The sequence below is a fragment of the Arthrobacter sp. L77 genome, assembly GCF_000816565.1.
Classification (GTDB): Bacteria; Actinomycetota; Actinomycetes; order Actinomycetales; family Micrococcaceae; genus Arthrobacter_D; species Arthrobacter_D antioxidans.
The window spans coordinates 1-55,787 of sequence record NZ_JWSU01000004.1; the positions used below are offsets into that span (position 1 = coordinate 1).

The 55,787-nt window shown below is 70.5% G+C and carries 55 protein-coding genes, 1 tRNA gene and 2 pseudogenes; 37 read left to right on the forward strand and 21 right to left on the reverse strand.

Annotated elements, in window-relative coordinates; genetic code table 11:
* The 7 genes from RY94_RS02570 to RY94_RS02600 form a co-directional block, all read left to right on the forward strand.
* Positions 1–236: rhodanese-like domain-containing protein (locus RY94_RS02570; protein WP_043441532.1), on the forward strand; the 236-nt coding region annotated here is incomplete at its 5' end.
* Positions 237–436: 200 nt separating this feature from the next.
* Entirely contained in the window at positions 437–1,756 is a 1,320-nt protein-coding gene (locus tag RY94_RS02575; RefSeq protein ID WP_043441534.1) for a M20 family metallopeptidase, read from the forward strand.
* Positions 1,757–1,817: 61 nt separating this feature from the next.
* Entirely contained in the window at positions 1,818–3,386 is a 1,569-nt protein-coding gene (locus RY94_RS02580; protein WP_043441537.1) for an AbgT family transporter, read from the forward strand.
* Positions 3,387–3,479: 93 nt separating this feature from the next.
* On the forward strand, positions 3,480–4,427 hold the full coding sequence (locus RY94_RS02585) for an ATP-grasp domain-containing protein (protein WP_043441539.1): 948 nt from the start codon (positions 3,480–3,482) through the stop codon (positions 4,425–4,427).
* 118 nt (positions 4,428–4,545) lie between these two features.
* Complete coding sequence (locus RY94_RS02590) at positions 4,546–4,968, forward strand: ChaB family protein (protein WP_043441541.1); 423 nt, start codon at positions 4,546–4,548, stop codon at positions 4,966–4,968.
* A 101-nt stretch (positions 4,969–5,069) separates the two neighbouring features.
* Positions 5,070–6,125: an iron-siderophore ABC transporter substrate-binding protein gene (locus RY94_RS02595; protein ID WP_043441544.1), complete on the forward strand. Its 1,056-nt coding sequence runs from the start codon at positions 5,070–5,072 to the stop codon at positions 6,123–6,125.
* Between the two features lie 92 nt (positions 6,126–6,217).
* Positions 6,218–6,541: a PRC-barrel domain-containing protein gene (locus tag RY94_RS02600; protein WP_043441546.1), complete on the forward strand. Its 324-nt coding sequence runs from the start codon at positions 6,218–6,220 to the stop codon at positions 6,539–6,541.
* Here RY94_RS02600 and RY94_RS18650 read toward each other — a convergent pair.
* Positions 6,511–6,903 carry a DUF6480 family protein gene (locus RY94_RS18650; protein WP_156134994.1) on the reverse strand — a complete coding sequence of 131 codons (393 nt, stop codon included), beginning with the start codon at positions 6,901–6,903 and terminating at the stop codon, positions 6,511–6,513. The two genes, RY94_RS02600 and RY94_RS18650, sit on opposite strands and share 31 nt — an antisense overlap.
* A 141-nt stretch (positions 6,904–7,044) precedes the next feature.
* Complete coding sequence (locus RY94_RS02610) at positions 7,045–7,353, reverse strand: hypothetical protein (RefSeq protein WP_043441549.1); 309 nt, start codon at positions 7,351–7,353, stop codon at positions 7,045–7,047.
* Positions 7,354–7,566: 213 nt separating this feature from the next.
* Here RY94_RS02610 and RY94_RS02615 point away from each other — a divergent pair, with 213 nt between their 5' ends.
* Complete coding sequence (locus RY94_RS02615) at positions 7,567–8,187, forward strand: GNAT family N-acetyltransferase (RefSeq protein ID WP_043441551.1); 621 nt, start codon at positions 7,567–7,569, stop codon at positions 8,185–8,187.
* 74 nt (positions 8,188–8,261) lie between these two features.
* On the opposite strand, the gene RY94_RS02620 is transcribed toward RY94_RS02615, so the two are convergent.
* Positions 8,262–9,632, reverse strand: coding sequence for a dihydrolipoyl dehydrogenase family protein (locus RY94_RS02620; RefSeq protein ID WP_043443350.1), 1,371 nt, complete (start codon positions 9,630–9,632; stop codon positions 8,262–8,264).
* 152 nt (positions 9,633–9,784) lie between these two features.
* On the opposite strand from RY94_RS02620, the gene RY94_RS02625 reads away from it, so the two are divergent.
* The 3 genes from RY94_RS02625 (at position 9,785) to RY94_RS02635 (ending at position 13,673) form a co-directional block, all read left to right on the forward strand.
* Positions 9,785–10,153 (forward strand): hypothetical protein, encoded by a 369-nt coding sequence (locus RY94_RS02625; RefSeq protein WP_156134995.1) that lies wholly within the window; start codon positions 9,785–9,787, stop codon positions 10,151–10,153.
* 211 nt (positions 10,154–10,364) lie between these two features.
* Entirely contained in the window at positions 10,365–11,408 is a 1,044-nt protein-coding gene (locus RY94_RS02630) for an NAD(P)-dependent alcohol dehydrogenase (RefSeq protein WP_043441554.1), read from the forward strand.
* Positions 11,409–11,648: 240 nt separating this feature from the next.
* On the forward strand, positions 11,649–13,673 hold the full coding sequence (locus tag RY94_RS02635; protein WP_156134996.1) for a sensor histidine kinase: 2,025 nt from the start codon (positions 11,649–11,651) through the stop codon (positions 13,671–13,673).
* Positions 13,674–13,683: 10 nt separating this feature from the next.
* Here RY94_RS02635 and RY94_RS02640 read toward each other — a convergent pair whose 3' ends face one another.
* Positions 13,684–14,766, reverse strand: a complete 1,083-nt coding sequence (locus tag RY94_RS02640; RefSeq protein WP_043441557.1) for an NAD-dependent epimerase/dehydratase family protein — start codon at positions 14,764–14,766, stop codon at positions 13,684–13,686.
* Positions 14,767–14,910: 144 nt separating this feature from the next.
* Between RY94_RS02640 and RY94_RS02645 the strand changes: the two genes are divergently transcribed.
* The 6 genes from RY94_RS02645 (at position 14,911) to RY94_RS02670 (ending at position 21,279) form a co-directional block, all read left to right on the forward strand.
* Entirely contained in the window at positions 14,911–16,002 is a 1,092-nt protein-coding gene (locus RY94_RS02645) for a YihY/virulence factor BrkB family protein (protein ID WP_043441559.1), read from the forward strand.
* 79 nt (positions 16,003–16,081) lie between these two features.
* Positions 16,082–17,092, forward strand: coding sequence for a glutathione S-transferase family protein (locus RY94_RS02650; protein WP_043441561.1), 1,011 nt, complete (start codon positions 16,082–16,084; stop codon positions 17,090–17,092).
* 116 nt (positions 17,093–17,208) lie between these two features.
* Positions 17,209–18,267 carry a FecCD family ABC transporter permease gene (locus RY94_RS02655; protein WP_043441563.1) on the forward strand — a complete coding sequence of 353 codons (1,059 nt, stop codon included), beginning with the start codon at positions 17,209–17,211 and terminating at the stop codon, positions 18,265–18,267.
* Between the two features lie 104 nt (positions 18,268–18,371).
* The gene (locus tag RY94_RS02660) at positions 18,372–19,337 is read left to right on the forward strand and encodes a FecCD family ABC transporter permease (protein WP_043443352.1); all 966 of its coding nucleotides are present in this window, start codon (positions 18,372–18,374) and stop codon (positions 19,335–19,337) included.
* Positions 19,337–20,230: an ABC transporter ATP-binding protein gene (locus RY94_RS02665; protein ID WP_269429722.1), complete on the forward strand. Its 894-nt coding sequence runs from the start codon at positions 19,337–19,339 to the stop codon at positions 20,228–20,230. The genes RY94_RS02660 and RY94_RS02665 overlap by 1 nt, the downstream gene beginning before the upstream one ends.
* Positions 20,227–21,279, forward strand: a complete 1,053-nt coding sequence (locus RY94_RS02670; RefSeq protein ID WP_043441565.1) for a siderophore-interacting protein — start codon at positions 20,227–20,229, stop codon at positions 21,277–21,279. The genes RY94_RS02665 and RY94_RS02670 overlap by 4 nt, the downstream gene beginning before the upstream one ends.
* On the opposite strand, the gene RY94_RS02675 is transcribed toward RY94_RS02670, so the two are convergent.
* Positions 21,246–21,509: a hypothetical protein gene (locus RY94_RS02675; protein WP_043441567.1), complete on the reverse strand. Its 264-nt coding sequence runs from the start codon at positions 21,507–21,509 to the stop codon at positions 21,246–21,248. The genes RY94_RS02670 and RY94_RS02675 overlap by 34 nt on opposite strands.
* Positions 21,510–21,594: 85 nt before the next feature.
* The gene (locus RY94_RS02680) at positions 21,595–22,593 is read right to left on the reverse strand and encodes a diacylglycerol/lipid kinase family protein (protein ID WP_052273866.1); all 999 of its coding nucleotides are present in this window, start codon (positions 22,591–22,593) and stop codon (positions 21,595–21,597) included.
* 80 nt (positions 22,594–22,673) lie between these two features.
* On the opposite strand from RY94_RS02680, the gene RY94_RS02685 reads away from it, so the two are divergent.
* The 10 genes from RY94_RS02685 to RY94_RS02730 all read left to right on the forward strand — a co-directional run bounded on the left by RY94_RS02685 (position 22,674) and on the right by RY94_RS02730 (position 32,464).
* Positions 22,674–23,456 carry an SGNH/GDSL hydrolase family protein gene (locus tag RY94_RS02685; protein ID WP_043441569.1) on the forward strand — a complete coding sequence of 261 codons (783 nt, stop codon included), beginning with the start codon at positions 22,674–22,676 and terminating at the stop codon, positions 23,454–23,456.
* 97 nt (positions 23,457–23,553) lie between these two features.
* The gene (locus RY94_RS02690) at positions 23,554–24,096 is read left to right on the forward strand and encodes a MarR family winged helix-turn-helix transcriptional regulator (protein ID WP_082046007.1); all 543 of its coding nucleotides are present in this window, start codon (positions 23,554–23,556) and stop codon (positions 24,094–24,096) included.
* A 103-nt stretch (positions 24,097–24,199) separates the two neighbouring features.
* A complete protein-coding gene (locus RY94_RS02695; RefSeq protein ID WP_043441571.1) occupies positions 24,200–25,342 on the forward strand; it encodes a glucose-1-phosphate adenylyltransferase family protein in 1,143 nt (380 codons plus the stop codon).
* A 304-nt stretch (positions 25,343–25,646) separates the two neighbouring features.
* Positions 25,647–25,883: a 50S ribosomal protein L28 gene (gene rpmB / locus RY94_RS02700; protein ID WP_043441573.1), complete on the forward strand. Its 237-nt coding sequence runs from the start codon at positions 25,647–25,649 to the stop codon at positions 25,881–25,883.
* Entirely contained in the window at positions 25,883–26,050 is a 168-nt protein-coding gene (rpmG, locus tag RY94_RS02705) for a 50S ribosomal protein L33 (RefSeq protein ID WP_019481734.1), read from the forward strand. The genes rpmB and rpmG overlap by 1 nt, the downstream gene beginning before the upstream one ends.
* Before the next feature lie 3 nt (positions 26,051–26,053).
* The gene (gene rpsN / locus RY94_RS02710; protein WP_026545363.1) at positions 26,054–26,359 is read left to right on the forward strand and encodes a 30S ribosomal protein S14; all 306 of its coding nucleotides are present in this window, start codon (positions 26,054–26,056) and stop codon (positions 26,357–26,359) included.
* A gap of 269 nt (positions 26,360–26,628) precedes the next feature.
* Positions 26,629–26,907 (forward strand): HU family DNA-binding protein, encoded by a 279-nt coding sequence (locus tag RY94_RS02715; RefSeq protein WP_043441577.1) that lies wholly within the window; start codon positions 26,629–26,631, stop codon positions 26,905–26,907.
* 134 nt (positions 26,908–27,041) lie between these two features.
* Positions 27,042–29,177: a cytochrome c oxidase assembly protein gene (locus RY94_RS02720; protein WP_442853431.1), complete on the forward strand. Its 2,136-nt coding sequence runs from the start codon at positions 27,042–27,044 to the stop codon at positions 29,175–29,177.
* Positions 29,174–31,162 (forward strand): NHL domain-containing thioredoxin family protein, encoded by a 1,989-nt coding sequence (locus RY94_RS02725; protein WP_043441579.1) that lies wholly within the window; start codon positions 29,174–29,176, stop codon positions 31,160–31,162. Before RY94_RS02720 ends, RY94_RS02725 begins: the two co-directional genes overlap by 4 nt.
* 210 nt (positions 31,163–31,372) lie before the next feature.
* Positions 31,373–32,464, forward strand: coding sequence for an SDR family oxidoreductase (locus RY94_RS02730; protein WP_043443361.1), 1,092 nt, complete (start codon positions 31,373–31,375; stop codon positions 32,462–32,464).
* Between the two features lie 16 nt (positions 32,465–32,480).
* Here the strand turns inward: RY94_RS02730 and RY94_RS02735 are convergent, their stop codons facing one another.
* From RY94_RS02735 to RY94_RS02785, 11 genes and pseudogenes are all read right to left on the reverse strand, one after another.
* Positions 32,481–33,464 carry a hypothetical protein gene (locus RY94_RS02735; RefSeq protein ID WP_043441581.1) on the reverse strand — a complete coding sequence of 328 codons (984 nt, stop codon included), beginning with the start codon at positions 33,462–33,464 and terminating at the stop codon, positions 32,481–32,483.
* A gap of 26 nt (positions 33,465–33,490) precedes the next feature.
* Positions 33,491–33,874 (reverse strand): hypothetical protein, encoded by a 384-nt coding sequence (locus RY94_RS02740; protein ID WP_043441584.1) that lies wholly within the window; start codon positions 33,872–33,874, stop codon positions 33,491–33,493.
* Between the two features lie 33 nt (positions 33,875–33,907).
* Entirely contained in the window at positions 33,908–35,584 is a 1,677-nt protein-coding gene (locus tag RY94_RS02745) for a helicase HerA-like domain-containing protein (RefSeq protein ID WP_043441587.1), read from the reverse strand.
* A 255-nt stretch (positions 35,585–35,839) separates the two neighbouring features.
* Positions 35,840–37,084 (reverse strand): annotated as a pseudogene (locus RY94_RS02750) (ABC transporter ATP-binding protein); the annotation flags it as partial.
* Between the two features lie 38 nt (positions 37,085–37,122).
* Positions 37,123–37,971 (reverse strand): carbohydrate ABC transporter permease, encoded by an 849-nt coding sequence (locus RY94_RS02755; protein WP_043441590.1) that lies wholly within the window; start codon positions 37,969–37,971, stop codon positions 37,123–37,125.
* Positions 37,971–38,918: a carbohydrate ABC transporter permease gene (locus RY94_RS02760; RefSeq protein ID WP_043443365.1), complete on the reverse strand. Its 948-nt coding sequence runs from the start codon at positions 38,916–38,918 to the stop codon at positions 37,971–37,973. Before RY94_RS02760 ends, RY94_RS02755 begins: the two co-directional genes overlap by 1 nt.
* Positions 38,919–38,974: 56 nt before the next feature.
* Entirely contained in the window at positions 38,975–40,294 is a 1,320-nt protein-coding gene (locus tag RY94_RS02765) for an extracellular solute-binding protein (protein ID WP_043441592.1), read from the reverse strand.
* Between the two features lie 200 nt (positions 40,295–40,494).
* Positions 40,495–40,926, reverse strand: a complete 432-nt coding sequence (gene panD / locus RY94_RS02770; protein ID WP_197060578.1) for an aspartate 1-decarboxylase — start codon at positions 40,924–40,926, stop codon at positions 40,495–40,497.
* Positions 40,927–41,027: 101 nt separating this feature from the next.
* Positions 41,028–41,098 (reverse strand) — tRNA-Gly (locus RY94_RS02775).
* A gap of 26 nt (positions 41,099–41,124) precedes the next feature.
* Positions 41,125–41,529 carry a protealysin inhibitor emfourin gene (locus RY94_RS02780; protein WP_156134997.1) on the reverse strand — a complete coding sequence of 135 codons (405 nt, stop codon included), beginning with the start codon at positions 41,527–41,529 and terminating at the stop codon, positions 41,125–41,127.
* The gene (locus tag RY94_RS02785; protein WP_052273867.1) at positions 41,526–42,593 is read right to left on the reverse strand and encodes a M4 family metallopeptidase; all 1,068 of its coding nucleotides are present in this window, start codon (positions 42,591–42,593) and stop codon (positions 41,526–41,528) included. Before RY94_RS02785 ends, RY94_RS02780 begins: the two co-directional genes overlap by 4 nt.
* An 80-nt stretch (positions 42,594–42,673) precedes the next feature.
* On the opposite strand from RY94_RS02785, the gene RY94_RS02790 reads away from it, so the two are divergent.
* On the forward strand, positions 42,674–43,528 hold the full coding sequence (locus tag RY94_RS02790) for a tryptophan 2,3-dioxygenase (protein ID WP_043441598.1): 855 nt from the start codon (positions 42,674–42,676) through the stop codon (positions 43,526–43,528).
* Between the two features lie 44 nt (positions 43,529–43,572).
* Complete coding sequence (dcd, locus tag RY94_RS02795; protein ID WP_043441600.1) at positions 43,573–44,148, forward strand: dCTP deaminase; 576 nt, start codon at positions 43,573–43,575, stop codon at positions 44,146–44,148.
* A gap of 9 nt (positions 44,149–44,157) precedes the next feature.
* Here the strand turns inward: dcd and RY94_RS02800 are convergent, their stop codons facing one another.
* Positions 44,158–45,546, reverse strand: coding sequence for an MFS transporter (locus tag RY94_RS02800; protein WP_043441602.1), 1,389 nt, complete (start codon positions 45,544–45,546; stop codon positions 44,158–44,160).
* A gap of 152 nt (positions 45,547–45,698) precedes the next feature.
* On the opposite strand from RY94_RS02800, the gene RY94_RS02805 reads away from it, so the two are divergent.
* The 8 genes and pseudogenes from RY94_RS02805 to RY94_RS18280 all read left to right on the forward strand — a co-directional run bounded on the left by RY94_RS02805 (position 45,699) and on the right by RY94_RS18280 (position 52,623).
* Positions 45,699–48,695, forward strand: a complete 2,997-nt coding sequence (locus RY94_RS02805) for a Na+/H+ antiporter subunit A (protein ID WP_052273868.1) — start codon at positions 45,699–45,701, stop codon at positions 48,693–48,695.
* Positions 48,692–49,231, forward strand: coding sequence for a Na(+)/H(+) antiporter subunit C (locus RY94_RS02810; RefSeq protein ID WP_082046010.1), 540 nt, complete (start codon positions 48,692–48,694; stop codon positions 49,229–49,231). The genes RY94_RS02805 and RY94_RS02810 overlap by 4 nt, the downstream gene beginning before the upstream one ends.
* A complete protein-coding gene (locus RY94_RS02815; protein ID WP_043441605.1) occupies positions 49,228–50,838 on the forward strand; it encodes a Na+/H+ antiporter subunit D in 1,611 nt (536 codons plus the stop codon). Before RY94_RS02810 ends, RY94_RS02815 begins: the two co-directional genes overlap by 4 nt.
* Complete coding sequence (locus tag RY94_RS02820) at positions 50,835–51,383, forward strand: Na+/H+ antiporter subunit E (protein ID WP_043441608.1); 549 nt, start codon at positions 50,835–50,837, stop codon at positions 51,381–51,383. Before RY94_RS02815 ends, RY94_RS02820 begins: the two co-directional genes overlap by 4 nt.
* Complete coding sequence (locus RY94_RS02825) at positions 51,380–51,637, forward strand: monovalent cation/H+ antiporter complex subunit F (RefSeq protein ID WP_043441611.1); 258 nt, start codon at positions 51,380–51,382, stop codon at positions 51,635–51,637. Before RY94_RS02820 ends, RY94_RS02825 begins: the two co-directional genes overlap by 4 nt.
* Positions 51,638–51,641: 4 nt before the next feature.
* Complete coding sequence (gene mnhG, locus RY94_RS02830; protein WP_082046011.1) at positions 51,642–52,070, forward strand: monovalent cation/H(+) antiporter subunit G; 429 nt, start codon at positions 51,642–51,644, stop codon at positions 52,068–52,070.
* Positions 52,000–52,206 (forward strand): annotated as a pseudogene (locus RY94_RS18275) (NCS2 family permease); the annotation flags it as partial. The gene mnhG and the pseudogene RY94_RS18275, both read left to right, overlap by 71 nt.
* Before the next feature lie 42 nt (positions 52,207–52,248).
* The gene (locus RY94_RS18280) at positions 52,249–52,623 is read left to right on the forward strand and encodes a response regulator transcription factor (protein WP_231554450.1); all 375 of its coding nucleotides are present in this window, start codon (positions 52,249–52,251) and stop codon (positions 52,621–52,623) included.
* A 31-nt stretch (positions 52,624–52,654) separates the two neighbouring features.
* Here RY94_RS18280 and RY94_RS02840 read toward each other — a convergent pair whose 3' ends face one another.
* The 3 genes from RY94_RS02840 to RY94_RS02850 all read right to left on the reverse strand — a co-directional run bounded on the left by RY94_RS02840 (position 52,655) and on the right by RY94_RS02850 (position 55,758).
* A complete protein-coding gene (locus RY94_RS02840) occupies positions 52,655–53,932 on the reverse strand; it encodes a Y-family DNA polymerase (RefSeq protein WP_043441615.1) in 1,278 nt (425 codons plus the stop codon).
* Entirely contained in the window at positions 53,925–54,281 is a 357-nt protein-coding gene (locus RY94_RS02845; protein WP_043443376.1) for a LexA family protein, read from the reverse strand. The genes RY94_RS02840 and RY94_RS02845 overlap by 8 nt, the downstream gene beginning before the upstream one ends.
* 220 nt (positions 54,282–54,501) lie before the next feature.
* Complete coding sequence (locus tag RY94_RS02850) at positions 54,502–55,758, reverse strand: glycosyltransferase 87 family protein (protein ID WP_043441618.1); 1,257 nt, start codon at positions 55,756–55,758, stop codon at positions 54,502–54,504.
* Between the last annotated feature and the right edge of the window lie 29 nt (positions 55,759–55,787).

Below are 55,787 nucleotides of genomic sequence, written 5' to 3' on the forward strand. Positions count from 1 at the left end.
AACACACCACCGGACACATCCCCGGAGCCCACCAGCTCAACGGCGGACGCCTCATGTGGCACCTCGAGGAACTCCCCACCACCGGCACCATCATCACCTACTGCCAGAGCGGACTCAGGAACTCCGTCGCCGCCAGCGCCCTCCGCCGCGCCGGCTACGACATCGCCGAACTCGACGGCAGCTACAACGCCTGGACCACCTGGCAGCAGGCACGGGAGACCGTGACCACCCGCTGATCCGTACCTGGACGGGCCCGTCAGTTCCTGACGGGCCCGTCCTGGTATCCGGCGTCGCGTGGAGGCAGGACGGGGCGCCCCCGCCCACCGGCCATCCGGACGGGTCCATCGATTCCTCCCGGAGGTCCACCCCCGTGAGTGTTACCCGGCATGTCCGCGGAGAACTGCGCAGGCCACGAATAGTTGCCTAAGCTACTCGAATGGACGAAGCCACCCGACCTGACCCTGCCTACCTGGCGTCGATCGACGAGCGGACGCGACGGCTCCTCGCCGACGCGGTCCCGGACGTGTCCCCCTTCGAGGGCGCGCCCGCCGACCTCGCCGACGCGGTCGAGCAGGGCGTGGACGCCGTCGGCGAGCGCCTGCGGCACGTCGTCCAGCACCTGCACAAGCACCCGGAGACCGCGTTCAAGGAGCACCGGAGCGCGATGCTCCTGCATCAGGAGATCACCCGCCACGGCATCGAGGCGCGACTGGGGGAGTACGGCGTCGAGACGTCCGTGCGCGCGGAGGCGGGCGGCGCGGACCGGGGACCCACGATCGCGATCCTCGCCGAGTACGACGCCCTCCCCGGGATCGGCCACGCCTGCGGCCACAACGTGATCGCCGCGGCGGGCCTCGGTGCCTTCCTGGCCCTGGCCGCGCACGCGGACCGGTTGCCGGGCCGCGTCGTGTTCCTCGGTACACCCGCCGAGGAAGGACACTCCGGCAAGGAGGTCATGGCGCGCCACGGGGCGTTCGACGACGTCGACGCCGCCATCATGGTGCACCCCTACGGCTACGATCTGGCGGACCAGGTCTGGCTCGGCCGCCGCCTGCTGACCCTCACGTTCACCGGCATCGAGGCGCATGCATCCGCACAGCCCTTCATGGGCCGGAACGCGCTCGACGCGGCGAGCCTCGCCTACCAGGGCATCGGGCTGCTGCGGCAGCAGCTGCCGCCGTCGGACCGCGTGCACGCGAACATCACGGCCGGCGGCGACAGCCCGAACATCATCCCCGGCCGTGCCGTGATGAAGCTCTACGCGCGCTCGCAGCAGCCCGCGACCCTGCGGGACCTCAGCGCCCGGCTCGAGGACGTGGCCCGTGGCGCCGCCCTGATGACGGGCACGGCCGTGGAGCTGCAGTGGGACGAGCACCCGCCGTCGCTCCCGATCCGCACCAACAGTGCGCTCACCGGCCGGTGGGTGGCGGCGCAGCAGCGGCGGGGACGCTCCCCGCTCCCGCTCGGCGTGGTCTCGGAGACCCTCGCGGCATCGACCGATTTCGGGAACGTGAGTTTCCGCGTGCCCGGGATCCACCCGCTGATCCGGATCGCGGAGCCCTCCACCGCCCTGCACACGCGGGCCTTCGCCGCCGCCGCCGCGAGCCGGGCCGCGGAGCAGGGGGCGCTCGACGGCGCCGTCGGCCTGGCGCTCACGGCGCTGGACTATCTCACCGACGCGTCCCTGCAGGCGGCCGTGCACGAGGAGTTCGAGGCCCAGGGCGGCGCGATCGACGTGCCCGGCTACTTCGCCTGACCCGGCACCACCGGGTCCGGCCCCACGCACCACCCGACGCACGAACCGCCAAGGAGAACGCATGTCATCGAGTGTCGCGACCCGCCCCGGTCCGACGGACCGGTTCCTCACGGGCGTGGAGAGGGTCGGCAACAAGTTGCCCGATCCGTTCATGCTCTTCCTGATCCTCTTCGGGATCACGGCCGTGGTCACCACGGGCATGGCGCTCGGCAACGTGACCGTGCAGGTGCCCGGCGCCGCGGAGGTGACGGTCATCAAGGGCCTCTTCACGGCGGAGGGCCTCACCTGGCTGACCGAGAACATCGGCGCGAACTACCTCGGCTTCCCGCCGCTGGCCACGGTGCTGCCCATCCTCCTGGCGGTCGGTGTGGCGGAGAAGTCCGGTCTGCTCGGCGCGCTCATCCGCCGTGTCTTCGGCTCCGCCCCGCGCTGGGCCCTGCCCTACGCGGTGGGCCTCGTGGGCGTCGTGGGTTCGGTCATGTCGGATTCCGCGTTCGTCATCATCCCTCCGCTCGCGGCCCTCGTCTTCAAGGCCGCCGGACGCCACCCCGTGGCCGGACTCCTCGGCGGCTTCGCGGCCGCGGGAGCCGGCTACTCCACCAACCTGCTCGTCACGAGCCTCGACGCCCTGTTCGCCGGGATCACGACGGCGGTCACCGAGAACCTGCCCGACCCCGGCTCGCCCGTCACGCCGCTGTCCAACTACTACTTCAACATCGTGTCCTCGGTGGTCCTGATCCTGCTCGCCGGGTTCATCATCGACAAGGTGCTGGAGCCACGGCTCGCCCGCCAGAACGTGCCCGTCGACGAGCTCGTCGAGGACGGCGGGCACGCCGCACCCGTGAGCCTGAAGACCGAACTGGAGCCGCGGGAGGCCCGCGGCCTGCGCTGGGCGCTGATCGCCGGCGGTGTCGTCGCCCTGGTGATCCTCGCCGCGGTGGTCGTCCCGGATTCGCCCTGGCGCAACGAGGCCGGTGGCTTCCTGCCGCGCTCGCCCCTGCTGAGCTCGATCGTCTTCATCGTGTTCCTGCTCTTCACGATCCCGGGGCTCGTCTACGGGCGGGTCGTCGGCACGATCACCACCGGACGCGACGTCCCCCGGGTCATGGGCGAGGCCATCAAGGACATGGCGGGCTTCCTGGTGCTCGCGTTCATCCTCGGTCAGTTCATCGCCCTGTTCAACTGGTCCGGCATCGGCTCCTGGATCGCCGTCGCCGGCGCATCGGGCCTGGAAGCGATCGGCCTCACCGGGTACCCCGCGGTCCTCGCGTTCATCCTGCTGGCGTCCGTCCTGAACCTGTTCATCATCTCCGGATCCTCGATGTGGACGCTCATGGCCTCCGTCTTCGTGCCGCTGTTCGCACTGCTGGGCTACGAACCGGCATTCATCCAGGGGGCGTTCCGTGTGGGCGACTCGGCCACCCAGGTCATCACCCCCTTGAACCCCTACATGATCGTGCTCCTGACCATGCTGCGGAGGTACGAGCCGGACGCCGGACTCGGCACCCTGATGGCGCGGATGCTCCCCTTCGTGGTGCCCTTCTGGCTCGCCTGGGTGGCCATCCTCACGGTGTTCTACGCCCTCGACCTGCCGATGGGGCCCGGCAACGGCATCTTCATCGGGCAGTAGCCGCCGCGGGTCCCGGCGACGGACGTCCCGGAATAGTTGCCCGGGCATACCGGTTATCCCACCAGACCCACCCGCCTCGACGGAAGGACCCCCATGACCACGGTCTACGCCCTGCACGAGAACCCCGAGTGGTTCCCTCCCTTCGCCCGCGCGTTCGAGGCCGAGGGTGTCGAGGTGGTGGAATGGCTGCTCACGGACGGCGTGCTGGACCTCGATGCCGCCCCGCCGGAGGGCATCTTCTGGTCGCGCATCAGCGCCTCCGCCCACACACGCGATCACGGCCTGTCGAAGGACTACGCGCGATCCGTCCTCGCCTGGCTCGAGGCGCACGGGCGCCGCACGGTCAACGGCCGCCGCGTCCTCGAACTCGAGATGAGCAAGGTTGACCAGCTGACCGCCCTGAAGGCCGCCGGCATCGACACCCCGCGCACGGTCGCCGCCGTCGGCCGCGACCGCATCCTCGAGGCCGCACAGGGCTTCACGGCACCGTTCATCGTCAAGCACAACCAGGGCGGCAAGGGCCTCGGGGTGCGGAAGTTCGACTCCCACGAGGAGCTCGCCGAGTACGTCGGGTCGAGCGGGTTCGAGGAACCGCAGGACGGCATCACCCTCGTCCAGGAGTACATCCAGGCCGCCGAACCCTTCATCACCCGGGCGGAGATCGTGGGCGGGAGGTTCCTCTACGCGATCCGGGCGGACACCGCGCGCGGCGGTTTCCAGCTGTGCCCCGCGGACGCCTGCGCGATCGACCCGGTGACCGGCAGGCCCATCATGCCCCCGGGAGCCACCATCGCACCCGAACCCGGCCAGCAGCTCTTCAGCCTCCGTGAAGGGTTCGACCACCCCGTGATCGCCCAGTTCGAGGACTTCGCACGGCGCACCGGCCTGGAGGTCTGCGGCATCGAGTTCATCGAGACCGCGGACGGGCGCGTCCTCACCTACGACGTCAACACCAACACGAACTACAACGCCGCCGTGGAGGCGGTGGCCCCGAAGTCCGCGCCCCGCGAGCTGGTCCGGTATCTCGCCACGCTCGGCTGACGCCGTCGGGCCGTCGTTTCCGCCCCTCCCGGAGGACCGGGGCGGCCCGCTGCGATAGCGTGCTGGCAGGCCCCCGACGATCCGCGGGGGCCGCGGCCCCACCCGGAAGGATGCAGGGATGTCCCGATTCACGAAGGACGGCAAGGTCAACCCCGAGACGCTCCCGAGCACGCTCCAGCGCTCCGACGAGAAGGCGCAGGACACGTTCGCCGCGACCCTCGACGCCGCGGAGGAGCAGTACGGCGACGGCGAGCGGGCCCACCGCACGGCCTTCGCCTCCCTGAAGCACGGCTTCGAGAAGGTGGGCGACCACTGGGAGCCGAAGGAGGAGAAGGGCCCCTCGGACGAGCAGGCCGCCGGCAGCCGTGCGGACGGAGGGCGGACCGCCGGCGGGGTGGACGCGAACTCGTCCAAGGAGCACCTCTATGCCCTGGCCAGGAAGCTCGACGTGCCGGGCCGATCCACCATGTCGAAGGCCGAACTCGTGGACGCCCTCCAGAGGGCGAACGATCGCGAGACACGTAAGGCCCGCGAGGGCTGACCATTACGCAACGAAAGTATTTCGTAATTGCAGGAAGCTTAGGTTAGCCTTACTTCTGTCCCGTCCCCGGCCACCCCAGGCCACAGAAGTCAAGGAACCCCATGGCCCCCACACGCCTGCGCGGACTCGTCGCTGCTGCCGCGATCGCCGTCCTGTCCCTCTCCGCCTGCTCCACCGGTCCGGCCGACGGCGGATCCGGTGCGGCCGACAGCGCCACCGCATCCGCCGATGGCGCGGGATTCCCGGTGACCCTCGAGCACGCCTTCGGCGAGACCACGCTGGCCGAGAAGCCCGAGCGCGTGGCGACGGTGTCCTGGGTGAACGCGGACGTGTCCCTGGCGCTCGGCGTCGTCCCCGTGGGGATGCCCGCCGACACCTACGGCGGCAACGAGAACCAGTCCACCCCGTGGAAGGACGCCCGGCTCGAGGAGCTCGACGCCGCCATCGGCACCGGGGACGCACCCGTGCAGTACTCCGAGACCGACGGCATCGCCTTCGACGACATCGCCGCCACGAACCCCGACGTCATCCTCGCCGCGTACTCCGGGCTCTCCCGGGAGGACTACGACACCCTGAGCAAGATCGCCCCGGTCGTCGCCTACCCGGAGGTTCCCTACGGCACCGCGTGGCAGGACTCCACGCGCATCATCGGCGAGGCGCTGGGCCTGTCCGACGACGCCGAGCAGCTCGTGGCCGACACGGAGCGGACCATCGCGGACGCCGCCGCCGAGTACCCGCAGCTGGAGGGCCGGACCTTCATCTACGGCAACCTCGAGCCGGCCAGTGCCGACGGCGTCAGCATCTACACGGCCAACGACAACCGCCCGCGTTTCCTGACCGAGCTCGGCATGGTCCAGGCCGACGTCGTCACCGAGAACACGAAGGACTCCACGGAATTCTTCATCCCGTGGTCGGCCGAGCGCGCCGACGAGCTGGACTCCGACGTCTTCGTGACCTGGGTCGCGGACGAGGCCACCAGGGAGGCCATCTCCGCCGATCCGCTGCTGCAGCAGATCCCCGCGGTCGAGAGCGGGGCGCTGGTGGCGGACAGCGACAACACGCTGACGCTGTCCGTCTCGGCGGCCAACCCGCTCAGCCTGCCCTGGGCGCTCGACCGCTTCCTGCCCATGCTCGGAGAGGCTGCCGACAGGGCCTGAGCGGCGCCGCACCCGACGCGTCGATTGCCCTCGGGCTGTATCTGGGCTGGAATGGGGAGCGAACCGCATCTCGTCCACTGAAGGGAACCCCGATGGCTCAGGCCGAAATCACGAAACTCCAGGCCGCGACGGCCTGGGACAGCAAGGGCAAGAAGCTCGGCGATGTCAATGACGTGCACCTCGAGAAGGAATCGGGCATCCCCGCCTGGGTCACGGTGTCACTCGGCCTGCTCAACTCGCGCAAGCACTACGTGCCCCTGGCGAACTCGCGCTTCGAGGGCGACGACCTCCACCTCGCCTGGACGAAGAAGGAGATCTCCGCCGCGCCCAGCGCCAACAGCAGCACCGAGCTCTCCCCGGAGGAGGAGACGGCCCTGATCGACCACTACGGGCTGCGCGACGGCGCCGAGGCCTGACCACCGCTCCTGCACGACGANGGACGAAGAAGGAGATCTCCGCCGCGCCCAGCGCCAACAGCAGCACCGAGCTCTCCCCGGAGGAGGAGACGGCCCTGATCGACCACTACGGGCTGCGCGACGGCGCCGAGGCCTGACCACCGCTCCTGCACGACGACGGCGATGACGCCGATCCAGAGCCCGGTGATGCCCTTGGACTGGGTCTTGTTCTCGATGGTCGGCTGCTGCCAGGTGGTGCTGGCTTCTCCGGGAGGTGTCTCCCCCGGGGGGACGCCGCCACCGGGCTCGAGTCCCGTCAGGTTCATCTCCTCCGGGTCGGGGTTGCCCGCATTCGAGGGATCGGGGTTCTTTCGTTCGCTCATGCTGTCCTCCGCGTAGTCGGCCGGGTGCTTCCCTCCCACCCTACGCACCGGTTCATCAGTCTGCTTACTGATGCGTCCGGCAGCTCACGCTTGCGCTCACCGGCCGTCCCGGTCGGTGCTGCCGCCTGCGGGGTCGATGCGCTAGCCGGCCGTGCCGTGGCCGGGCCCGCCGTCCCCTCCGGGAATGCCCTCCGCCGGACGGGCCGGTGTCTCCGCGGGGGGCGAGGCCTGCTCCCCGGGAGTCCAGGACATGCTGATGTTCACGCCGTCCTCGGTGTCCTCCACGAAGAGCTGGAGCTCCTCGCCGATCAGGGCCTCGTCGTGCACGGTGTCTCCGGCCTCACGCGCCAGGTCCGTCAGGCGGCTGATGGCCACCGCCATGGCACGCCCCCAGTCATGGGGGTGCTTGCTCGTGGATTCCTCGGTCACAGTGAATTTCTTGTCGGTCATCGCCCCGCCGTCCTGCCGCTCGTGAAGAACCAAGCGCCCTTGCAATATGGATGGCTGCAACAGTAGCAGGGCCGCACGAGACGTCCGGGCGGGTGGGTGGCCGGACCGGGCGTCGGCAGGTCGTCGAGGAAATTCCGGGGGTGGTACCGGCTAGCGTTCCTCCTGCCACGGTCTAGCAGCAGGCCTCGGTTCCCTGACCATCATCGGACCTCCATGACAGAACCATCCACCGTTTCCGATATCACCAGTGCAGCCGATGGCCCGGCACTGCATATCCTGCCGACCCTGCCGACCGTCGCCGACGGCCCGGACCCGGACGTCGTCGTGCCTCCCACGAAGCGGGAGCGCGAAGCGCACTGGATGGAGGACGCCGCGGCGTTGGACGTCGGCACCGCGTCGCCGGCCGATCTCCGCGGCCTCGCGAACAGGATGTTCCGCCTGCTCGACGCCGCCTTCCCTCCCGATCAGGCCGGCGAACGGTACGCGGCGGCGGTCGGCGAAATCGAGCGCCGGGCCCGCCGGGTCGCCGCCCACCCGGACACCACGATCTCCCGGGGGGTCGTCAAGGACTCGGCCTTCGGCTCGCGGTTCGAACTGTTCGTGGACGGCGGCCTCGCCGCCTATCTCGAGTACTCGATGCTCGGAGGGCAACTGACCCTGCGGGCGCTGGTCGGGATGCCGGGTTGCGAGCAGCGCGGCCTGGGCCGCGTGCTGATGCGGCATGCGGTCCTTAGCGCCCACAAGCGCCGGCTGGACCTCGTCGCCGGATGCGAGGCGGCCCGGCTCTTCCTGCAGCAGAATCCGCAGTACCGCACGCTGGCCCGCACCTCCTGACCCGGCGCGACCGGACCCCGTGGCGGCGCCGGGAACGGCCGTGTGGCCCGTCCGGCGGCCGGAGGGCCGCGATGTCAGCTGTGGAGGCCGGCCCGGGCCGCCTGTCCGATGATCGCGCTGTACGTGGGGTAGGCGAACTTCACCCGGGCCAGCGTGGCGAGGTCGGTGCCCGCCGCCATGGCGGCGGCCACGGCCGTGATGACCTCGACGGCGTTCTCACCCACCGCGTGTGCGCCGAGGATCAATTCGCGGCGCCGGTCGATCACGAGTTTGAGGAAGCCCTGCTCGCGGTCGTCGATGATGGGCCGTTCGACGGCGGCGTAGGGCACGGTGACGGCGTGGCATTCCGCGTCGCGTTCCCTCGCCTGGGCCTCCGTCAGCCCCACGCCCGCGTAATCGGGGTCGGTGAAGCCGCCCTCCGGCAGGAGGTGGTGCGGTGTGGTCCGCATGGCGCCCATCACGGCGTTCTCGGCCGCGGTCTCGCCCTCGAAGACGGCCGCCTGCACCAGCATGCTGCTGCCGTTCGCGTCGCCCGCCACGAAGATGTGCGGCACGTTGGACCGCAGGTAGTTGTCCACCGGGATGAAGGAGCGCGTGGTCCGGACGCCCGCCGCGTCGAGGCCCAGTCCGGCGAGGTTCGCGGGCCAGCCGGCCGCCATGACGACGGCATCCACGGTGAGGGACTCCGGTTCCTCGTCGCGCTGCCAGGTGAGCGTGAGGCCCCCGTCGTCCCGGCGGATGCTGTCCACACCGCTGATGCCTGCCTCCACCCGGATACCCCTGCCGCGGAAGCTGGCGGTGACGACCTCCGCGACGTCCTCGTCCTCCGTCATCAGGATGCGCGGTGCGACGTCGAGGAGGAGGACCTCCGAGCCCATGGCGTCGAAGATGGTGGTCATCTGGGCTCCCGTGTGTCCGCCACCGATGATGGCGACGGTGCCGGGCAGGCTCGGGAGGTCCAGGACCTCGTGCGGCAGGACGGCGAGCTCGGCGCCCTCGATGGGCAGACGGCGGCCGCTGCCGCCGATGCACAGGATGATCGCGCCGGCCGTGATCTCCCGGCCGTCCACGACGACGCTGTGCTCGCCCGTGAGTTCGGCGTCGCCCTCGATGAGGCCGATGGCGAGGCGTTCCATCGTGGCTCCGTAACCCTTGGCATCGAGCACCCGGGCCACCGTGGCGCGCACCCGCTGCACCGTCTTGTCCCAGTCCACGGAGGGTTCGGCGACGACGATCCCGTAGTCGTAGGCCGTGCGGACCTCGCGGTACAGCCGTGCGGTCTTGGCGAGCACCCGGGTGGGGACGCACCCCGAGTTCACGCACGTCCCGCCGAGCGCGGAGCGTTCCACGACGGCGGTGCGCGCCCCGAGTTCGGCCGCGCGCGTGGCGGCCGCCATGCCGGCGGGCCCACCGCCGATGACGAGGACATCGAACATGTGGTCCATGGAGTGCTCCTTGAGGTCGTCCGGGGTGGCTCGTCCCATCCTCCACCGGATGCCGCCCGGGCGACAATGCATCATCCGCAGCCTCCGCGGTGGGGGCCGCGCCGGCCCGTGGCGCCTAGGATCGGAGGCGGGACCGACAGGAACGGATGCAGATGATCGGGGACGCTGGGGAGCAGGCCCGCTACACGCTCACGGACGACGGCGACTTCCTGCGCATCGAATGGGCGGCGGGGATCACGATCGGCGCCGACGACGTGCGTTCGACGACGGCCGCCGTGACCGCGGCGTCGCCGCAGGGCAGGCGCCCGCTCCTGGTGAACATCGGGCTGGTCGACGGGCTCACCCCGGAGGCCCGGCGCCTGCTCATCGAGGACACCTGCTCCCTGCGGACGGGGGTGGTGGGGGTCGACGAGGTGGGCAGGGTCCTCACGGCCTTCAACTACCGGTCGGCCACGCCGAGCCGGTACTTCACCCAGGAGTCGGCGGCCGTCGCCTGGCTGATCGGCGAACGGACAGCATAGGGTACGTCCGCGTCCGGCGGGGCAGGTACCCGGGTGGCACCCGCGGGCCCGCGATCGGCCGTACCGTTGGAACAGTGAGAAACCATCGGCGCGCCCATGACGCCCTCACCTCCCGTCGACCCCGCCTCGCTGATCCGCGCCGGACGACACCCACCGGACTCCCGACCCGCAACCCTGCGAGCCGTGCCCCCCATTCCTCAGAAGGAACCTCATGAAGACCGTCAAGTCCTATGCTGCACCGTCCGCCACGGACCCGCTCGTCCCCACGACCATCGAGCGCCGCGACGTCGGCGCGAAGGACGTCCTCATCAAGATCGCCTACGCCGGGATCTGCCATTCGGACATCCACACGGTACGCGGCGAGTGGGGACCCCAGCAGTACCCGCTGACCGTCGGCCACGAGATCGTGGGCGTCGTCGAGGAAGCCGGCAGCGGGGCGACCCGCCACAAGGTCGGCGACCGCGTGGGTGTCGGCTGCATGGTGAATTCCTGCCGTGAGTGCGCGAACTGCCTGGAGGGTGAGGAGCAGTACTGCCTCAACGGCAACATCGGGACCTACGGGGCCGTGGACCGTGACGGTTCGATCACGCAGGGCGGCTACTCGACGCACATCGTCGTCGACGAGGACTTCGTCCTCACCGTGCCCGAGAGCATCCCCTACGAGGCGGCGGCCCCCCTGCTCTGCGCGGGCATCACCACCTACTCGCCGCTGTCCCACTGGAACGCGGGCCCGGGCAAGAAGGTCGCGGTCGTCGGCATGGGTGGACTCGGGCACATGGCCGTCAAGATCGCCTCGGCGATGGGCGCCGAGGTCACCGTGCTCTCGCAGAGCCTCAGCAAGCAGGAGGACGGCAAGCGCTTCGGCGCCGAGCACTACTACGCCACGAGCGACCCGGACACGTTCAAGCAGCTCGCGAACACCTTCGACCTCATCATCAACACCGTGAGCGCCAAGATCGACCTGGACGCGCACCTCGGGCTGCTTGGCCTGAACGGGACCATGGTCAACGTCGGCGCCCCCGCCGATGCCCTTCCCCTGCATGTGTTCACGCTGTTCAACCAGCGCCGCTCCTTCGCGGGATCGGGCATCGGTGGCATCCGCGAGACGCAGGAGATGCTCGACTTCTGCGCCGAGCACGGCATCGCACCCGAGATCGAACTGATCTCCGCCGACGCCATCAACGAGGCCTACGAGCGGGTCCTGTCCTCCGACGTCCGCTACCGCTTCGTGATCGACACGGCCACCCTCGGATAGTCGGCACCTTCGGCGGTCGGTCCCGGCCCTCGGCCGGAGCCGACCGCCGTGCTCCCGCCCTCGGGCTCGCCCGCGGGCGTGGGAACGGGCACGACGGAAAAGTAGCAAGTAAACTGTGCAACGGCGGCGCCTTTCCGGCCGCCCCTGCGAGGTCCGGTCTCGACCGCGGGACGCAGGATTCCGGCACGCGATGGGATGGACGAGGGGCGGATGCAGACGGTCGCTGGGGGGCTGACACGGATGTCTCCCGTCGCCGTGCACGCGGTCTTCGCCGCGATGCTCGTGGTCGCCGCCCTCTTCGGACGCTTCACGACCTTCGAGTCCTCCAGCCTCGCGCTGGTCTGGCCCGCGGCGGGGGTCAATTTCCTGTGGGGGCTGTGGGCCTCACGTACCCGGCGCGACCTCGCCGTCGCACTCGTCGTCACCGTGCCGCTCCTGGCCGGCGTGAACCTGATCACCGGCCTCAGTGCCCCGTTGGCCTGCGCGGTCGCGTTCGGGAGCGTGGCTCAGACCGCGGTGGCCGTCTACTTCTTCCGGCGCCTGGTGCCGTCCGTGGGCGTGCGGACCGTGGGGGACTATCTCCGCCTCGGACTGGTGGCGCTCGGCGCATGTTCCATCGGCGCCCTCTTCATCGTCCTCGGCGTCGCGCTCGAGGGCGGCTCCGATCCGTTCGCGTCCTTCATCCCGTGGCTGGTCCGCCATGCGGTGTCGCTCACCGCGATCGGATCCCTCGGCATCGTCGCCGCAGCGAGCATCGCGGCCCGCGCCCGCGATGAGTTCCCGCCACCGCTCACCGTCGCCCGGCGCGCCGAGTACGCGCTCCTCGTCGTGGTGTCCGTGCTGCTCTACGTCATCACCTTCGGTGCGGGGTCCGCCCTGCCCATCGCCTACACCACCATCCCCGCGCACATGTGGGCCGGCCTCCGGCTGCGCCCCGGGTGGGCCATGCTGCACGCACTGGTGAGCGGAGGGTTCCTCGTCTTCTTCACCCTGGCCGGACTCGGTCCGTTCCAGGACCTGGCGCCGGTCGTGGGCGCCTACGTGGCGCAGTCCTTCATGTTCATCGCCTTCTCGCTCTCCGCCGTCCTGGCGCTCAGCATGGACGAGCGCCGCCGCCTGATCGACCGCCTGTACCGCGCCACCGACGAGGCCAAGGCCGCGGCGGACCTGCGCGACCTCGTGATCGGCCGGATGAACGACGGCGTGCTCGTCGCGGGACCGGACCGCCGCCTGATCTTCCAGAACGCCGTGAGCGAGCGGTGGCTCGGGTCCGGGACGGCGCGACCCGGTGAGGTGTGGCGGCGCGACTACCAGGTCACCCGGCCCGATGGGGCGCAGCTGGAGGAGGCCGACAATCCGCTGACCCTGGCCCTCCAGGGCTCGGTGACGGAGCGGATGGACCTCGATCTCGCCCATGGGTCCGGCGAGCTCGTGCACCTCTCCGTCGACGCGATGCCGCTGCCCGGCCGGCGCGGGGCGCTCGTGGTGATGCGGAACGTCACCGACGAGCGGGCGCACCAGCGGGACCTCGGCCGCTTCGCGTCCGTCGTCGCCCACGACCTCCTGACACCCCTGACGGTCTTCGACGGCTGGCTCGAGATGCTCGAGGACCCCGACCTGCCGCCCTCCGAGCGGCAGGCGAGCATCGAACGCCTGCAGCAGGCGAGCCTCCGCATGCGGAACCTCATCCGCAACCTCCTCGCCTACAGCCTGGCGAAGGAGGAGCGGATGACCGCCTCGAGGATCGACGTCGGCCGTGTCGTCGAGGGCATCATCGACCTGCGGACCGCGCTGCCCGGGACGCACCTGCCCGAGGTGCGCTTCGACGTCCACGCGCCGCACCCGGTGTATGCCGACGAGCGGCTCTTCCTGCAGCTCATGGAGAACCTGGTGGGCAATGCCATGAAGTACGGGCGGACCGACGGCTCGGCCGAGGTGGCGGTCCGCACCTCGATGGACGCCTCGAGCGGCAGGACCGAGATCCGGGTGCGCGACAACGGCATCGGCATCCCGGGCGGGGACCTGGAGCGCGTGTTCGAGGAATTCCACCGATCCGAGAACGGCCTCAATCAGGCGACAGGCACCGGCCTGGGACTGGCCATCTGCCGGCGGATCGCCGAAGGCCACGGCGGGTCGATCAGGGTCCGCAACGTCGAGGGGGGCGGCGCCGAATTCACGGTCAGCCTTCCCGGGGTGCCGGACCAGCTGCCGGAGGGCGTCCCGCTGGTCGCCGGCGCCGAGGGGTCGCGGGTCCGCACGCCCTGAACCCTCCCGCTCAGGAGCCCGAGCGGGAGTACAGCTTCGGGGAGCCGCTGTGGCCGGCGCCGCGGCGGAGCCCGGCCAGGACCTCGGCCAGGGCGTCCCTCGAGGAGTGGCGCGGCTCCCAGCCCAGTTCGGTGCGCGCACGCGTGGTGTCCATGACGGGACTCCCGGCGGCCATGTCGATCCAGCCCGGATCCGTGCGCTGGACGCCGAGCGCCCAGCTCGCGCCGACGAGCGCGCGGAGCACCCGGACGGGCAGGCCGATGACACGCCGTGCGCCCAGCAGGTCGGCGACGCGTTCGGGGGTGAGTTCCGGCTCGGCCGCGATGTTGAAGGCGCCGGAGGCACGCTTCGCCACCACGCGCCAGTAGGCGTCGGCCACGTCGTCGGCATGCACGGCCTGGAAGATGAAGGAGCCGGGGACGGGCAGCAGCGGCAGCGGCAGGCCGCCGAGCACGATCTTCGGCACGAGCGGCCCCAGGAAGTACCGGCCGATCTCGCTCCCCGCCTGGCCCTGGAAGATCAGCGCGGGCCGCAGCCGCGCCACCGCGATACCAGGGTTGTCCCGTTCGAACACGTCCAGCAGCCTCTCCTGCTCGGCCTTGTGCCGGCTGTAATGGGAGGAACGGATACCGTCGGCCGGCCAGGACTCGTCCCTGCGGGGGGTCTTGTCCGAGGGGGAATAGGCACCGACGGAGGACGCGCAGACCACCTGGCGGACGCCTGCCGCGGCGGCCGCCTGCAGCACATGCGCGGTACCGGTGACGTTGGTCCGGTGCATGGCCTCCTCGTCCCGGTTGGGCTGGATGGCCCAGGCGAGGTGCACGACGGCGTCCACGCCGGAGAGCGCCGCCGTCAGGGCATCCCGGCCCTCGTGGGTCCCGATGTCGAGGGCGTGCCAGTCGACGCCCGCGTAGGGAAGGCGGCCCGTGTCGGGGATGGTCCGTGCCACCGCGATGATCGAGAGGGCCTCCGGGGGATCGTCCGTGGCGACGCCCTGCCGCGGGATCGTCCCCCGTTCCTCGGCGGCGCGGTGGAGTCGGGACAGAACCGCGGTGCCGACGTTTCCGGTGGCGCCGATGACTGCGATGCGCATTGCTGCTCCTGGGCTGGGGGTCGCGGGGCGCCGGCCTATGCCGGTCGGAACTGGACTACTAAGTAAGCTTATGGTGCAGTTGGAGTAGCCGCATAGCACCAAGCATGCACCGCCCCGATGCAGGGGCCAGCCCGGGAGGTTTTCATGAGCAGTAGCAGCAGGGTCACCGGTGACCCGAAGAGCGAGGCAGGGCAGAAGGCCCAGAACGCGCCCGACCCGAACGATCCCCGCAAGCCGGACGATCCCAAGGACGTCAAGAAGCCGGCCTGGAAGTACGTGTTCAAGCGCTCCGTCAGTGAGTTCGGCAAGGACCAGTGCACCGACCTCGCCGCGGCGCTGACGTACTACGCCGTCCTCGCGATCTTCCCCGGCATCATCGCCCTCCTGTCCCTCCTCGGACTCTTCGGGCAGGCGCAGGCCACCACCGACCAGGTCATGGGGATCATCGGGCAGTTCGCGCCTGAAGAGGCACTCAACACCATCAAGCCCATCATCGAGAACCTGGCCTCCAACCAGGCCGCCGGCCTGACGTTCGTCATCGGCCTCCTCGGCGCCATCTGGTCGGCATCCGGCTACGTCAACGCATTCTCCCGCGCCATGAACCGCGTCTACGAGGTCGAGGAGGGCAGGGGTTTCCTCAAGCTCCGCCCCCAGATGCTGCTCATCACCATCGTCGTCCTCGTCCTGATCGTGCTCATGGGCCTCATGCTCGTGCTCTCGGGCCCCGTGGCCGAGGCCGTCGGCAACACCATCGGTCTGGGCAGTACCGCAGTGACCGTCTGGAACATCGCCAAATGGCCCGTCATGGTCCTCTTCGCCGTCCTGATGATCGCCGTCCTGTACTACGGCTCCCCGAACATCAAGCAGCCCAAGTTCCGCTGGATGAGCCTCGGCGGGTTCATCGCCCTGCTCGTCCTCGCGATCACCACCGCCGGGTTCTCCCTCTACGTCTCGCGTTTCGGCAGCTACGAAGCCACCTACGGGGCCATCGCCGGCGTGATCGTCCTGCTGCTGTGGATCTGGCTCGCCAACATCTCGCTGCTGTTCGGCGTCGAGTTCGACGCCGAAATGGAACGCGGCCGCCAGCTGCAGGGCGGGATCGAAGCCGAGGAGACCATCCAGCTCCCCCCGCGCGACACCAAGGCCGCCGAGAAGAAGAGCGAGAAGCACCTCAAGCTCGTCAACGAGGGCCGCGAACTCCGCGAGAAGTACTCGCGGGAGTCCGCCCAGCGGTAGTCCGACTGCTGCGCCCTCGGGAGGCCCGGTCGTTCCCACGGCCGGGCCTCCCGCATGTCCGCCGTCCTAGACTGGCAGCATGACCGACACACAGCAGGCCGAGCCGTCCGAGCACAGCACCAAGGGGGCCTACGTGACCTCCGGCGAGGAGTTCACGCGCGACACCCAGTACATCGAGACGCGGATCACGCGCGACGCCGCCGACGGATACCCCGTCGAGGCCGGCCGGTACCGCCTCGTCGCGGCCCGCGCCTGCCCCTGGGCCAACCGCGCCATCATCGTCCGGAGGCTCCTCGGACTGGAGGATGCCATCTCGCTGGGCACCCCCGGCCCCACGCACGACAGCCGGTCCTGGACCTTCGACCTCGACCCCGACGGCCGGGACCCTGTGCTCGGCATCGAGCGGCTGCAGGAGGCCTTCTTCGCACGGGACCCGGACTACTCGCGCGGCATCACCGTTCCGGCCATCGTGGACACCACCACCGGCGCGGTCGTGACGAACAACTTCCCGCAGATCACCCTGGACTTCTCCGGGGAGTGGAAGGAGTTCCACCGCGAGGGAGCGCCCGACCTCTACCCGGAGCACCTCCGCGAGGAGATCGACACCGTGAACCGGCGGGTCTTCACGGAGGTCAACAACGGGGTCTACCGCTGCGGCTTCGCCGGATCGCAGGATGCCTACGACGCCGCCTACGACCGCCTCTTCACCGCCCTGGACTGGCTCGAGGAGCGGCTGGCCGGGCAGCGCTTCCTCGTGGGCGACACCATCACCGAAGCGGACGTCCGCCTGTTCACCACGCTGGTCCGGTTCGACCCGGTCTACCACGGTCACTTCAAGTGCAACCGGAACAAGCTGACCGAGATGCCCGCGCTGTGGGCCTACGCGCGCGACCTCTTCCAGACGCCCGGCTTCGGGGACACCATCGACTTCGACCAGATCAAGAAGCACTACTACATCGTCCACGAGGACATCAATCCCACGGGGATCGTGCCCAAGGGCCCGGACCTCGCCGGATGGGCCACCGCCCACGGGCGTGAGGTCCTCGGCGGGCGGCCCTTCGGCAACGGCACCCCGCCGGCCGCGGCCTGACCGGAGCGGGGCTGCTGCGGCAGCCCCGCTCCGCATTAGGAAACAACTTCGTTTCCTAATGCGGAGAAGCCTAGGCTAGCCTTACCTCAGATCGATCGTCCGGCTGAGGGAGGCACATGGCAGTCCAGGCCTCCACGCTGCGTCGGGCTCCCGCCGTCCCGGCCTCCCGCCACCGCTCCACCCGTGCGCGGAACCTCGCGGCCATGCTGCTCGCGGTCCTCATCCTCGGATCGGCCTGCCTCGCCTCGCTCACCATCGGTGCCCGCCCGGTCGGCCTCCCGACCATGATCGACGCCGTGACGTCCTTCGACCCCACGAACGGCGACCACGCCGTCGTCCTCTCCCGCGTTCCCCGCACCGTCGTCGGGATGCTCGTCGGGGCTGCGCTCGCCACCGCGGGTGCCGCGCTGCAGGGGATCGCCCGCAATCCGCTCGCGGATCCCGGCATCCTCGGCATCAACGCCGGGGCGTCGCTCGCCGTCGTCGTCGGGATCTACCTGTTCGGCCTCAGCAGCGCGTCCAGCTATCTCTGGTTCGCCTTCGCCGGCGCGGGCGCCGCGGCCGTCACCGTCTATGCCGTGGCGAGCCTCGGGCGGGACGGCGCGACCCCCGTCAAGCTGGCCCTCGCCGGTGCGGCCCTCGCGGCCGGACTCGCGAGCCTCACGAACGCCGTCCTCGTCTCCAGCCAGGAGACCCTCGACGCGTTCCGGTTCTGGCAGGTCGGTACACTCGCCGGGCGGGACTGGGAGGTCATCGGGGCGGTGGCACCGTTCCTCGCGGCGGGCCTCGTGCTCACCCTGGCCACGGGGAGGGTCCTCAACTCGCTGGCACTGGGCGACGACGTGGCGCGCGGCCTCGGCCAGAACGTCCCCCTCGCCCGCGCCGTCACCGCCGTCGGCGTGGTGCTGCTGTGCGGTGCGGCCGTGGCCGCCGCGGGGCCGATCGCCTTCGTGGGACTCGTCATCCCGCACCTGGTGCGGCTCGTCGTGGGCTCCGACTACCGCTGGATCCTACCCTTCTCCGCCCTGCTGGGGCCCGTACTGCTCCTCGGTGCGGACGTGGTGGGCCGGATCGTCCTGCCGCCGGGCGAGGTGCAGGTGGGCATCATGACCGCGGTCCTCGGTGCCCCCGTCTTCATCTGGCTCGTCCGCCGGCGCAGGATGGCGCAGCTGTGAGCGCGTCCGTGGACCACGCGCCGGACCGGACGCCGCGCACGGATCGCCCCGCCGGGGGTCTCGCCGCCGTCCGGGCCCGCCGCCGGCGGAGCACGGGTGCGCGGCTGGCCGCGGTGGCCGGCGTCGTGGTGGTGCTGTTCGCCGTGAACGTCCTGCTCGGCTCCTACACGGTCACCATCCCCGACTTCTTCCGCATCCTCGCGGGTGCCGACATCCCCGGTGCCGGCTTCATCGTGCTCGAGAACAAGCTGCCCCGGGCGGTCGTCGGGCTCCTCGTCGGCATCGCCTTCGGGATCGCGGGCGCCGTGTTCCAGACCATGCTGCGGAACCCGCTCGCGAGCCCCGACATCATCGGCATCAGCTACGGCGCCAGTGCGTCGGCCGTCACCGCCATCGTCCTCTTCGGGGCGGCCGGTGCCGCGGTGTCCTTCGCGGCCCTCGTGGGCGCGATGGTGGTCGCGGCCGCCATCTACCTGGTCGCCCGCCGCGGCGGCGTGGCGGGCTACCGCCTGATCCTCGTCGGCATCGGTTTCGCGGCGGTCATGCACGCGCTCGTGAGCTTCCTCATCACCCGCACCGACCTCCGCACGGCGTCGGCCGCCGTGCTCTGGCTCAACGGCTCGCTGAACTCCAGCACCTGGGACCGCGCGACGGTCCTGGCCGCGTGCCTCGCTGTCCTGCTGCCCGCCGCCGCGGTGCTCGCGCGCAGCCTGCAGGGCCTCGAACTGGGCGACGACGCCGCCGCGGGCCTCGGCCTCCGCGTCGAGGCCTCGCGCCTCGGGCTCATGGGCACCGGCGTCGCCCTCGCCGCCGTCGCGACCGCCGCGGCCGGACCCGTGGCCGCCGTCGCCTTCCTGTCGGGGCCGATCGCCCGCCGCCTGCTCGACAACAGACCGTCGCTCACCATGGCGGCCCTCGTGGGCGCGGTGATCGTGCTCGGCGCCGACTTCGTGGCCGCCACCCTCGTCCCCGGCACCTCGCTGCCCGTCGGCGTCGTGACCGGCGCACTCGGTGCACCGTTCCTGCTGTGGCTGCTCGCCACGGCGAACCGCTCAGGCCAGGGAGGCTGATGATGACAGGATCCGGGACCACGACGGCGGCGGCCACCCTGTCCGCCGAGGCGCTCACGCTCGCCTACGACGACCGCACCGTGATCGGGGGCCTCGACGTGGCACTGCCCGCCGGCAGGGTGACGGTGATCGTCGGCGCCAACGCGTGCGGCAAGTCGACGCTGCTGCGCGGGCTGGCGCGCCTCCTCAAGCCCGCCGGCGGCACCGTGCTGCTCAACGGCTCGGACATCTCCACGCAGCCCACCAAGGCCGTCGCCCGCGTCCTCGGCCTGCTCCCGCAGACCCCGCTCGCGCCCGAGGGCATCAGCGTCGCGGACCTCGTGGGCCGCGGCAGGTACCCGCACCAGGGGTGGTTCCGCCAGTGGACACCGGAGGACGACGCCGCCGTCGCGCAGGCGCTCGAGGCCACCGACACCCTGGCGCTCGCCGACCGCTCCGTGGACGAGCTCAGCGGCGGGCAACGCCAGCGCGTCTGGATCGCGATGGCCCTCGCCCAGCAGACGGACATCCTGCTGCTCGACGAGCCCACCACATTCCTCGACGTCACCCACCAGATCGAGGTCCTCGACCTCATCACGGACCTCAACCGGCGGTCCGGGACCACGGTGGTCATGGTGCTGCACGACCTCAACCTCGCCGCACGCTACGCGGACCACCTGATCGCCATGCGGGACGGCAGGATCGTGGCCGAAGGCGCGCCGTCGGACGTCGTGACCCAGGAGACCGTCTCCGGGGTGTTCGACCTCGAGTGCCGCGTCATCGCCGACCCCGTCTCGGGGACGCCGATGGTGGTCCCCATCGGCCGGCACCACGGCGGGCGTCACGGCCGCGCCGCCGCCGGGGGAACCGGCGTGCAGGACACCGTTCCGACCCCCATGGAGGCAACCTCATGACCGATGTGACCCAGCGCAGAGCACGACGGACCGCCGCGGACACCGAGCCGATGGTCCTGGCGTTCGACGTCGTCGTCACGGCCGTGCAGGACCTCACGCCGACCTTCCGCCGCATCACCTTCGGCGGCGCGTGCCTGACGGGGTTCGGCGTGGCGGGGGACACCCTCGACCTGCGGATCAAGATCGTCATCCCCTCCGAGGGTCGCGCCTGCCCGGACATCGCGGCGATGATGGGCGACGGAGACGCCGCGGGCTGGTACCAGCGGTGGCTCGGCCTGGACGCCGCGAGCCGCGGCTCCATGCGGACCTACACGGTGAGGGAGTCGCGCTGCGGCGGTCCCCGCCCCGAGATCGACGTCGACTTCGTGCTGCATCTGGACGCCCACGGCCGGGGCGGGCCCGCCGCGGAGTGGGCCGCAGCGGCGCAGCCCGGCGACAGGGTGTGCATCATCGGCCCCAACGCCGCCGCCGCCCAGTGCCGGACGGCGGGTTCCTACGGAGGGATCGAGTGGAGCCCCGGCCTCGCGCAGCATGTCCTCCTCGCCGGGGACGAGACCGCTGTGCCCGCCATCAGCGCCATCCTCGAGGCGCTCCCCGCGGACGTCGGCGGCCAGGCCTTCCTCGAGGTGCCGGACGAGCAGGACATCCGGCCCATCCGGTCGCGGTCCTCCGTGCAGGTCACCTGGCTGGCCCGCGACGGCCGGACCCACGGTGAGCAGCTGGAGGCCGCGGTCCAGGATGCGGTGCGTGTCCCCGGCTGGGTCTCCCTGTCCGGCAGGCCCGCGCCGCGCGGCGGGAGCGAGCCGGAGGACGTCGACGTCGACAGGACCATCCTCTGGGAGACGCCCCAGCTGCTGGAGACGGCCATCGTGCAGTCCTCGGTCAACCCGGAGAGGCCGCCGGGCACGCAGCCGTTCTACGCGTGGATCGCGGGCGAGGCGGCCATGGTGCGCAGCGTGCGCCGCTACCTCGTGCGCGACGTCGGCGTGGACCGGAAGCAGGTGGCGTTCATGGGCTACTGGCGCAAGGGCCGCTCGGAACCGGCCTGATCCCGGAGCTCGACCCGTTCCTGCCGTCGTGTACGCCGGCCGCGGAGGGCCAGGACGACCCAGTACGCCGCCAGCCCGACGCCGATCACGAGGAACATCCAGTCCCAGGCGTTCCCGTCGCCGTACGCGAGCCGGATGATGATCGGGATCGTCAGCAGCACGGCACCGAGGAATCCCGCGATCAGGCGTCCGTCACCGTGCTGGATCCCGTCGCTCTTCGTTCTCCCCATGCTCCGACCCTGTCAGGTCGTGTCCCCGAAGTGAAGGGCCGGGGCCGCTCCGGTCGAAGCGACCCCGGCCGCCGCAGCCGATCCGTCAGGGCAGGGGCTCGCTCACCACGGCGGGGTCCTTGTAGCCCAACGGCATCCGCAGGCGCAGGGAGTTCGGCTTGACCTCGAACGCCATGTGGGTCGCCTTGCCGAGGGGGTCGCCGTCGAGCTGCACCTCCAGCGGCTCGTGGAGGGTCACCTCGGCGGTGCGGCACTGGAAGTACTCGAGCGAGGAGTCCTTCCCCTTGCCGCGGGCGAAGAGCTTGCCGACGACGGCGAGCCAGCCGAGCTTCCCCTTCGGGGCGACCGTCATGAGGTCCATGAGGCCGTCATCGATCTTCGCGCCGGGGAAGATCTCCAGGCCGCCCATGATCTTGCCGCAGTTGCCGCCCATGACGCTGCGCAGGCGGCGGTCGAAGGGCTTGCCGCCGTCCACCGAGATGGTGGTCCGGGTGGGCTTGCCGGGGAGGTTCCTGATCCCGGCGTCCACGTAGGCGAGCCAGCCCACCTTGTCCTTCAGGTCGTCGCGGGTATCGGACATGATGGCGGCGTCGTAGCCGATGCCGGCCATGACGAGGAAGACGTGGGCGTCCTGCGCCCGGTCCACGGTCACGTGCACGACGTCGATGGTGCGTTCGGTCCCGCGGAACGCGGCCTCGACGGCGGCGTCCGGATCGTCGACCGCGATGTCGAGGTTGCGGGCCAGGAGGTTGCCCGTGCCCAGCGGCACGAGCGCCATCAGGGTGTCGGTGCCGGCGAGTTCCTCGGCGACGCACCGCACGGTGCCGTCGCCGCCAGCGGCGATGACCAGGTCCACGCCGGCCTCGAGCGCCTGCCGGGCCTGGCCGTGGCCCGGATCGTCAGCCGTCGTCTCGATGACCAGTGGTTCCTCCCACCCGTCCTCGGCGGAGATGCGCTTCACGGCCGCCTCGACGTCCACCGTGGTGATCTTGATCGGGTTGACGATGAGGGCGGCGCGGCGCCGATCCGATCCGGTGTCCGCGAGCGTCTCGCTGCTCGTCTCGAGTGTTGCTTCGGTGGGCATGGTGTCCTTCGGGCAGGGTGGAGGGATGGCTCCGTCGAGCTTATCCCGGGGGGCGCGGCTGCCGGGGGTAATCTTTGGTCGTGACCTACACCCAGCGATATGTGGCCCTTGGCGATTCCTTCACCGAAGGGGTGGGCGACTGGGATCCGGCGTCGCCCAACGGCGTCCGGGGATGGGCGGACCGCGTCGCGGAGCAGCTGGTCCTCGCCGACGGGTCCTGGGGCTACGCGAACCTCGCCATCCGCGGCAAGAAGATGCGGCAGATCCTCGACCAGCAGATCGACGCCGCCCTGGCACTCGAGCCGACGCTCGTGACCGTGTACGCCGGGGCCAACGACATCCTGAGGCCGCGCGTCGACATCGACCTCCTGATGTCCCGGTACGACGACGGCGTGGGCCGGCTCCGCGCGGCGGGAGCCGCCGTCGTGCTGTTCACCGGCTTCGACACGGCGGGTTCCGCCGTCTTCGGGAGGACCCGGGGCCGGACGGCCGTCTACAACGAGTGGGTGCGGGAGATCGCCGACCGGCATGCCGCCGGAATCGTCGACTACTGGCGCCTGCGCGAGTTCCAGGACTGGAGCTACTGGGACGTGGACCGCATGCACATGTCCGTCGCCGGGCACACGCTCATGGCCGCGCGCGTGCTCGAGGCGATGAAGGCCTCCCACCGGATCGACCTGCCCGAGCTCGAGGCCCGCCCCGCCCTGAAGCGGGCGGACCAGGTGCGGGCCGATGCGCAGTGGGCGCGGGAGTACCTGACGCCCTGGGTGGGCCGGCGACTGCGGGGGGTCTCGTCCGGCGACGACCTGGCGCCGAAGTACCCGGTGCTGGGCCGCCCGCACTGGGCGTCGATCAGCGCCTGAGGCCCGCGGCGAGCACGGATCCCGCCGTGCCCGCAACCATGCCGGATCCGCCGGTGCGGGCCTCCGACCGCGGGACCCCGTATGCCAGAATGAGCGCATGGCGGCGCACTGGCTCACACCCGACGAGCGGCGGGCATGGCTGGCCCTCTACGCGCTGACCTCGCTGCTCCCCGCGAACCTCGACGCCCACCTCTTCCGCGAGGCGCGGATCACCCTGTTCGACTACCACGTCCTGGCGATGCTCTCGGAGGCCGAGGGTACGAGCCTGCCCATGAGTGAGCTCGCCGCCCGGTCCACGGCGTCCCTCTCCCGGCTCAGCCACGTGGTCAAGAAGCTCGAGGGCCGCGGGTGGGTCACGCGGCTGCCGTCCTCGTCCGACGGGCGGGTGACCACGGCCTCCCTCACCGCAGCCGGGTTCGAGATGCTGACCGACCTCGCGGTGTCCCACGTGGCGCAGGTCCGGTCCACCGTCTTCGACGCCCTCGACGACAGGGACGTCGCCGACCTCGAGCGGGTGGGCCGCAAGATCCTCCGCGGGATGGACAGCGCGCACTGGACCCTCGCCGACGGCGGAGCGACGCCGGAGACGGCCCTGGCGGGCGGGGCCTCGGCCCAGGGAAGCCCGCGCGAGAACCTCTAGGCCACCGGCCGGTGCAGGGCCCGGCCTGCGGGACCCGACACGGTTCTACCCGACCACGACACGACATGACCACGACATGACCACGACCAGGACAGGACGGCCCATGGACCAGCAGACGAAGGCCCGGCAGCAGCCGCGCATCCTCGCGATCGTGCTCGCCGGCGGAGCGGGAGGGCGCCTCGGGGCGCTCACCGAGCACCGGGCCAAGCCCGTCATGCCCGTCGGCGGCAGCTTCCGGCTGATCGACATCCCGCTGTCCAACCTGCACCACAGCGGCATCTCCGACGTGTGGGTCATGGAGCAGTACCAGCCGAAGACGATCAACGACCACCTCCGCAACGGCCGCCCCTGGGATCTCGACCGCACGCGCGGCGGGCTGCTGGTGCTGCCCCCGTTCAGTGGGGGAGCGGGGGAGGGGTTCGCCGAGGGCAACGCCGACGGCCTGCTCCGTCAGGCCGCGTCCATCCGTGATTTCGCGCCGGACCTGGTGCTCGTCCTCAGCTCGGACCACCTCTACCGGCTCGACTACCGCGACGTCGTCGCCACGCACCTCGACCGCGAGGCCGCACTCACGGTGGTCACCGTGGACTTCGACGGCGACGCCTCCGCCCACGGCGTCGTGGTCGTGGACGACGACGGCCGGGTGACCGACTTCGCGTACAAGCCGGAGGAGCCCCGGACGCGCATCGTCACGACCGAGATCTTCCTGTACACGGCCTCGACCCTCCTCGACGCCCTCGAGCACCTGGAGGACGCCCATGACGACCTGGGTGACTACGGACACCACCTCGTGCCCCACCTGGTGACGCAGGGTTCCGTCGTCGAGCACCGGCTCGAGGGGTACTGGCGCGACCTCGGGACGCCCACCAACTACCTCCGCGCCCACCTGGACCTCGTGGACGGCGAGGGCCTCGACCTCGCGGACCCGGACTGGCCCATCCTCACCGAGCCCTCGGAACTGGTCCCGGCGTTCGTCGGCGACGGCGCCGTCGTCGGGAGCTCGCTGATCGCCCCCGGGGCGCGGGTGTTCGGCACGGTCCGCCGGAGCGTCGTCGGCTCCGGGACGACGGTCGAGGCCGGGGCGGTCGTGGAGGATTCCGTCCTCCTGAACCGGGTGCGGGTGAAGGCCGGGGCGGTCGTGCGGCATGCGATCGTGGATTCGGACGCCGTCGTCGACGGGGACCGCCTCGGTGCCGGTCCGGACGAGCCCGCCGTCGTCGGCCGGGACGGGCTGATCGACGACTGACCCGTTTTGGCCACGCCTGATCCTGCCGGTAGGATGGTAGGGCGTTTGGCTGTGGCTGATGACGCCCGTCCACGGACGGGAGGAATTTGCCCAGCGACCCGCGACTACCTAGAATTCAAGGCTGTGCCGGCCGCAAGGCCGCGCCCCGCCTGAACTTCACCGTCTTCCCCGCGGCGAGGCGCTTCGGCAGGTTCTCACCCTGCCAGGTCAACCTCCGGAAAGCTGCAGTAATAACGGTGTCATTACTGGTGGCGGGACGCCCAACAAGTGATTCCGTCACGTTCATCTAATCTGGAGGAGAGTTATGGCAGCCCACTGCCAAGTGACCGGAGCCGAGCCCGGCTTTGGACACAGCATTTCGCACTCGCACCGCCGTAACAAGCGCCGGTTCGATCCCAACATTCAGAAGAAGCGCTACTACGTGCCTTCCCTGCGCCGCAACGTGACGCTGCAGGTCTCGGCCCGCGGTATCAAGACCATCGACGTGCGCGGCATCGATGCGGTCGTCGCGTCCATCCTCGCGAGGGGAGTGAAGCTCTAATGGCCAAGGACAAGGACGTACGTCCGATCATCAAGCTGAAGTCCACCGCAGGGACGGGCTACACCTATGTGACGCGCAAGAACCGTCGTAACGATCCGGACCGCATGGTCCTGATGAAGTACGACCCCAAGATCCGCAAGCACGTCGAATTCCGAGAGGAGCGCTAAACCATGGCCAAGAAGTCAAAGATTGCTCGCAACGAGCAGCGCAAGGTCATCGTGGAGCGCTACGCGGCCAAGCGCCTCGAGCTCAAGAAGACCCTCGTCGACGAGAACGCCACCGACGAAGCACGCGAAGCCGCACGCCTCGGCCTGCAGAAGCTTCCCCGCAACGCCTCGCCGGTGCGCCTGCGCAACCGCGACCAGATCGACGGCCGCCCCCGTGGCACGCTCCAGAAGTTCGGCATCTCGCGTGTCCGCTTCCGGGACATGGCGCACCGGGGCGAGCTGCCCGGCGTGACCAAGTCGAGCTGGTAGTCAGCCCCCGGGGCGCAACGCCCCACCGCATCACCCGCCGCCTCACGCGGTAACCGAAGAAGCCGCCACCCCTCGGGTGGCGGCTTCTTCGCGATGGTGCCCCGATCGGGGCCGGACGCCCGGAAAACGGCCTCGACACAGCCGTGTTTCCGCCGCAAAGCCGCGTGAACACGCGGGTCGGGGCGTCCAAGCTGGTAAGTTTTCGGACAGAGGCTTTTCGAATACCGCGAAAAGCTCTTCCAGATGAGTGACGTCCAGGAGGACAAAAATTGGCTAAGAACCGTAGTGAACTTGTCGCAGAGGTAGCCGCGAAGGCTGACACCAGCCAGGCTGCCGTCAACAGCGTCCTCGATGCGCTGTTCGACGTCTTCTCCGAGTCCATCGCCAAGGACGAGAAGATCACCATCCCCGGATGGCTCGCCGTCGAGCGCACCAGCCGCGCAGCCCGCACGGGCCGCAACCCGCAGACCGGCGAGACCATCCAGATCGCCGCCGGCCACAGCGTCAAGCTGACCGCCGGCTCGAAGCTGAAGGCTTCCGCCAAGTAGTCCCAGGACTGACCGACCCCAGGGGACCGTTGCCACCAGGCGGCGGTCCCCTGGCGTTGCCGGGCCCGTTCGGGGCCCGCCACGGACCCGCCGGAGATTGGCCCTATTTCTACTCGGGGTAGAGAATGGTGTACGTGCCGACCACTGTGAAGCAACCCCGGGAGACTGCCGCCGCTTCTTCCCCCGAGCGTGCAGTCGGGACAGGCTGGCTGGTCCTGGCCGGCGTCGTCGTCCTCGGCGCCCTCGCCGTCGCCCTGCTCTACACGGGGGCGGCCGCCGCGCGGCAGCTCGGAGACCCCGGCGCCCTGACCCGATGGGGCCTGCCGGTCGCCAAGGTGCTCAACAACACGGCCGCCGCAGCGACCATCGGCGCCCTCGTCTTCGCCGTCGTCATGCTCCCGCGCCGTATCGGCCCGAGGGGCCGGAAGCCCGCGGAGACCGCCGCCGAGCACCCCGCCTTCTCGCGTGTGATGCTGCTCGCCGCCGTCTCCGCCGTGGCCTGGACGCTCGGTGCGCTCGGCGTCATGATCTTCACCTACTCGGACGCGGCAGGACTGCCGCTCAGCACCGACCCCGCCTACACGCAGGGGCTCGCCGCCTTCCTCACCGATTTCTCCACCGGACGCGCCTGGCTCGTGACGTCCATCGTCTCGGCCGTCCTGGCAACCCTCCTGTTCGGCGTGCGGTCGCAGACCGGGCTGGCCCTGACCCTGGTGCTCGCCCTCCTGAACCTGCTGCCCATGGCCCTGATCGGCCACTCCGCCAGCGGGAACGACCACAACGCCGCGGTGAACTCGATCGCCCTGCACCTGGTGGGTGTCTGCCTGTGGGTCGGCGGGATCATCGCCCTCGCCGTGGTGGGCGGCACGCTCGGCGAGCAGACCCTCCCGGTCCTCAAGCGCTTCTCCGCGCTGGCCGGCTTCGCGTTCATCCTCGTGGTCGCCTCCGGCGTGGTGAACGCCGGCCTCCGGATCTCCGACCTCGGCCAGCTCAGCTCCCCGTGGGGGCTGCTCGTCACGTTCAAGACCATCGCCACGATCCTGCTCGGCGGGATCGGCTGGATGCACCGGCAGTGGATCATCCCGCAGCTCGAGGCCCCCTCCGGGACCGCCGCGTCGAGGATGTCCGCGCGCCGCGTCCTGTGGCAGCTCATCATCGTCGAACTCCTCATCATGAGCGCCGTGATGGGCGTCGCCGGGGCCCTCGGGCGCACGGCGCCGCCCCGCTCCGAGGAACTGCCCACCGAGGCCGGCCCGGCGCGGATCCTGACCGGATACGATCTCCCGCCCGAGCCCACCGCGGCCCGCTGGCTCACCGAGTGGCGCCCCGACTGGCTGTGGATCGCGGTGGCGGCGACCTTCGCCGTCGCCTACGTCCTGGGCGTCGTGAAGCTGCACCGCCGCGGCGACTCCTGGTCACCGCTGAAGCTCATGAGCTGGCTGACGGGCCTTGTGCTCCTCACCTACTTCACCTCCGGCGCCCCCGCCGTCTACGGCATGGTGCTCTTCAGCGCGCACATGGTGGACCACATGGCCCTGACGATGGTGGTGCCGCTGTTCCTCGTCCTCGGTGCGCCCGTCACGCTCGCGCTCAAGGCGCTCAGCGCCCGGCGGGACGGCACGCGCGGCATCCGGGAGTGGATCCTCGTGATCGTGCACTCCTGGCCGTCGCGGATCATCACGCACCCGCTCGTCGCGGCCGGCAACTTCGTGGCGTCCATCATCGTGTTCTACTACTCGCCGCTGTTCGGCTTCGCGCTGCGCGAGCACGTGGGCCACGAACTGATGATCACCCACTTCCTGATTACCGGCTACATCTTCGTGCTGTCCATGATCGGCTCGGACCCCGTCCCGTTCCGCGCCCCCTACCCCATGCGGCTGCTGCTCCTGTTCGCGACCATGGCCTTCCACGCCTTCTTCGGCGTGACCCTCATGGGCTCGACGTCACTGCTCGAGGCCTCCTGGTTCGGCAACATGGGCCGCGAGTGGGGGCCCTCGGCCCTCGCCGACCAGCAGGTGGGTGGCGCCGTGACGTGGGGCGTGGGCGAGATCCCCACGCTGCTGCTCGCGATCGGCGTCGCAATCGTGTGGTCACGTTCGGACGCGCGGGAGACGAAGCGCAAGGACCGCGCCGCGGACAGGAATAACGACGCCGACCTCGCGGCTTACAACAGCATGTTCGCCGACCTCGCCGCGCGCGACGCCGGACCCGCCCGTGCAGGCCGGCAGCCCACGGCGCGGGTGACCACCACCGCAGGAGACGATGAATGACCGAGACCACCATGCGCACCCGCGCCGACTACCGCGTGCGCGGCTCAGCCCTGACCGGCCGTAACTGGCTCAACACCGGCGGCAGGCAGCTGCAGCTCGAGGACCTCCGCGGAAAAATCGTCATTCTCGATTTCTGGACCTTCTGCTGCATCAACTGCCTGCACGTCCTCGACGAGCTCCGCCCGCTCGAGGAGCAGCACTCCGACGTCCTGGTGACGGTCGGCGTGCACTCACCGAAGTTCGAGCACGAGGCGGACCCCGACGCACTGGCCGCCGCCGTCGAACGCTACGACATCCACCACCCCGTCCTCGACGACCCGGAGCTGACCACGTGGCAGGCCTACACGGCCCGCGCATGGCCCACGCTCGTCGTGATCGACCCGGAGGGCTACATCGTGGCCCACCTCTCCGGTGAGGGCCACGCCGCGGGCCTCACGTCCCTCGTCGACGAGCTCGTCGCCGAGCACGAGGCCAAGGGCACGCTGCACCGCGGCGACGGCCCCTACGTCCCGGCGGAGAGCACCGCGGGTGACCTGAAATTCCCCGGCAAGCTCCTCGCGCTGCCCGCCACCGGCACCTTCCTCGCCGGCGACACCGGCCACCACCGGCTCGTGGAGCTCGAGGCGGACCTCGTCACGGTGCGCCGCACCATCGGCTCCGGCACGAAGGGCTTCCGCGACGGCGGTGCCGACGATGCGGAGTTCAACGAGCCGCAGGGGCTCGCCCTGCTGCCCGCCGGGCTCGCCGCGGAGGTCGGGTACGACGTCGTCGTCGCCGACTCCGTGAACCACCGCCTGCGTGGCGTGCACCTCGCCACGGGCGCGGTGCGCACGCTCGCGGGCAACGGCACCCAGCGCCTGCTCGACGCCGGCAACCACTCGAAGACCGGGCTGCAGGAGAACGCCTTCGAGGTGGACGCGGAGAGCGAGGCGCCGCGCCTCACGGAGACGGAGCTCGGCACCGACGCGCTGAACGTGTCGCTGTCCTCGCCCTGGGACGTGCTCCACTCGACGGTCCTGGACCGCGTGGTGGTCGCCATGGCCGGCACGCACCAGATCTTCACCTACGACCCCCGCACCCACGCCGTGGACATCCTCGCCGGGACGGGCCTGGAGGGACTGCTCGACGGCGATGCGTCGGCCGCGTGGTTCGCGCAGTCCTCGGGCCTCGCGGAGGACGCGAACGGCAGCATCTGGATCGCCGATTCGGAGACCTCCTCCGTGCGGATCCTGTCCTTCCTCGAGGTCGACGGCAGCCGCCGCGTGCAGGTCCAGACCGCCGTCGGGACCGGCCTGTTCGACTTCGGCTTCCGTGACGGCGACGCCGGTCAGGCGCGGCTGCAGCACCCCCTCGGCGTCACCGCGCTCCCCGACGGATCCATCGCCATCGCCGACACCTACAACGGCGCCGTCCGCCGGTACGACCCCGCGACCCGCCAGGTCTCGACGCTGCTCCGCGGCCTGTCCGAGCCGTCCGACGTCCTCGTGGACCTGACGCCCGTGGCCGACGGCGGGGACCCGCTGCTGATCGTCGTCGAGACCAACCGGCACCAGCTGGTCCGGGTCCCGCTGCCCAAGGAGGCCCTCGCCGTGGACGAGGGAGCCTCCCGGACCCAGCGGCCCACCACGCCGATGTCCGCGGGCCCGGTGGGCCTCACCGTGCGCTTCACCGCGCCGAAGGGCCAGAAGCTGGACGACCGCTGGGGCGACCCCACGCAGCTGAAGATCAGTGCCTCGCCGGAATCGCTCCTCGTCTCGGGCGGCGGCACGTCCACGGGCCTGACCCGCGAGCTCGTGCTCTCCCCGGACGCCGACGGCGGCGTCCTGCACATCACCGCCCGCGCCGCGTCCTGCGACGGCGAGCCGGGCGGCGAGATCCCCGACCACGCCGCATGCCACCTGTACCAGCAGGACTGGGGGATCCCCGTCACGCTCTCGGCCGACGGCGAGACGAGCCTGACCCTGGACCTGCGGGGACTCGACTGATCCTCCCGTAGGGCATGCCGCCGCGCCGGGCGTCCGGACCCGGTGGTGCGTCCCTCCGGGGACGCACCCGGTCCCGGCGCGGACGACCGGCACTCCATCCGATTCGGGGCCCGGCACGGGTGTGCCGACGAGCGGGTCGTGCCCGACGCCGCCCCCCACCCCCACACCGTGCCGGCACTCCGCCGGCAGCATCACGACGAGGAGCGCACCATGACGACCGACGACCGACCAGCAGGCACCACCCCAGGGACAGCCCTCGTGGTGGGGGCGACCGGCATCGCCGGATCGGCGCTCGTCGAGAAGCTCCTCGCCGACGGGTGGCCCGTGCTGGCGCTGTCCCGCCGGCCCGGCGCCGCGCGGGAGGACGTGCGCTGGCTGTCCGCCGACCTGACCTCTGCCGAGGCGCTCGCCACGGTCCTCGCGCCGGAGCGTCCCACGCACGTCTTCTTCACCGCCTGGTCCCGCAGGGACACCGAGGAGGAGAACATCGAGGTCAACGCCGGCATGCTGCGTGACCTGCTCGCCGCCCTGCGCGGCAAGGACGTGGCCCACGTGGCACTCATGACCGGGCTCAAGCACTACCTCGGCCCGTTCGAGGCCTATGCGGCGGGCGAGATGGCGGACACGCCGTTCCACGAGGAGGAGCCGCGCCTGCCGGTCCGCAACTTCTACTACGCCCAGGAGGACGAACTGTTCGCCGCGGCGGCGGACCAGGGCTTCACCTGGTCCGTGCACCGCGCGCACACCGTGATCGGCCACGCCGTCGGCAATGCGATGAACATGGGCCTCACGCTCGCCACGCAGGCGGCACTGTGCAGGGACGCGGGCGAGCCCTTCGTGTTCCCCGGCTCGGAGACGCAGTGGAACGGGCTGACCGACATGACGGACGCGGGCCTGCTCGCGGAGCACATGCTGTGGGCGTCGACGACCCCTGCGGGCGCCGACGAGGCGTTCAACATCGTGAACGGCGACGTGTTCCGGTGGCGCTGGATGTGGCCGCAGCTCGCCGCCCACTTCGGGGTGGACTGGGAGGGCTACGACGGCGCGCCGAGGCCGCTGGAGCAGGCGATGGCCGGGCGGCAGGACCAGTGGGCGGACCTCGCCGCGCGCCACGGCCTGGCGGAACCCCGGCTGGATCGCATGGCCTCCTGGTGGCATACGGACAGCGACCTGGGGCGCGGGATCGAGGTGGTCACCGACATGGGCAAGAGCCGGGTGGCCGGCTTCACCGGATACCGGCGGACCCTCGACGCCTTCACGGACCTGTTCGAGCGCTACCGCGCCGAGAAGCTCATCCCCTGACGCAGGCCGGGGCGGGCTAGTAGCGGACGACGGGCGTCACGGTGACCTCGTCCCCGGTCACCGTGAGATCGGCCTCGAACTCGAACGGGACCGTCTCGGAGACGCCCCGGACCGCCCCGGAGAAGAAGTCCCGCAGCTGCGTGTCGATCCGCGCGGAGCCCCGCAGCGGTGCCAGGAGCCACTCGCCGCCGTCCGCGGTGATGCTGACGGCGGGGTACTCCCCGATGGACCAGGCGATGTCCCCGGCCAGGCGTTCGTTCGTCACGTAGTTGAAGGGGCAGTTGGTGGGCTGGAAGACGGTCTGCCTGGCGCACCCGTCGAGGAAGGCCCGCAGTTCGTCGTCGACCGCCCGGGTGAGTTCCGGCGTCGCCTCCGTGGTGAGGGCCAGGGGAGGCGGCGGCTCCCTGCTCGTGACGACGGCGTGCTGTTCGGGGGCGGCGAAGAACTGCCCGTCGTACTGTGCGGTGATGGCTGCCGGGTAGAAGGTGGCCAGTCCGGCGGTGCCGTCGGGGAGGCCGACGTCCACACCGTTCACCGTGGCCTCCACGCTGTTCCCGACCGTCACCTGCACGGTGGGCAGCACGGACTCCTCGAACCGCCAGACGTTGAAGAAACCCCACTCGGTGTCGATGCGGCGGAGCGGGAAGACCGTCGTGGTCTCCGCGCCGTCGAGGGTGTAGGTCACGGGAACCTCGACGCGGTCGGCCCCCGATTCCCGCGCCTCGCCGACCTCGACATCCTCCACGGGCGCACTCGCGCGGCGGAGGGCGTCGCCGTCCAGCAGGGCGGGATTGGACCCCTCCGGCACCGACGCGTTGAGCAGGCCCAGGGCCTCCCCGCCGTCGCCGTCACGCAGCGCTTCGAGGTACAGGTCCACCTGGTGTTCGGGGCTGTAGAGCCGCCCGTTCATGAAGGAGACGGTGGCCACGAAGGCCGCGCCCACGAGCACGAGACCGAGCAGCCACGCTGCGAGGACCTTCTTGACCGGGGTGGTGTGCACGGTCCCACGTTACCGGGTGGGTCCGATCAGCCGGGCAGGAAGCCCAGGACGGTCCCGATCACGGCGCACACGAGCCCGACGGCCGCGATCCGGCGCACCCCGCGATAGGGCTCCTCGAACGACCAGTGCGTGGGGTGCCGGGCCTGGTAGAAGATGGCGACGTCCTCACCCGGCGGCAGCGGCGGCGGGTGCGGCGTCCGGCTGCGCCGTGGGCGCGACCCACTGGACCACAGGGCTTCGACGATGCGGAACCGGTGGTCGTGCCAGCGCAGGTAGGGGTGCCCCTCGTGCTCGAACGTGATGGCCTGCGTCCTGGTCCACGAGCCGTACACGATGCGGACGACGAGCGCGGCGACGATCAGCACCAGCCCCAGCACGGTGAGGGTGGAACTGATGATCTCGATCAGCATGATCGGTGCGGGGCAGGACGACGGCGCATGGCGTCAGTACCACCGCCGTGCGCGGCGCCTGGTCCCGAAGAGCCCGCGCGCCAGTTCCTTGCCGATGACACCGGCCGCCTTCAGCGCCAGGTCGGTCACCTCGCTCCGGTCGGGCCCGCGGCGGCCGGCCGACCCGCCGGTGCCCTGCGCGTGGTCCTGCGCGTGGTCCTGTGCAGGCGCCCGTCCCGCGGGGCGGGACGGGATGCCGAGGATGTCCTCCTCGATGCGGCGCGCCTCCGCGTCCCGTTCCTCCCGCGAGGCGCCCGGCGCCGGGAGCGGGGCAGGGGGCGCGGAGCCGGGCGGCGGTGCTGCGGCGGTCCGGGAGGAGGGGCGCCCGGCCAGCTTCTCGGACGCGGAGTGGCTGTCGATCGCCTCGCGGTAGCGGGGCAGGAGCGGGGAGCCCGCGACGACGGCGGGGACGGTGCCCTCCGGGGCCCGGCCCATCACCGATTCGGGGGAGCGCAGGCGCGTCCAGGCGACCGGGGTGGGCGCGCCCCGCTCGTTCATGACCGTGACGACGGCCTCGCCGATGCCGGCCGACGTCAGCACCTCCTCGAGATCGTAGGGGCTCACGGGGAAGGTCGAGACGGTGGCGCGGAGGGCCTTCGCGTCGTCGGGCGTGAAGGCGCGCTGGGCGTGCTGGATCCGGTTGGCCAGCTGCCCGAGGACGTCCCCCGGGATGTCCTTCGGCGTCTGGGTGACGAAGAAGATGCCGACGCCCTTGGACCGGATGAGCCGCACCGTGGACTGGATGGCTTCCCGGAAGGCCTTCGACGATCCGTTGAAGAGCAGGTGCGCCTCGTCGAGGAAGAACACGAGGCGGGGCTTGTCGACGTCGCCCACCTCGGGGAGCTCGGCGAACAGGTCCGCGAGCAGCCACATGAGGAAGGTGGAGAAGAGGCGCGGTTTCTGCTGGACGGTGACGAGCTCCAGTGCCGTGATGACGCCCCGGCCGTCCGGCGCGGTCCTGAGGAGATCGGCGGTGTCGAACTCGGGCTCTCCGAAGAAGCCCCCCAGGCCCTGGGCCTCGAGCGTGACCAGCTCGCGGAGGATGACGCCGGCCGTCGCCTTCGACAGCCCGCCGAGCGACTCCAGCGCCTCCCTGCCGTCCTCCGAGGTGAGGAAGCCGATGACGGCGCGGAGATCCGCCAGGTCGTGCAGTTCCAGGCCGTTCCTGTCCGCGTAGTGGAACACCAGCTGCAGGCTCGACTCCTGCGTCTCGTTCAGGTCCAGGACGCGGCTGAGGAGGAGGGGCCCGAAGGAGGAGATGGAGGCCCGGACGGGGACGCCGGCGCCGTCCCCTCCGAGGGACAGGAACTCGACGGGGAAGGCCCTCGGCGTCCAGTCCTGGCCCACGCTCGCCGTGCGCGTCGCCAGCCGGTCCGACGCGGTCCCGGGCGCCGTGAGACCGGTGAGGTCGCCCTTGATGTCGGACAGGAAGACGGGGACGCCCTGCGCGGAGAGCTGCTCGGCGAGTATCTGCAGGGTCACCGTCTTGCCGGTCCCCGTGGCGCCGGAGATCAGTCCGTGCCGGTTCATCATGGCGAGGGGGAGGCGGACCTGCGCGGCGGTGTGGAGGGTGCCGTCCACGAGTGCGGCCCCGAGGTGCAGCGTGGGCCCCTCGAAGACGTACCCGGTGCTGATGGCGGTGACCTGGGCGGCGCCGTCGTGTTCGACCATAGGGCCAGACTACACAGCAGGACCGGCACCCTTCCGGGGGCCGGTCCTGCTGCGTCACGCGAGGGTGCGCCGTGCGGGCGGTGGTCCTGTCAGCCTGCGGCGTGCTTGCCGCCGGCCGCCGTCGCGCCGCCGGTCCGGCNACGCTGAGCTCGTTGACGCTTTTAAACCCGATTCCCTTGTTGCCAATGCTGCGACGGTCGCGGTGTTCCCGCCGGCCCCGTTGCCGCCGCCCCCGAAACCACTGGAGTCCGCCCGGCCGTCGGCCTGCTGGGCGGCCGCGATCTCCTCGGCACGCTCCTCGGCGGCCTCACGGGTCAGGGCGCCGCCGGCCTCGGCGTCGCGCGTCAGGTTCTCCCCGGATTCGGCGTCGAAAAGGTGGAGCTTCCGGGTGTCCACCCAGAGCTCCGACTCGCGCCCGCCCCGGATACGGCTCGAGGCGTCGAGGGTGACGACGACCTGCGGACGCAGCTCGTCGGCGTCCATGTCCCGGGCGAGGCCGTTGAGCAGTTCCCGCATCTCGGGTGCCGGATCGAAGTTGATGTAGCCGTACTGCTCGTTGCCGAGCCATTCGGTGTGCGTCAGGGTTGCCGCGAAGGTGGAGCCGTGGGGCCTCTTGGTGTCCTCCACCAGCTTCGCGTCCTCGAAGAACTCGGGCCGGACACCCACGAGGACCACCTTCTTGCCCGCCGCCTTCTGGGCCTTCTCCTGCGGGATCTCGAGGTCCCCGATGGCGGTCTTGAGGGTGGTGCCCTCCAGGGTGGCCGGCAGGAAGTTCATGGACGGGGAGCCGATGAAGCCGGCGACGAACAGGTTCCGCGGCTGCTCGTACAGCTCACGCGGCGAGGCGATCTGCTGCAGCTCGCCCTTCTTCAGGACGGCCACGCGGTCGCCCAGGGTCATGGCCTCGGTCTGGTCGTGGGTGACGTAGACCGATGTGACGCCGAGGCGCCGCTGCATCTGCGAGATCTCGGACCGCATCTGGCCGCGGAGCTTGGCATCCAGGTTGGACAGCGGCTCGTCGAAGAGGAACGCGTCCGCCTGCCGCACGATCGCCCGGCCCATCGCGACGCGCTGCCGCTGGCCGCCGGAGAGGTTCGCGGGCTTGCGCTGCAGGTGGTCGGTGAGTTCCAGGGTGGCCGCGGCCTCCGTGACGAGCTTGTTCACCTGCTCCTCCGAGTGCTTGCCCTTGGCCAGGCGCAGGGGGAACGCGATGTTCTCGTACACCGTCAGGTGCGGGTACAGGGCGTAGTTCTGGAACACCATCGCCAGGTTGCGGTCGCGGGGCGCCTTGTCGTTCACGCGTTGCCCGTCGATCAGGAGGTCGCCCTCCGTGATGTCCTCCAGGCCCACGATCATGCGCAGCAGCGTGGACTTCCCGCAGCCGGACGGACCCACGAGGATGATGAACTCGCCATCCGCGATGTCGATGCTGATGTCGTTGACGGCAGGGAACCCGTCGCCGTATTTCTTGACGAGGTGGTTGAGGGTGATTGAAGCCATGGTGCGAATCCTTTTCTTGAGCGCGCCGTGAAGGGGCGTTAGCCCTTGACGGCGCCCGAGGTCAGGCCTGAGACGATCTGGCGTTGGAACAGCAGGACCAGCAGGACGACCGGGATCGTGACGATGATCGCGGCGGCCGAGATGGCGCCCGTGGGGGCCTCGAACTGCGAGGCTCCCGTGAAGAAGGCGAGCGCCGCCGGAACCGTGCGGGCCGCTTCGGTCGAGGTGAGCGAGATGCCGTACACGAAGTCGTTCCATGCGATGAAGAACGCGATGATCGCCGTCGTGAAGACACCGGGTGCGGCCAGCGGCACGATCGCCTTGCGGAACGCCTGCCACGTCGTCGCCCCGTCCACCTGGGCCGCCTGCTCCAGCTCCCACGGGATCTGCCGGAAGAACGCGGCGAGGGTCCAGATGGAGATGGGCAGGGTGAGCGAGAGGTACGGGATGATCAGGCCGAGCCAGGTGTCGTAGAGGCCGATGGTGCGCCACAGGTTGAACAGCGGCGTCACGATGGAGATCACCGGGAAGATCGAGACGGCCAGCGCCGTCGTCAGGATGACCTTTTTCCCGGGGAAGTCCAGGCGGGCGATCGCGTAGGCGCACAGCGTCGCCAGGACGACGGCGATGAACGTCGCGATCAGGGCGATGCCGACGGAGTTGCGCAGCGCCGAGAGGAACAGGCCCTGGGCGTCGCCGACCAGGATCTGCTCGTAGTTGCTCGTCGTGGCAGTGCCCGACGACGGGAGGAACGTGCCGCTCGTGAGGTCACTCGGCGCCTTGAAGGACGTCGCCAGGATCGAGAGGACGGGGAACAGCGCGTAGACGAGGACGAGGACCGAGACGATCGCCCACAGGACCTTGCCCCGGGTGCTGGTGTTCGTCATTACTTTCCTCCCTGGGATCCGGCGAGATCGACCTTGAACAGCTTGATCGCCACGAAGCAGATCAGCAGGACGCACAGGAACAGGAGGACGGACACGGCGGAGCCGAGCCCGATCTCGAGCCTGCTGATCGATTGCCGGTAGGCGAGCAGCGACAGCACTTCCGTGCCGTACGCGCCGTTGGTCATGATGAACACGTTGTCGAAGATGCGGAAGGCGTCCAGCGCCCGGAAGAGCACCGCGACCATGATCGCGGCCTTCATGTTGGGGATGATGACCTTGCGCATCTGCTCCCACCAGGTGGCGCCGTCGACCTTCGCCGCTTCGCTGAGCTCGTCCGGTACCTGGGCGAGGCCCGCGAGGAGGAGCAGGGAGATGAACGGCGTGGTCTTCCAGATCTCGGACGCCATGATCACGAACAGGGCCGTCCCGCCCTGGGCGAACCAGTTGAGGTTCTCGTCGATCCCGGGCACCCAGCTGAACCAGTTGTTCACGTAGCCGGAGTTGATGTCGAACGCGTAGAACCAGGCGAACGCCGACACCACGGTGATGATGCCGTACGGCACGAGGATCGCCGTGCGGAGCAGGCCACGGACGGACTTCAGGGCCTTGTGCATCACCAGGGCGAGGGCGAAGCCGAGGATGAGCTCGACGATCACGGTGACCACGGTGATGAAGACCGTGGTCCACAGCCCGGACCACCACACCGGGTCCGTGAGGATCACGGCGTAGTTCTGCAGGCCGATGAACGCCCGCTCCTCCGGCGCCGTGAGGCGGAACTGGAAGAGGGAGTCGTACACGGCCTGCAGGATCGGGTACAGCGTGACGGCCAGCATGACGAGGAACGCCGGCCCGGCAAGTATCCAGCCGAGCCGCCGTTCCGCACGTGCCCGGTCGCTGTACTGCTTCCGCGGCTTCTTGCCGTTGCGGTTGCCGTTGCCGACGTCCAGCCGCGGGCCGGGCTCGGTGGACGACGCCGTCGTGGTCTTCGCGGGAATGGCGGAGGTCACAGGAGTTGCTCCCCTCTGAGGACCGAAGTGATGAAGTTGCTCGACGTCTCCGGAGTGGTCTCGGGATCGACGGCGGCGGGCGGCGCCCAGGTCTGCTGGATGCCGGTGGAGACCTCGTTGTAGAACGGGGTCTGCGGACGGGGTGCCGCAACCTGGAGGGAGTCCCTGATGGTCTCCGACATGGGGAAGGACTCCTCGATGCGTGGATCCTCGTAGGCCTCGGTGTTCGCCGGCGGGTTGCCGTTGGTCACGAAGTACTCGGCCTGGTTCTCGACCGAGACGATGCACTGGATCGCCTCGTAGGCGAGCTCCGGGTCGTCGCTCTCGGCGCCGACGCCGAGGTTGATGCCCCCGAGCGGTGGGGCTGCCTCCTGGTCCTCCGACATCCTGGGGTAGATGCCCCAGCCGATGTCGTCGAGGACCGCCTGGTCCAGCGTGCCGGCCTCGACCGCGGCGACCGTGGCGGGCCAGACGAAGGGCCAATTGACCATGAAGGAGCCCGAGTCACCCTGGAAACCGATGAGGGATTCGTTCTCGGCCTGCGTCGGAAGGCCGGGACCGCCCAGGCCGTCCTCGCCGATGGTGGAGATCACGTCGGCCGCCGCGATCCCTGCTTCGGTGTCCAGCCCCAGTTCGATGGTCTCCGCCGTGGCCTCGGGGTCCACGATGATGGACCCGCCCGCCGACTCGATGAGGGCGTTGACCCACACCGTCATCGATTCGGCCTGGGCGCCCTGTACCCCGAGGGTCTTGTCCTGGGTCCGGGCCGCCTCCATGATCTGCTCCCAGGTGACGGGTCCGCTCATGTCGAGGCCCGCGGCCTCGGCGACCGACTTCCGGTACCAGAGGATCTGCGTGTTGGCCCAGAACGGGACGGTCACGAGTTCGTCCTTCCAGGTGGCCCCGGCCAGGGCGCCCTCGACGACGTTCTCGGTGGTGGCTGCAGCGACGTCGTCGGGAACGGGCGCGAGGAAGCCCGGTTCGGCGAGTTCGGCGACGAACGGCGGATCGAGGCTCATGATGTCGAGCGACGAATCACCTGCTGCGAGGCGACGTGCGAGCTGTTCCCGCTGCGAGGCCGCGTCATTCGGGAGGAGCGAGGTCTCGATGCTGTAGCGGCCACCGGACTCGTCACTGCATCTCTGGGCGATCTCGGCCTGGCCCCCCGCGTCGGGGTTGATGTACCAGGTCAGGCTGTTATCGGCCTCCGCGGGGCCGCACCCGCTCATGGCCATCGTTCCGATCACCAGGCCCGCCAGGACAGCGGCCTTCGGTCGGTTCTTCACGGCATTGCGCGTTCTTCGACTAGTCGGCATTCGTACCGAGCCTCCACATCCTCGTAGACAACCCGGCTGACGGTTCTATCGAATCGACAGCCTAAGCAAGCTTGCTTTTCGACCCTAAGCCCTGAGGGCAGGATGCGCTAGGCAGCATGCTTGGTGTTACGCGACCGGAACCGGAGGCTGCACGGCTCCGGCCGGACATGGTAGGCCGGAGGCGGTGCGGCAGGAGCCGTTCAGGCGGGGATGGTGGTGTTGTCGAGGGCGAACGGCGGCCGCTCGAGACCCTCGGTGACCGCCTCGGCCGGATCGGAACCCAGCTCGACGATCCGGTTGTCCGCGTCCACGTGGACGACCGTGGGCGTGAACGCTCGCGCCTCCTCGGTGGTCATCTGCGCGTAGGTGATCAGGATGACCAGATCGCCGCGGTGCACGAGGTGCGCCGCGGCGCCGTTGATGCCGATCACGCCCGACCCCCGGACGCCCGCGATGGTGTACGTCTCGAGCCGGGCGCCGTTGGTGATGTCGACGATCGACACGAGTTCGCCGGGCAGGATGCCGGCGGCGTCGAGCAGGTCGAGGTCCACGGTCACCGAGCCGACGTAGTGCAGATCGGCATGCGTGACCGTGGCGCGGTGGATCTTCGACGCGAACATTGTGCGATTCATCGCCTCAAGGATACTGCCGATCCGGCGGGACGGCGGCGAGGCGGGGGGTGTCCTGGGCCACACGCGGCGGGCCTCGGGGGCCCCGCCGGGGGAGGGGAGAGAGCGGGCGACGGGAATCGAACCCGCGTATCGAGCTTGGGAAGCTAGCGCTCTACCATTGAGCTACGCCCGCACTGCAGTTGAAACTGCTCCATCACCTTACAACAGTTCTTCCGGCGCGCCGTCCTCGACGCCTGAGGAGCGGTCGGCGCCCCGTGCGGGCCCCCCGCCCTCGCCCGGTCCGGGACTGCTCCGGGTCGCCTCGCGGGCCCGCTCGATCAGCTCCCGCCACGGCGCCGCGAGCCGGCTCTCGGGGACGGACACCTCGGTGTAGCCGACCGTGATGCGGTAGGTGAACCGGTCCCGCGCCGCGTCCGGCGGCGGCGGGCCGGCATCCGGCTGCCGCACGCCCGCCCCGGGAACTGCGTCCCCTTCGGCTTCCGCTTCGGCTTCCGCTTCGGCGAGCGGCAGCCAGCGCTGCTCGGCCTCCGCCCGGCCGACCTCCAGGCTCCACGTCCGCGTCAGCCCGCCCACGCCCCCGGACCGGGTGATCACGATCCTCACGGCAGGACGCCCACCGCGGACCACGCGTCCGCGACCGCCTCGCGGCCGGCGGCCCCGAAACGTGCGCGCGCGGCGTCCGTCGTGGCGGCCGCGAACGTCGGGAAGTCGCAGTCCGGCGGGATGCCCCCGCTGAGGACGGCGTCGTACCAGACCCGCCCGGCGCCCTCCCAGGCCCGGCCGCCCATCGCGGTGGCGGCGAGGTAGAAGGCATGGTTCGGGATCCCGGAGTTGATGTGCACCCCGCCGTTGTCCGACGCCGTCTCGACGTAGTCCGCCATGGTGCTGGGCTGGGGATCCCTGCCCAGCACGTCGTCGTCGTACGCCGTTCCCGGCGCCCGGAGCGACCGCAGGGCGACGCCCTGCACGTCCGCCGTGAAGAGGCCCGCGCCTACGAGCCAGGACGCCGAGGCGGCGTCCTGCCCGAGGTGCCGCTGTTCCACGAGCACCCCGAAGACGTCCGAGAGCGATTCGTTCAGCGCGCCGGACTGGCCCTGGTACTCGAGGTTCGTGGAGTACTGGGTGAACCCGTGGGCGAGTTCGTGGCTGATGACCGTGAGGGACGCCGTGAAGCGGCCGAAGATCTCGCCGTCTCCGTCGCCGAAGACCATGCGCTCGCCGTCCCAGAAGGCGTTGTCGTAGCCGGTCCCGTAGTGCACCGTGGCGGCGAGGGCCATGCCGGCGCCGTCGATCGAGGAGCGCCCGTACTCCTCGCTGAACAGCCTGTAGGTGAACCCCAGGCCGTCGTAGGCCTCGTCGGCGGCGGGATCGCCCGTCGCCGCGGCTCCCTCGCCCCGGACGAGGTCCCCGGGGAGCTCCTCCCGGCCGCCGGCGTCGTGGATGCGGCGCGTCAGCGTCCCGACGACGGCGGGCCGGCGCCGCACCGGAGCACGGAGGGCCTCCGCGCGGGCATGCCTCAGGGGGTCCAGTTCCCGCAGGGCGTGGCGTGCCGCGTCGGCCGCGACGGCGTAGCGGGCGTCCTGCAGGGCGGCGAGGCGCATGAGGAGGTGCGGTGGGACGATGCTGCAGGGGGTGCGTGGCGTGGTTCCGGGCGTGGTTCGCGGCATGGGTCTCCTTCGACTGGTCCCCAAGGTAGACCTGCGGACCGACATCCCGGCGGCACCCCGCGGCACGTAGGCTTGGCCGCATGAGCGTGGAGCGGAACACCCGCGACCTGGAGCAGGGCATCGAGCGGGATTTCTCGGACAAGATGAGTTATGGCTCGTACCTGGAGCTGGACCGGCTGCTCGACGCGCAGCACCCCGTGAGCTCGCCGGAGCACCACGACGAGATGCTGTTCATCATCCAGCACCAGACCTCCGAGCTGTGGCTGAAGCTCGTGCTGCACGAACTCCGCGCCGTCCGGGTGCACCTGCGGGCCGATGACCTGCGGGCCGCGATGAAGGGCATCGCCCGCATCAAGCACATCCAGCGCTCGCTGACCGAGCAGTGGTCCGTCCTGGCGACCCTCACGCCGTCCGAGTACGCGGAGTTCCGCGGCGACCTCGGGTCCTCGAGCGGCTTCCAGTCCTACCAGTACCGCGCCGTCGAGTTCCTGCTCGGCAACAAGAACGCCGCGATGATCGAGGTGTTCGACGCCGACCCCGAGGCGCGGGCCCTCCTCGCGGAACTCCTGGTGACGAGCAGCGTGTACGACGAGTTCATCGCCCTCCTGGCCCGGCGGGGCTATGCAGTCCCGGCGGATCTGCTCTCCCGCGACGTCAGCCTCGCCCACGAGTTCACCCCGGGGCTCGTCGCGGTCTACAAGCAGGTCTACGAGGACGCCGCGGGCCACTGGGACGTCTACGAGGCGTGCGAGGAACTCGTGGACCTCGAGGACAACTTCCAGCTGTGGCGCTTCCGGCACCTCAAGACCGTCGCGCGGACGATCGGGTTCAAGGCGGGGACTGGTGGCTCCTCCGGGGTCGGCTTCCTGCAGCGGGCCCTCGAGCTCACGTTCTTCCCCGAACTCTTCGCGGTCCGCACGGAGATCGGACGCTGATCCGCGGCGGGGGACCAGGCCTGCCGGACTGGTAACGTTGGACGGTGCTGATCTCCGACCGCGACATCCGAGCAGAACTGGCAGCCCAGCGGATCGTCCTCGAACCGCTCGATCCCGCGATGGTGCAGCCCTCCAGCGTGGACGTCCGCATCGACCGCTACTTCCGGCTCTTCGACAACCACAAGTACGCGCACATCGACCCCGCCGAGGACCAGCCGGAGCTCACGCGCCTGGTGGAGGTGGCGCCCGACGAGCCGTTCATCCTGCACCCGGGCGAGTTCGTTCTCGGCTCCACCTACGAGACGGTCACGCTGCCCGACGACATCGCCGCACGCCTCGAGGGGAAGTCCTCGCTCGGCCGCCTGGGGCTGCTCACCCACTCCACCGCCGGGTTCATCGACCCCGGCTTCTCCGGCCACGTGACCCTCGAGCTGTCCAACATGGCCACCCTGCCGATCAAGCTGTGGCCGGGGTCCAAGATCGGCCAGCTGTGCTTCTTCCGGCTCACGTCCCCCGCCGAGCACCCCTACGGTTCGGGCGAGTACGGGAACCGGTACCAGGGCCAGCGGGGCCCGACGGCGTCGCGCAGCCACCTGAACTTCCACCGCACCAGTATCTGACCCGCGGGGTCAGGCCTCCGGCACGACGGCGCGCGTCACCTGCGCCGGCGGCCTGACCGGCAGCAGGAGGAGGAGCCCCGCGAGGAGGACCACGAGGATCCCGACCACCCCGTAGAGCTGCGAGCCGAAGATGCCGATGCACAGCGCGAACAGCGCCGGGGCCATGAAGCTGACGGCCCGGCCGGTCGTCGCATAGAGGCCGAACAGCTCCCCCTCGTCACCCACCGGGGCGAGGCGCGCGAGATACCCGCGGGAGGACGACTGCGCCGGGCCGACGAAGAGCGTCAGCAGCAGTCCGAAGACCCAGAACGTCGTATCCGCGGTCCAGTCCATGCCGAAGAAGGAATACGATCCGGTACCCAGGACGAGGATCGCCGTCCCCGCGACCAGCAGGCCGATCAGGGCGCCGATGATGACCCGCTTGGGCCCGATGCGGTCGTCGAGGAACCCGCCGACGACCGCCCCGATCGCCGCGATGACGTTCGCGGCGATGGCGAAGACGATCACCATGCTCGTCGAGAATCCGAAGGTGCCCGCCGCCAGGATCCCGCCGAAGGTGAACACCGCCGCGAGCCCGTCCCGGAAGACGGCGCTCGCCAGCAGGAAGAAGATGGTGTGCGGGCTCTGGCGGTAGATCGCCTTCACGCGGCGCAGGAGCAGGCCGTAGGAGGCGAAGAATGCCACCTGGGCCGCGGCGGCCTTCCGGGGGACCTCCGGGACGGTGAACATCACGGGCAGGGCGAACGCCGCGAACCACAGGGCGGAGAAGACGGCCACGAGGCGGATGTTCAGTCCGTCCTCGCCGGAGGCTCCCGGCCAGTCGACGACGGGCTCGATGAAGACCACGAGGACCACCACGAGGGCGACGATGCCGCCCACGTAGCCCATGGCCCAGCCGAATCCGCTGACGCGCCCGATCGTCGCCGGCGTCGAGACCTGCGTCAGCATCGCGTTGTAGTTGACGCCCGCGAACTCGAAGAAGATGTTCGCCGCGGCGATCAGGGCGACGCCGAGGATCAGCATCTCCGGGCTGGGGAAGACGAAGAAGCACAGGGCCGTCAGGACGGCCACGATCGCGCTGTTCACCCCGAGCCAGAGTTTCCGGCGCCCCCCGCTGTCGGACCGCTGCCCGATGACGGGGGCGAGCAGCGCGATGAGCAGGCCGGCCGCCGCGAGGCCCCATCCGAGGACCTGCGACGCGCGTGCCTCGCCGCCGAACGCGTCCGAGGTGAGGTACACCGTGAACACGAAGGTGGTCATCACCGCGTTGAAGGCCGCCGCCCCCCAGTCCCACGACGCCCAGGCCAGGACGGGCCGGCTGAAGATGCGGCCGGAGCCGCGGGGAGGGGCGGAGGCGGGTGCCTCCGCCGGCAGCGGAAGCGGCTCATGGGTGCTCATACGGTGAATGCTAGCGCCGCATGATCCCCGTCACGCCGAGGCGCCCCGGCCCCGTCCGGGCGGGCGCAAGGGGAGTAACACTGAAATGTTGAAGCAATTCCGCCGATAGACTGACGGAGCCCGACCGGCCCCCAGCGGAAGATCGAGACCCCATGCTCACCGTGCTGCTCGCGATGTTCGTGCTGGCACTCGGGGCGCCCGTGCTCTTCTCCCGGTTCGGGCGGTCGGCCTTCTTCGTCCTCGCCGCGGCTCCCGCCGCCGGCTTCGTCTGGCTCCTGACCCAACTCCCGCGGGTTCTGGCGTCCGACCAGGCAGCGCCGAACGGCAGTCCCGGTGCCCCGCCGTCGCTCACCATCCCCTGGATCCCCAGCCTGCAGATCGAGCTGACCTTCCGGCTCGATGCCCTCGCAGCGGTCCTGTGCATCCTGATCCTCGGCGTCGGCGCCCTCGTCCTGTTCTACTGCGCCCGCTACTTCAAGAACGATGATCCCGACGTCGGCGCATTCGGCGCCCAGCTCCTCGCGTTCGCCGCGGCGATGTTCGGTCTGGTCACCGCCGACGACCTGATCCTGATGTTCATCTTCTGGGAACTGACCACGATCCTGTCCTACCTGCTCATCGGGTACTCCCGGCAGCGGCTCTCCGCCCGACGCTCCGCCCTGCAGGCGCTGATCGTGACGACGTTCGGCGGCCTGGCGATGCTGGTGGGCCTGGTCATCCTGGGGCAGGAGGCCGGGACCTACCGCATCTCCACGATCCTGGCCGACGCCGGGACCCTCGCAGCCGGTGGCCTGCTGATCGACGTGGCGATCGGTCTCGTGCTGGTCGGTGCCATCACGAAGTCGGCGCTCGTCCCCTTCCACTTCTGGCTGCCGGGGGCCATGGCCGCCCCCACGCCCGTCAGCGCGTACCTGCATGCGGCGGCGATGGTCAAGGCCGGGGTCTTCCTGGTGGCGCGCTTCGCCCCCGGGTTCTCGGAGACCGCCTTCTGGTACCCGGTGATCTTCGGGCTCGGTATGGCCACCATGCTGCTCGGCGGCTGGCGCGCGCTGCGCCAGTTCGACCTCAAGCTCGTGCTGGCGTACGGGACGGTGAGCCAGCTCGGCTTCCTGACCATGGTGGTGGGGCTCGGGGGGCGCGACGGCGCCCTCGCCGGCCTCGCGCTGCTGCTGGCGCACGGGTTGTTCAAGGCCACGCTCTTCCTGGTGGTCGGCATCATCGACCACCAGTCCGGCACCCGCGACCTGCGGGTCCTGTCCGGCGTGGGCGCCACCTCGCCCGCCCTGTTCGCCGTCGCCCTCGTCGCCGCCGGATCGATGGCCGGGGTGCCGCCGCTGCTGGGCTTCGTGGCCAAGGAATCGGTCCTCGAGGCGTTCGTCCACCGCGCGGAGGGTGGGACCGTCGGCACGCTCCTGCTCGGCGGCATCGTCCTCGGGTCCATCCTCACCTTCGCCTACAGCGCGCGCTTCGTGTGGGGCGCCTTCGCGCTCAAGCACGGCCAGCCGCAGACCCCGTTCAAGCGGGTCCGGACGTCCTTCCTCCTGGCGCCCGCCGTGCTGGCCGTCGCATCCGTGCTGTTCGGGCTCTGGCCCGCACCGCTGGACGCCGTGATCCAGCCCTACGTGGCCCTGTTCCCGGCCGAGGGCGAGACGCCGTACCTGGCCCTCTGGCACGGCCTCAACCTGCCGCTGCTCCTCTCGATCGTCACGATCGTGGCCGGCACGGCGCTGTACCTGCTGCGCTCGCCGTTCGAACGGCTCCAGGGGCGCCTTCCCGCGGTCCGGGAGGCGGAGGTCGTGTACCGCTCGCTGATCGGCGTCCTCGACGACGTCGCCGTGTGGATCACGGGGCGCACGCAGCGCGGCTCGCTGTCCTTCTACCTCTTCGTCATCCTGACGACCGCCGTCGTCACCCCGCTCGCGGCCCTCGTCCTGTTCGACGCCCCCATGCCGTCCGCCATCAGGATCGCGGAGTCGCCCGCGCAGGTCGTCGCGGCGCTGGTCATCATCGTGGGCATCATCGCCGCGCTCCGGTCCACCAAGCGGTTCATGGCCGTCCTGATGGTCGGGATCACCGGGTACGGCATGGCGGCGATCTTCGCGCTGCACGGCGCCCCCGACCTCGCCCTCACCCAGATGCTCGTCGAGACGATCGTGCTGGTCGCCTTCGTGCTCGCGCTGCGCTCCCTGCCGGCCCGGCTCTGGAACCGCGCGGGGAGCCGGCACCGGGTCCTGCGGGCCGGGCTCGGTGTGGCCTTCGGCGGGATCATGGCCGTGATCGCCATGTCCGCCATGGCCTCGCGCAACGCCGCGCCCATCTCCCTCGCGTACCCGGCGATGGCCTACGACGACGGCGGCGGCGCCAACGCCGTCAACGTCCTGCTCGTCGACATCCGGGCCTGGGACACCTTCGGGGAGATCACCGTGCTGGCGATCGCCGCGACGGGGATCGCGAGCCTCATCTTCGTCCGGGGTCGCGGCGACACGCGGCGCCGGGCCCACGACGTCGAGGACGGTTCGGTGGACCGGGGCCAGGAGCCGCTGGACGCGGCCGGTCGGGCCGGCGCCGCCCGGGAGCTCGCGGCGCGGTTCACCGACGTCCCCCGCGACCCCTGGCTCGTGGCGGGCAGGACCCTCGCGCCCGAGCGCCGGTCCATCATCTTCGAGGTCATCACCCGGCTGCTCTTCCACACCATCATCGTGCTGTCCATCTACCTGCTCTTCGCCGGTCACAACCTGCCGGGCGGGGGCTTCGCCGGAGGACTCACCGCAGGGCTCGCCCTCGCCATCCGCTACCTGGCGGGCGGACGGTTCGAGCTGGCCGAGGCCAGCCCGGTCAGCGCCGGCGCGCTGCTGGGGATCGGGCTCGCGATCGTCTCCCTCGCCGCGGCCGCGCCCCTGCTGGTCGGCGGCGCGGTCCTGGAGAGCTACATCCTCGAATTCTGGCTGCCGGTCTTCGGCGACGTGAAGTTCGTGACGTCCACCATCTTCGATATCGGGGTCTACATCATCGTCGTCGGTCTCGTCCTGGACGTCCTGCGCAGCCTGGGCTCGGAGATCGACGAGCGCAGCGAGGCGGAAGGCCCCATCGAGGAGGCCTCCGGGTCCGATGCGCTCGTGCCGCCCGCCGTCGAAGGAGTCCAGCCGTGACCGTCAACCTCACGCTGATCGTGCTCATGGCGGCGTTCTTCGCCGCCGGGATCTATCTGCTGCTCGAACGGAGCCTGACCCGCGTGCTGCTCGGCCTGATCCTGCTCGGCAACGGCGCGAACATCCTCATCCTCGCCATGAGCGGAGGCGGTGGGAAGTCGCCGCTCTACGTCTCGGGGACCCCCGCCGAGGAGTACACGGACAGCCTGCCGCAGGCCCTGATCCTGACGGCGATCGTCATCACGTTCGCGGTCACGGCGTTCATGCTCGGCATCATCTACCGTTCGTGGGTCCTCGGCCGCGAGGACGACGTCCAGGACGATCCCGAGGACCGGCGCGTCGCGGACCAGGACAGCTACGACTGGGAGGACGACGCCGACGTCGTCGCCGAGACCTCGGAGTTCTTCGACGACGACGCCCCGGCCGGGCGCAGCGGCGCGACCGCCTACGACGGCGCCGCCACGCTCGAGGTGGGCACCGCCCGCAGCGACGATGATCCTGCTGCCCGGACGCGCCGGCGGGAGGATCGCCGGTGATCGCCGCCGACCTCGCCCCCCTCGCGATCGTCCTGCCGTTCCTCGGGGCGGCCGTCACGTTCCTGCTCATCCGGCACTCGCGGGCACAGCGGGCCGTCAGCATCTCGACGCTCAGCGTGACCCTGATCGTCGAGGTGGTGATGCTGCTCGCCGCCCCTTCCACGGGGACCCACGCGGTGAGGCTCGGCGGCTGGGAGCCCCCCTTCGGCATCGTGCTCGTGGTGGACCAGTTCTCCGCCCTGATGCTCGTGGTGTCCTCCGCCATCAGCCTCGCGGTGCTGATCTACGCCGCCGGACAGGGCATGGCCGACGGCGACGAGGACGGACCGGTCTCGATCTTCCACCCCACCTACCTGATCCTCGTGGCGGGGGTGTCCAACGCCTTCCTCACGGGCGATCTCTTCAACCTGTACGTCGGCTTCGAGATCCTGCTGACCGCGAGCTACGTCCTCATGACCCTGGGCGGCACCGCGCCGCGCATCCGCGCCGGGGTGACGTACGTCGTCGTCAGCGTGGTGTCCTCCATGCTGTTCCTGATCGCGATCGCGATGATCTACGGGGCAACCGGAACGGTCAACATGGCGGACCTCGCGGTGAAACTGGAGACGGTGGACCCTGCGACGCAGATGGTGCTCCATCTCATGCTGCTCGTGGCCTTCGGCATCAAGGCCGCGGTCTTCCCGCTGTCCTTCTGGCTGCCGGACTCGTACCCCACGGCGCCCGCCCCGGTGACCGCCGTGTTCGCCGGCCTGCTGACCAAGGTGGGCGTCTACGCGATGGTCCGCGTCGAGACACTCCTCTTCCCCGGCGACCGCATCAATTCGCTCCTGATGATCGTCGCGCTGCTCACGATGGTGGTGGGCATCCTCGGGGCGCTCGCGCAGTCGGACATCAAGCGGCTCCTGTCCTTCACCCTCGTCAGCCATATCGGGTACATGGTCTTCGGGCTGGCCATCTCCTCGCGGATCGGCCTCGGGGCCGCGGTCTACTACGTGGCCCACCACATCACCGTGCAGACGAGCCTCTTCCTCGTCACGGGACTGATCGAGCGTCGGGGCGGGACGGCGAACGTCGACCGCCTCGGTGGACTCGCGAAGCTCTCGCCGCTCCTCGGCATCCTCTTCTTCCTGCCCGCCATGAACCTCGCCGGGATCCCGCCGTTCTCGGGCTTCCTCGGCAAGCTCGGGCTGATCCAGGCCGGCGTGGAGCTCGGCACGCCGCTCGCGTACGCGCTGGTCGCCGGGGGAGTGCTGACGAGCCTGCTGACCCTCCTGGTCATGGCCCGGGTCTGGAACCGGGCGTTCTGGCGCAGCCCCGCGGACGCTGAGGACCCGGACCCCATCCTGCTCGCGAGCAAGGCCGACGGCTCCAGCGTGGGCACCTCCCGCCATGTGACGGGCGAGGACACCGGGCGCTTCGCCGGCAAGGATCCCGTGACGCTCCTGCCGCGGACCATGACGGGACCGACGATCGGCCTCGTCGCCCTCGGCCTCGCCCTGATGGTCCTCGCCGGGCCGCTGTTCGAGCTGAGCGACGACGCGGCCCAGGAGATGCTCGACCGGACCCCCTACATCGAGGCAGTGCTCGGGCCGGGGGCGGACGGATGAGCCGCCAGCGCATCCCCCTCATCACGGAGCTGCCGCTCGTCATCTGGCTCGTCCTCGTCTGGGGGGCCCTGTGGCAGGACTTCGGCCCCGGCAACCTGGTGTTCGGGGCGATCATCGCGTACGCCGTCGTGAATTTCTTCTACCTGCCGCCCGTCGAGCTGACGGGTCGGTTCAACGTGCTGTGGGTCGTCCCGTTCCTCGGCCGGTTCCTGTACCGGCTGGTGGTCGCCAGTGCCGAGGTGTTCTGGCTGGCCGTGACGCGGGGTCCCTCCCTCCGGAGCGCCGTGGTGGCCGTCCAGCTGCGCAGCCGCTCGGACTTCCTCGTCACGGCCACGGGGCATGCCATCTCGCTGATCCCGGGCTCCCTCGTCCTGGAGGTCGACCGCTCCACGTCGACCCTCTACCTCCACTGCCTGCACATCCGGACCGAGGAGGACGCCGAGGCCATCCGGCGCGACGTCCGCGCCACGGAGGTCTGGCTCATCCGGATCATGGGGAGCCGCAAGGACCTCGACGCACTTACCGCCGAGGAGGCACGCCCATGACGGTCGCCGTGTATGTCGCCGGGGGAATATTGACGGTCGCCGTCCTGCTGGCACTGTACCGGGCCGTCCGCGGACCTTCGATCCTCGACCGCGTCCTGGCGCTCGACGTCGTCCTGGCGGTCGTCGGCGCGGGACTGGTCCTGAACATGGTGGCGGGCCGCCACCTGGACAACCTCGTGCTGCTGGTCACGATCTCGCTCATCGGATTCATCGGCTCGGTCACGGTGGCCCGCTTCGTCACGGACAGGAAGTAGCGGCATGGTGAACGATGTGATCGTCTCGGTCCTCCTGATCGGCGGTGCGCTCATGTCGCTGGCAGCGGGGATCGGCCTCGCGCGCTTCCCGGATCTGCTCTCCCGGATGCACGCCGCGACCAAGCCGCAGGTCCTCGGACTGCTGCTGTTCCTCCTCGCGCTCGCCGTGGAGTTCGAGAGCTGGGTGCTCGTCCCGGTGCTGGTGCTGTGCTGGATCTTCCAGCTGCTCACCAGCCCCGTGTCGGCGCACATGGTGGGCCGCGCCGGCTACCGCACGCGGCACCTGCGGCGTGACCTGCTCACCCTCGACGAGCTCGACGACGTCGTGGCGCGGGCCGCCGAGGGTGAGCCCGNGACCTCCCATGCTCAAAACCGGTTCCGTGCTGGATCGCTACTTCCACATCACCCAGCGGGGGTCGTCCGTCTCCCGTGAGATCCGGGGCGGACTCGCCACCTTCTTCGCCATGAGCTACATCGTGGTGCTCAACCCGCTCATCCTCGCCGGCGCCGATTCCACGGGCGCCGAGCTCGGGTTCGAGCGCGTCGCCGCCGAAAACGGTAAGGTAGCTGATGATCACGGCGACGACACGGGAGGAGGTCCGGGAGTGGACATGCTGCAGCGCAGCGCGGTCGTCATCGAGGACGACGCCGATATCCGCCGGCTGCTCGTCATCGTGCTGTCCGGGCGCCGGTTCACCGTGTACGAGGCCGGCACCGGGGCGGAGGGCCAGCGCCTTGTCGACGCGGTCCAGCCGGACCTCATCACGCTGGACCTCAACCTGCCGGACGTGGACGGCCTCGACCTGTGCCCTCGGCTCCGGGCCCATTCGGAGGCGCATATCCTCACCATCTCCGCGCGGCCCCCGCACCTCACCGAGGAGCAGTGCCTGGCGGCGGGGTCCGACCAGTTCATGGCGAAGCCCTTCAGCCCGCGGGCTCTCCGCGCCTACCTCGACGGCGTGTTCCTCAGCGTCGACGCCGCGTAGCGCCGGCTCCCGACCTCCCCGGGCAGGACACCTAGCGGGCCCTGACCACCGGTAGCTCCGACCACTTCGTCGTGTAGTGCGGCGAGAGCATGTCCCGCTTCATGGTCCAGTCGGACCCGGCCTTCAAACCGGCATGCCCCAGCCCGATGGCCGACCTCCCGAAGCGCCGGCCGACGTCCTGCAGGAGGGGTCCCGTGTCCTTGAGGACCGGCCCCTCGGCGGGCAGCAGGGTGTCCTGGGCGCCCGTGGGCCTGAGGTCGGTGACGATGACTCCGGCGCGGATGTACGGCAGGCCCTCCTCGATCAGGGGGAGGAGCGTGTCCGCGGCACGCGACAGTTCGAGGGGATCCGCCGTGTGCGCCGGCAGGGGGACGCAGACGGTGGGCGAACTCTTCCTGCCCGCACTGAAGGGGGACGTGGCGGCGAAGGCCGTGATGACCCGCCCCTGCAGGCGCTTCCTGGTCAGGCGGGAGGCGGCGCCCTGCGCGTAGACGCTGAGGGCCTGATGCATCGCCTCCCGGGTGCTCACCGGCGTCCCGAAGGAGCGGGAGTACAGGACCTGCTCGTTGCCGGTGGACTCGCGCCCCGTGATGCACGGTGTGCCCTGCAGTTCCAGGACGGTCCGCATCAGGACCACCGAGAAGCGCTTGCGGACGGCCACCGGGTCCGCGGCAGCGAGATCCCAGGCCGTGTCGATCCCGATCGCGTTCAGCCTCCGCGCGTTCTTCGCCCCGACGCCCCAGACGTCCGAGACCGCGAGCCGCCGGAGCAGGGACCGCCGGTTCTCCTCGGGGACGAGGCTCCAGTGGCAGACGCCGTCGAATTCCGGATTGCCCTTGGCCCAGCGGTTGGCGAGCTTGGCGAGGGTCTTGGTCGGCGCGATGCCCACGCACACGGGCAGCCCGACGTTGCGGCGCACGGTGGTCCGGATCTCCGTGCCGGCGCGCCGCTGGGCGTCCCGTGGCCCGGAGAGGGTCAGGAAGGCCTCGTCGATGCTGTAGATCTCGAGGTTCCCGGTGTACCGGCCGAGCAGTTCCATGACGCGGGCGCTCAGGTCGCCGTAGAGCTCGTAGTTGCTGGAGCGCACCTGCAGCCCCCAGCCGCGCGCCTGGTCCGCGATCCTGAACCACGGCGTGCCCATCGTGATGCCGAGGGCCTTCGCCTCCGGGCTGCGGGTGATGACGCAGCCGTCGTTGTTCGAGAGCACCACGAGGGGCCGGCCTTCGAGCGACGGGTCGAAGGCCCGCTCGGCGGAGACGTAGAAGTTGTTGACGTCGACGAGCGCGATGCTGCTGCCGTGCTCAGACACGGTGCAGGCACCGGGTGGCGACGCCCCAGATCACGAGGGAGTCGGGATCGGGGACGGGGATGGGCGGGTACTCCGGGCCCGCAGCGACGAGGGCCACCCCCGAGGAGGTGATGCGGATCCGCCGGATGACGAGCTCGCCGTCGAGCACGGCGATGACCACGGCGCCGTCCCGCGGGCGGAGGGCGCGGTCGACGATCAGCTCGTCCCCGTCGGAGATGCCGGCACCGTCCATGGCGTCCCCGGAGACCCGCACGATGTACGTGCTCGTGATGTCCCTGATGAGGTGGCGGTTGAGGTCGATCCGGTCCTCGAACCAGTCCTGGGCGGGTGAGGCGTATCCCGACGGCATGAGCGAGCCGCCCTCGACCGCGCCGACCGGCCGGCCCAGCGCCGCCCCGGACGCACCGGAAGCATCCATCGCCTCCTCCTCCCCACCCTTTGTCCCTCACCGGCCGCTCACCGGAGTGCCGGCCGTCACCGTGCCCGACTCCGAAGCCTAGACGCTGCTACCGACACCGGAGCGGGACGCCTGGGAACGGGCGGAGGCCGGGAGGCGGTGGTCGGCCGTCCTACCGCCGGCTCAGCGGCGTCAGGGGTGCCGTTCCGGGGACGCTGCTCGGCAGCAGTCGAAGCTGCCGCACGGCCCACCCGAAGACGACGACGACGAGCAGGTTGCGTGCCGAGAGGAGGAGCGCGACGCCGGGTTGCAGCGCCTCATGCAGCTGGATGTAGAAGATCGGGTAGACGAGCGTGGTCAGGACGGCGATCAGGACCATCAGGGCGCTCGGGACGATCCACCGACGGCCGTTCAGTGCGGCACCCACCGAGATCACGGCGACCAGCCAGAGCATGAACTGGGGAGAGCCCACCTTGTTGAAGACGATCAGGGCGCCGACGAGGGCGAGGGTCCCGGTGACGACGAGCTGGGCGCGGTCGGCCCTTTTCCTCAGCGCAGCCACCATGAGCAGGGCGATGGACGCCACGGCGAGGCACAGGAACGCGTCCATCAGGGCGGCCAGGGGCTCCGCGAACGAGCCGCGGATCTCCATGGTGTGGATCTCCGCGTTGAATTCCACGGTGGTCGCGTCGCCGAGGATCGCCTGCCACAGACCGGGTGTCGCGAGGGGTGCCTCGAGCTGCATCCCGCGCTCGCCCTGCGTCGACAGGAAGCCGACGACGTTCCCGAGTCCGCCCCGGGACGCCGCTACTCCGACGATCACCCCGGACACCAGGAGGCCGGCGAGGACGACCCGCCCCCTCGCCCGGGCCGTGATGAGCAGCGCGAGCACCGCCGCTGCCGGCCAGACCTTGATCCAGGTGGCCAGGGACAGGACGGACGACGCGAAGACCGGGTGCGCGGCCGCGCAGATCAGCCCGACGACGACGAGGGGTCCTGTGACACCGTCCACACGGGCGAAAGCGACCGGCCCGAGGATCGCCGTGAGCAGCGTCCAGAGATAGGCGGCCTGCCACCCGTAGCGCGTGGCGCCGCTGTTCAGCAGGGCCAGCACGGCGGTCAGGTTCAGGACCAGGCACAGCAGGAACCACCCGAGCAGGTAGAGCTCCTGCCCCAGGAGGCCGGCGACGATCATCGGGAGCATCGCCCCGGCCGGGTACACCCAGGCATCGTCGATCCCCAGCCAGACGCCCGTGCTGAAGCCGTGGAACGCCCAGTGGCGGTACAGGACCACATCGCCGTAGGTCTCGCCCGCGATGATGCGGGGAAGCAGCAGGACGAAGGCGAGGACGTGGACGGCCGCGAAGACCGCGAGGACCGAGGACCGCCGGGCCGGCAGTGCGGTCCGGTCCGGGCGTGGCGGGGTCATGGGGGGCTTCCTGCTGGTGGTCACCGGGC

What these genes read in the sequence shown, in the direction of transcription:
- RY94_RS02650 (WP_043441561.1), top strand. Translation starts at nt 16,082, where the DNA reads ATGACCGACACACAGCAGGCCGAGCCGTCCGAGCACAGCACCAAGGGG.
- RY94_RS02755 (WP_043441590.1), bottom strand. Translation starts at nt 37,971, where the DNA reads ATGACGAACACCAGCACCCGGGGCAAGGTCCTGTGGGCGATCGTCTCG.
- rpmG (WP_019481734.1), top strand. Translation starts at nt 25,883, where the DNA reads ATGGCCAAGGACAAGGACGTACGTCCGATCATCAAGCTGAAGTCCACC.
- RY94_RS02825 (WP_043441611.1), top strand. Translation starts at nt 51,380, where the DNA reads ATGACGGTCGCCGTGTATGTCGCCGGGGGAATATTGACGGTCGCCGTC.
- RY94_RS02800 (WP_043441602.1), bottom strand. Translation starts at nt 45,546, where the DNA reads ATGAGCACCCATGAGCCGCTTCCGCTGCCGGCGGAGGCACCCGCCTCC.
- RY94_RS02670 (WP_043441565.1), top strand. Translation starts at nt 20,227, where the DNA reads ATGACCGATGTGACCCAGCGCAGAGCACGACGGACCGCCGCGGACACC.
- RY94_RS02725 (WP_043441579.1), top strand. Translation starts at nt 29,174, where the DNA reads ATGACCGAGACCACCATGCGCACCCGCGCCGACTACCGCGTGCGCGGC.
- RY94_RS02600 (WP_043441546.1), top strand. Translation starts at nt 6,218, where the DNA reads ATGGCTCAGGCCGAAATCACGAAACTCCAGGCCGCGACGGCCTGGGAC.
- RY94_RS02805 (WP_052273868.1), top strand. Translation starts at nt 45,699, where the DNA reads ATGCTCACCGTGCTGCTCGCGATGTTCGTGCTGGCACTCGGGGCGCCC.
- RY94_RS02680 (WP_052273866.1), bottom strand. Translation starts at nt 22,593, where the DNA reads ATGCCCACCGAAGCAACACTCGAGACGAGCAGCGAGACGCTCGCGGAC.
- RY94_RS18280 (WP_231554450.1), top strand. Translation starts at nt 52,249, where the DNA reads ATGCTGCAGCGCAGCGCGGTCGTCATCGAGGACGACGCCGATATCCGC.
- RY94_RS02615 (WP_043441551.1), top strand. Translation starts at nt 7,567, where the DNA reads ATGACAGAACCATCCACCGTTTCCGATATCACCAGTGCAGCCGATGGC.
- RY94_RS02595 (WP_043441544.1), top strand. Translation starts at nt 5,070, where the DNA reads ATGGCCCCCACACGCCTGCGCGGACTCGTCGCTGCTGCCGCGATCGCC.
- RY94_RS02665 (WP_269429722.1), top strand. Translation starts at nt 19,337, where the DNA reads ATGATGACAGGATCCGGGACCACGACGGCGGCGGCCACCCTGTCCGCC.
- RY94_RS02790 (WP_043441598.1), top strand. Translation starts at nt 42,674, where the DNA reads ATGAGCGTGGAGCGGAACACCCGCGACCTGGAGCAGGGCATCGAGCGG.
- RY94_RS02635 (WP_156134996.1), top strand. Translation starts at nt 11,649, where the DNA reads ATGTCTCCCGTCGCCGTGCACGCGGTCTTCGCCGCGATGCTCGTGGTC.
- RY94_RS02845 (WP_043443376.1), bottom strand. Translation starts at nt 54,281, where the DNA reads ATGCCGTCGGGATACGCCTCACCCGCCCAGGACTGGTTCGAGGACCGG.
- RY94_RS02690 (WP_082046007.1), top strand. Translation starts at nt 23,554, where the DNA reads ATGGCGGCGCACTGGCTCACACCCGACGAGCGGCGGGCATGGCTGGCC.
- rpsN (WP_026545363.1), top strand. Translation starts at nt 26,054, where the DNA reads ATGGCCAAGAAGTCAAAGATTGCTCGCAACGAGCAGCGCAAGGTCATC.
- RY94_RS02730 (WP_043443361.1), top strand. Translation starts at nt 31,373, where the DNA reads ATGACGACCGACGACCGACCAGCAGGCACCACCCCAGGGACAGCCCTC.
- RY94_RS02620 (WP_043443350.1), bottom strand. Translation starts at nt 9,632, where the DNA reads ATGGACCACATGTTCGATGTCCTCGTCATCGGCGGTGGGCCCGCCGGC.
- RY94_RS02585 (WP_043441539.1), top strand. Translation starts at nt 3,480, where the DNA reads ATGACCACGGTCTACGCCCTGCACGAGAACCCCGAGTGGTTCCCTCCC.
- RY94_RS02655 (WP_043441563.1), top strand. Translation starts at nt 17,209, where the DNA reads ATGGCAGTCCAGGCCTCCACGCTGCGTCGGGCTCCCGCCGTCCCGGCC.
- RY94_RS02625 (WP_156134995.1), top strand. Translation starts at nt 9,785, where the DNA reads ATGATCGGGGACGCTGGGGAGCAGGCCCGCTACACGCTCACGGACGAC.
- RY94_RS02765 (WP_043441592.1), bottom strand. Translation starts at nt 40,294, where the DNA reads ATGCCGACTAGTCGAAGAACGCGCAATGCCGTGAAGAACCGACCGAAG.
- RY94_RS02580 (WP_043441537.1), top strand. Translation starts at nt 1,818, where the DNA reads ATGTCATCGAGTGTCGCGACCCGCCCCGGTCCGACGGACCGGTTCCTC.
- RY94_RS02820 (WP_043441608.1), top strand. Translation starts at nt 50,835, where the DNA reads ATGAGCCGCCAGCGCATCCCCCTCATCACGGAGCTGCCGCTCGTCATC.
- RY94_RS02590 (WP_043441541.1), top strand. Translation starts at nt 4,546, where the DNA reads ATGTCCCGATTCACGAAGGACGGCAAGGTCAACCCCGAGACGCTCCCG.
- RY94_RS02610 (WP_043441549.1), bottom strand. Translation starts at nt 7,353, where the DNA reads ATGACCGACAAGAAATTCACTGTGACCGAGGAATCCACGAGCAAGCAC.
- RY94_RS02785 (WP_052273867.1), bottom strand. Translation starts at nt 42,593, where the DNA reads ATGCCGCGAACCACGCCCGGAACCACGCCACGCACCCCCTGCAGCATC.
- RY94_RS02745 (WP_043441587.1), bottom strand. Translation starts at nt 35,584, where the DNA reads ATGGTCGAACACGACGGCGCCGCCCAGGTCACCGCCATCAGCACCGGG.
- RY94_RS02675 (WP_043441567.1), bottom strand. Translation starts at nt 21,509, where the DNA reads ATGGGGAGAACGAAGAGCGACGGGATCCAGCACGGTGACGGACGCCTG.
- RY94_RS02740 (WP_043441584.1), bottom strand. Translation starts at nt 33,874, where the DNA reads ATGCTGATCGAGATCATCAGTTCCACCCTCACCGTGCTGGGGCTGGTG.
- panD (WP_197060578.1), bottom strand. Translation starts at nt 40,926, where the DNA reads ATGAATCGCACAATGTTCGCGTCGAAGATCCACCGCGCCACGGTCACG.
- RY94_RS02575 (WP_043441534.1), top strand. Translation starts at nt 437, where the DNA reads ATGGACGAAGCCACCCGACCTGACCCTGCCTACCTGGCGTCGATCGAC.
- rpmB (WP_043441573.1), top strand. Translation starts at nt 25,647, where the DNA reads ATGGCAGCCCACTGCCAAGTGACCGGAGCCGAGCCCGGCTTTGGACAC.
- RY94_RS02640 (WP_043441557.1), bottom strand. Translation starts at nt 14,766, where the DNA reads ATGCGCATCGCAGTCATCGGCGCCACCGGAAACGTCGGCACCGCGGTT.
- RY94_RS02645 (WP_043441559.1), top strand. Translation starts at nt 14,911, where the DNA reads ATGAGCAGTAGCAGCAGGGTCACCGGTGACCCGAAGAGCGAGGCAGGG.
- RY94_RS02630 (WP_043441554.1), top strand. Translation starts at nt 10,365, where the DNA reads ATGAAGACCGTCAAGTCCTATGCTGCACCGTCCGCCACGGACCCGCTC.
- RY94_RS02850 (WP_043441618.1), bottom strand. Translation starts at nt 55,758, where the DNA reads ATGACCCCGCCACGCCCGGACCGGACCGCACTGCCGGCCCGGCGGTCC.
- RY94_RS02695 (WP_043441571.1), top strand. Translation starts at nt 24,200, where the DNA reads ATGGACCAGCAGACGAAGGCCCGGCAGCAGCCGCGCATCCTCGCGATC.